Origin of the sequence: Bradyrhizobium sp. CCGUVB1N3, assembly GCF_024199925.1 — a bacterium.
Lineage (GTDB): Bacteria > Pseudomonadota > Alphaproteobacteria > Rhizobiales > Xanthobacteraceae > Bradyrhizobium.
Genome location: NZ_JANADR010000001.1, coordinates 9,563,504 through 9,619,552 on the forward strand (window position 1 = coordinate 9,563,504; position 56,049 = coordinate 9,619,552).

General features: G+C 64.2%; 58 protein-coding genes (2 of these 58 only partly in view). 30 read left to right on the forward strand and 28 right to left on the reverse strand.

Translation table 11 applies throughout. From position 1 onward, the window contains the following. Window positions 1-282, forward strand: the 3' portion of a protein-coding gene (locus NLM33_RS45095) for a cytochrome b (RefSeq protein ID WP_254105130.1). Its footprint begins 276 nt before the window's first position; 282 of the gene's 558 nt are visible here — the last part of the coding sequence; its start codon lies off the left edge, out of view; it ends in the stop codon at window positions 280-282. Window positions 283-593: 311 nt separating this feature from the next. On the opposite strand, the gene NLM33_RS45100 is transcribed toward NLM33_RS45095, so the two are convergent. Then, complete coding sequence (locus tag NLM33_RS45100; protein ID WP_371930086.1) at window positions 594-1,400, reverse strand: Crp/Fnr family transcriptional regulator; 807 nt, start codon at window positions 1,398-1,400, stop codon at window positions 594-596. A gap of 229 nt (window positions 1,401-1,629) precedes the next feature. On the opposite strand from NLM33_RS45100, the gene NLM33_RS45105 reads away from it, so the two are divergent. From NLM33_RS45105 to NLM33_RS45115, 3 genes are all read left to right on the forward strand, one after another. Beyond that, entirely contained in the window at window positions 1,630-1,845 is a 216-nt protein-coding gene (locus tag NLM33_RS45105) for a hypothetical protein (RefSeq protein WP_254105134.1), read from the forward strand. 42 nt (window positions 1,846-1,887) lie between these two features. Then, on the forward strand, window positions 1,888-2,049 hold the full coding sequence (locus NLM33_RS45110; protein ID WP_254106169.1) for a DUF2934 domain-containing protein: 162 nt from the start codon (window positions 1,888-1,890) through the stop codon (window positions 2,047-2,049). Window positions 2,050-2,147: 98 nt separating this feature from the next. After that, window positions 2,148-3,269 carry a ring-opening amidohydrolase gene (locus NLM33_RS45115; RefSeq protein ID WP_254105136.1) on the forward strand — a complete coding sequence of 374 codons (1,122 nt, stop codon included), beginning with the start codon at window positions 2,148-2,150 and terminating at the stop codon, window positions 3,267-3,269. A 68-nt stretch (window positions 3,270-3,337) separates the two neighbouring features. Here NLM33_RS45115 and NLM33_RS45120 read toward each other — a convergent pair whose 3' ends face one another. From NLM33_RS45120 to NLM33_RS45135, 4 genes are read right to left on the reverse strand one after another with little or no spacing between them, the layout of a single operon-like run. Beyond that, on the reverse strand, window positions 3,338-3,643 hold the full coding sequence (locus tag NLM33_RS45120) for a response regulator transcription factor (protein WP_254105138.1): 306 nt from the start codon (window positions 3,641-3,643) through the stop codon (window positions 3,338-3,340). Window positions 3,644-3,694: 51 nt separating this feature from the next. Further along, on the reverse strand, window positions 3,695-4,918 hold the full coding sequence (locus tag NLM33_RS45125; RefSeq protein WP_254105140.1) for an ABC transporter permease: 1,224 nt from the start codon (window positions 4,916-4,918) through the stop codon (window positions 3,695-3,697). After that, the gene (locus NLM33_RS45130; protein ID WP_254105142.1) at window positions 4,915-5,637 is read right to left on the reverse strand and encodes an ABC transporter ATP-binding protein; all 723 of its coding nucleotides are present in this window, start codon (window positions 5,635-5,637) and stop codon (window positions 4,915-4,917) included. Before NLM33_RS45130 ends, NLM33_RS45125 begins: the two co-directional genes overlap by 4 nt. Further along, window positions 5,634-7,064 carry an efflux RND transporter periplasmic adaptor subunit gene (locus tag NLM33_RS45135; RefSeq protein ID WP_254105144.1) on the reverse strand — a complete coding sequence of 477 codons (1,431 nt, stop codon included), beginning with the start codon at window positions 7,062-7,064 and terminating at the stop codon, window positions 5,634-5,636. Before NLM33_RS45135 ends, NLM33_RS45130 begins: the two co-directional genes overlap by 4 nt. 660 nt (window positions 7,065-7,724) lie before the next feature. On the opposite strand from NLM33_RS45135, the gene NLM33_RS45140 reads away from it, so the two are divergent. The 6 genes from NLM33_RS45140 (at window position 7,725) to NLM33_RS45165 (ending at window position 10,634) form a co-directional block, all read left to right on the forward strand. Beyond that, window positions 7,725-8,423: a response regulator transcription factor gene (locus NLM33_RS45140; protein WP_254105146.1), complete on the forward strand. Its 699-nt coding sequence runs from the start codon at window positions 7,725-7,727 to the stop codon at window positions 8,421-8,423. Window positions 8,424-8,532: 109 nt separating this feature from the next. Beyond that, window positions 8,533-8,919: a curlin subunit CsgB gene (locus NLM33_RS45145; RefSeq protein ID WP_254105147.1), complete on the forward strand. Its 387-nt coding sequence runs from the start codon at window positions 8,533-8,535 to the stop codon at window positions 8,917-8,919. Window positions 8,920-9,043: 124 nt separating this feature from the next. Then, window positions 9,044-9,436 (forward strand): curlin, encoded by a 393-nt coding sequence (locus NLM33_RS45150; protein WP_254105149.1) that lies wholly within the window; start codon window positions 9,044-9,046, stop codon window positions 9,434-9,436. 44 nt (window positions 9,437-9,480) lie between these two features. Further along, window positions 9,481-9,825 (forward strand): curlin repeat-containing protein, encoded by a 345-nt coding sequence (locus NLM33_RS45155; protein WP_254105151.1) that lies wholly within the window; start codon window positions 9,481-9,483, stop codon window positions 9,823-9,825. Window positions 9,826-9,864: 39 nt separating this feature from the next. Continuing rightward, window positions 9,865-10,317 carry a curlin gene (locus NLM33_RS45160; protein ID WP_254105153.1) on the forward strand — a complete coding sequence of 151 codons (453 nt, stop codon included), beginning with the start codon at window positions 9,865-9,867 and terminating at the stop codon, window positions 10,315-10,317. A 17-nt stretch (window positions 10,318-10,334) separates the two neighbouring features. Further along, a complete protein-coding gene (locus NLM33_RS45165; protein WP_254105155.1) occupies window positions 10,335-10,634 on the forward strand; it encodes a DUF4968 domain-containing protein in 300 nt (99 codons plus the stop codon). 18 nt (window positions 10,635-10,652) lie between these two features. Here the strand turns inward: NLM33_RS45165 and NLM33_RS45170 are convergent, their stop codons facing one another. Further along, window positions 10,653-11,768 (reverse strand): preprotein translocase subunit SecD, encoded by a 1,116-nt coding sequence (locus NLM33_RS45170; RefSeq protein ID WP_254105157.1) that lies wholly within the window; start codon window positions 11,766-11,768, stop codon window positions 10,653-10,655. Window positions 11,769-12,146: 378 nt separating this feature from the next. Here NLM33_RS45170 and NLM33_RS45175 point away from each other — a divergent pair, with 378 nt between their 5' ends. Further along, entirely contained in the window at window positions 12,147-14,054 is a 1,908-nt protein-coding gene (locus NLM33_RS45175; RefSeq protein WP_254105159.1) for an acyl-CoA synthetase, read from the forward strand. A 14-nt stretch (window positions 14,055-14,068) separates the two neighbouring features. Further along, window positions 14,069-14,206 carry a hypothetical protein gene (locus NLM33_RS45180; RefSeq protein WP_254105161.1) on the forward strand — a complete coding sequence of 46 codons (138 nt, stop codon included), beginning with the start codon at window positions 14,069-14,071 and terminating at the stop codon, window positions 14,204-14,206. 13 nt (window positions 14,207-14,219) lie between these two features. On the opposite strand, the gene NLM33_RS45185 is transcribed toward NLM33_RS45180, so the two are convergent. Then, window positions 14,220-15,392, reverse strand: coding sequence for a M20 aminoacylase family protein (locus NLM33_RS45185; protein WP_254105162.1), 1,173 nt, complete (start codon window positions 15,390-15,392; stop codon window positions 14,220-14,222). A 142-nt stretch (window positions 15,393-15,534) separates the two neighbouring features. Beyond that, window positions 15,535-16,842 carry an adenylosuccinate lyase gene (gene purB, locus NLM33_RS45190; RefSeq protein WP_254105164.1) on the reverse strand — a complete coding sequence of 436 codons (1,308 nt, stop codon included), beginning with the start codon at window positions 16,840-16,842 and terminating at the stop codon, window positions 15,535-15,537. Window positions 16,843-17,364: 522 nt separating this feature from the next. Here purB and NLM33_RS45195 point away from each other — a divergent pair. Further along, entirely contained in the window at window positions 17,365-17,949 is a 585-nt protein-coding gene (locus NLM33_RS45195; protein WP_254105166.1) for a TetR family transcriptional regulator, read from the forward strand. 50 nt (window positions 17,950-17,999) lie between these two features. Here NLM33_RS45195 and NLM33_RS45200 read toward each other — a convergent pair whose 3' ends face one another. The 3 genes from NLM33_RS45200 to NLM33_RS45210 all read right to left on the reverse strand — a co-directional run bounded on the left by NLM33_RS45200 (window position 18,000) and on the right by NLM33_RS45210 (window position 20,430). Next, entirely contained in the window at window positions 18,000-18,305 is a 306-nt protein-coding gene (locus tag NLM33_RS45200; RefSeq protein ID WP_254105169.1) for a hypothetical protein, read from the reverse strand. A 93-nt stretch (window positions 18,306-18,398) separates the two neighbouring features. Beyond that, window positions 18,399-19,052, reverse strand: coding sequence for a response regulator transcription factor (locus tag NLM33_RS45205; protein WP_254105171.1), 654 nt, complete (start codon window positions 19,050-19,052; stop codon window positions 18,399-18,401). A 7-nt stretch (window positions 19,053-19,059) separates the two neighbouring features. After that, window positions 19,060-20,430: a sensor histidine kinase gene (locus NLM33_RS45210; protein ID WP_254105173.1), complete on the reverse strand. Its 1,371-nt coding sequence runs from the start codon at window positions 20,428-20,430 to the stop codon at window positions 19,060-19,062. A gap of 188 nt (window positions 20,431-20,618) precedes the next feature. Here NLM33_RS45210 and NLM33_RS45215 point away from each other — a divergent pair, with 188 nt between their 5' ends. From NLM33_RS45215 to NLM33_RS45235, 5 genes are all read left to right on the forward strand, one after another. Continuing rightward, window positions 20,619-21,389, forward strand: coding sequence for a MotA/TolQ/ExbB proton channel family protein (locus NLM33_RS45215; RefSeq protein WP_254105175.1), 771 nt, complete (start codon window positions 20,619-20,621; stop codon window positions 21,387-21,389). Beyond that, window positions 21,386-22,057 (forward strand): hypothetical protein, encoded by a 672-nt coding sequence (locus tag NLM33_RS45220; protein WP_254105177.1) that lies wholly within the window; start codon window positions 21,386-21,388, stop codon window positions 22,055-22,057. Before NLM33_RS45215 ends, NLM33_RS45220 begins: the two co-directional genes overlap by 4 nt. Further along, a complete protein-coding gene (locus NLM33_RS45225; protein WP_254105178.1) occupies window positions 22,050-22,658 on the forward strand; it encodes a hypothetical protein in 609 nt (202 codons plus the stop codon). The genes NLM33_RS45220 and NLM33_RS45225 overlap by 8 nt, the downstream gene beginning before the upstream one ends. Window positions 22,659-22,776: 118 nt before the next feature. After that, the gene (locus NLM33_RS45230) at window positions 22,777-23,517 is read left to right on the forward strand and encodes a metallophosphoesterase (RefSeq protein ID WP_254105179.1); all 741 of its coding nucleotides are present in this window, start codon (window positions 22,777-22,779) and stop codon (window positions 23,515-23,517) included. Between the two features lie 3 nt (window positions 23,518-23,520). Then, on the forward strand, window positions 23,521-24,960 hold the full coding sequence (locus NLM33_RS45235) for a bifunctional serine/threonine-protein kinase/universal stress protein (protein ID WP_254105180.1): 1,440 nt from the start codon (window positions 23,521-23,523) through the stop codon (window positions 24,958-24,960). Window positions 24,961-24,974: 14 nt separating this feature from the next. Here the strand turns inward: NLM33_RS45235 and NLM33_RS45240 are convergent, their stop codons facing one another. The 3 genes from NLM33_RS45240 to rpe all read right to left on the reverse strand — a co-directional run bounded on the left by NLM33_RS45240 (window position 24,975) and on the right by rpe (window position 26,346). After that, window positions 24,975-25,328, reverse strand: coding sequence for a hypothetical protein (locus NLM33_RS45240; protein WP_254105181.1), 354 nt, complete (start codon window positions 25,326-25,328; stop codon window positions 24,975-24,977). Window positions 25,329-25,349: 21 nt separating this feature from the next. Continuing rightward, window positions 25,350-25,496, reverse strand: a complete 147-nt coding sequence (locus NLM33_RS45245) for a hypothetical protein (RefSeq protein ID WP_254105182.1) — start codon at window positions 25,494-25,496, stop codon at window positions 25,350-25,352. 148 nt (window positions 25,497-25,644) lie between these two features. After that, window positions 25,645-26,346 carry a ribulose-phosphate 3-epimerase gene (rpe, locus tag NLM33_RS45250; RefSeq protein ID WP_254105183.1) on the reverse strand — a complete coding sequence of 234 codons (702 nt, stop codon included), beginning with the start codon at window positions 26,344-26,346 and terminating at the stop codon, window positions 25,645-25,647. 259 nt (window positions 26,347-26,605) lie between these two features. Here rpe and NLM33_RS45255 point away from each other — a divergent pair, with 259 nt between their 5' ends. Then, the gene (locus NLM33_RS45255) at window positions 26,606-27,448 is read left to right on the forward strand and encodes an EF-hand domain-containing protein (RefSeq protein ID WP_254105184.1); all 843 of its coding nucleotides are present in this window, start codon (window positions 26,606-26,608) and stop codon (window positions 27,446-27,448) included. Window positions 27,449-27,495: 47 nt separating this feature from the next. Here the strand turns inward: NLM33_RS45255 and NLM33_RS45260 are convergent, their stop codons facing one another. From NLM33_RS45260 to NLM33_RS45285, 6 genes are all read right to left on the reverse strand, one after another. Next, window positions 27,496-32,124, reverse strand: a complete 4,629-nt coding sequence (locus tag NLM33_RS45260; protein WP_254105185.1) for a hypothetical protein — start codon at window positions 32,122-32,124, stop codon at window positions 27,496-27,498. Window positions 32,125-32,186: 62 nt separating this feature from the next. Then, window positions 32,187-33,371 (reverse strand): MoxR family ATPase, encoded by a 1,185-nt coding sequence (locus tag NLM33_RS45265; protein ID WP_254105186.1) that lies wholly within the window; start codon window positions 33,369-33,371, stop codon window positions 32,187-32,189. A 16-nt stretch (window positions 33,372-33,387) separates the two neighbouring features. After that, window positions 33,388-34,860, reverse strand: coding sequence for a serine protease (locus tag NLM33_RS45270; protein ID WP_254105187.1), 1,473 nt, complete (start codon window positions 34,858-34,860; stop codon window positions 33,388-33,390). 21 nt (window positions 34,861-34,881) lie between these two features. Beyond that, window positions 34,882-35,223 (reverse strand): trypco2 family protein, encoded by a 342-nt coding sequence (locus NLM33_RS45275; protein WP_256570596.1) that lies wholly within the window; start codon window positions 35,221-35,223, stop codon window positions 34,882-34,884. 492 nt (window positions 35,224-35,715) lie between these two features. Beyond that, a complete protein-coding gene (locus NLM33_RS45280) occupies window positions 35,716-36,711 on the reverse strand; it encodes a P1 family peptidase (protein WP_254105189.1) in 996 nt (331 codons plus the stop codon). 61 nt (window positions 36,712-36,772) lie between these two features. Beyond that, window positions 36,773-39,553, reverse strand: coding sequence for a PAS domain S-box protein (locus NLM33_RS45285; RefSeq protein WP_254105190.1), 2,781 nt, complete (start codon window positions 39,551-39,553; stop codon window positions 36,773-36,775). Window positions 39,554-39,849: 296 nt separating this feature from the next. Here NLM33_RS45285 and NLM33_RS45290 point away from each other — a divergent pair, with 296 nt between their 5' ends. Continuing rightward, window positions 39,850-40,227, forward strand: coding sequence for a response regulator (locus tag NLM33_RS45290; RefSeq protein ID WP_254105191.1), 378 nt, complete (start codon window positions 39,850-39,852; stop codon window positions 40,225-40,227). Between the two features lie 92 nt (window positions 40,228-40,319). Here NLM33_RS45290 and NLM33_RS45295 read toward each other — a convergent pair whose 3' ends face one another. The 5 genes from NLM33_RS45295 to NLM33_RS45315 form a co-directional block, all read right to left on the reverse strand. Beyond that, complete coding sequence (locus tag NLM33_RS45295; protein ID WP_254105192.1) at window positions 40,320-41,438, reverse strand: branched-chain amino acid ABC transporter substrate-binding protein; 1,119 nt, start codon at window positions 41,436-41,438, stop codon at window positions 40,320-40,322. A 152-nt stretch (window positions 41,439-41,590) separates the two neighbouring features. Then, complete coding sequence (locus NLM33_RS45300) at window positions 41,591-42,331, reverse strand: ABC transporter ATP-binding protein (protein ID WP_254105193.1); 741 nt, start codon at window positions 42,329-42,331, stop codon at window positions 41,591-41,593. Continuing rightward, the gene (locus tag NLM33_RS45305) at window positions 42,328-43,161 is read right to left on the reverse strand and encodes an ABC transporter ATP-binding protein (protein WP_254105194.1); all 834 of its coding nucleotides are present in this window, start codon (window positions 43,159-43,161) and stop codon (window positions 42,328-42,330) included. Before NLM33_RS45305 ends, NLM33_RS45300 begins: the two co-directional genes overlap by 4 nt. Then, window positions 43,158-44,486, reverse strand: coding sequence for a high-affinity branched-chain amino acid ABC transporter permease LivM (gene livM, locus NLM33_RS45310; RefSeq protein ID WP_305880512.1), 1,329 nt, complete (start codon window positions 44,484-44,486; stop codon window positions 43,158-43,160). The genes NLM33_RS45305 and livM overlap by 4 nt, the downstream gene beginning before the upstream one ends. A 12-nt stretch (window positions 44,487-44,498) precedes the next feature. Continuing rightward, window positions 44,499-45,416, reverse strand: a complete 918-nt coding sequence (locus NLM33_RS45315; protein WP_254105195.1) for a branched-chain amino acid ABC transporter permease LivH — start codon at window positions 45,414-45,416, stop codon at window positions 44,499-44,501. A gap of 255 nt (window positions 45,417-45,671) precedes the next feature. Between NLM33_RS45315 and NLM33_RS45320 the strand changes: the two genes are divergently transcribed. Together NLM33_RS45320 and NLM33_RS45325 are read left to right on the forward strand one after the other, a co-directional pair. After that, window positions 45,672-45,830 (forward strand): hypothetical protein, encoded by a 159-nt coding sequence (locus NLM33_RS45320; protein WP_254105196.1) that lies wholly within the window; start codon window positions 45,672-45,674, stop codon window positions 45,828-45,830. Window positions 45,831-46,034: 204 nt separating this feature from the next. Then, window positions 46,035-46,553: a hypothetical protein gene (locus NLM33_RS45325; RefSeq protein ID WP_254105197.1), complete on the forward strand. Its 519-nt coding sequence runs from the start codon at window positions 46,035-46,037 to the stop codon at window positions 46,551-46,553. Here the strand turns inward: NLM33_RS45325 and NLM33_RS45330 are convergent. The 3 genes from NLM33_RS45330 to NLM33_RS45340 form a co-directional block, all read right to left on the reverse strand. Beyond that, complete coding sequence (locus NLM33_RS45330; RefSeq protein ID WP_254105198.1) at window positions 46,515-46,907, reverse strand: carboxymuconolactone decarboxylase family protein; 393 nt, start codon at window positions 46,905-46,907, stop codon at window positions 46,515-46,517. The two genes, NLM33_RS45325 and NLM33_RS45330, sit on opposite strands and share 39 nt — an antisense overlap. A 108-nt stretch (window positions 46,908-47,015) precedes the next feature. After that, window positions 47,016-47,798, reverse strand: coding sequence for a 3-oxoadipate enol-lactonase (pcaD, locus tag NLM33_RS45335; RefSeq protein ID WP_254105199.1), 783 nt, complete (start codon window positions 47,796-47,798; stop codon window positions 47,016-47,018). Between the two features lie 14 nt (window positions 47,799-47,812). Further along, window positions 47,813-49,168, reverse strand: a complete 1,356-nt coding sequence (locus tag NLM33_RS45340; RefSeq protein ID WP_254105200.1) for a 3-carboxy-cis,cis-muconate cycloisomerase — start codon at window positions 49,166-49,168, stop codon at window positions 47,813-47,815. A 168-nt stretch (window positions 49,169-49,336) separates the two neighbouring features. Here NLM33_RS45340 and NLM33_RS45345 point away from each other — a divergent pair, with 168 nt between their 5' ends. The 8 genes from NLM33_RS45345 to NLM33_RS45380 all read left to right on the forward strand — a co-directional run. After that, window positions 49,337-49,783: a carbon monoxide dehydrogenase subunit G gene (locus NLM33_RS45345; RefSeq protein WP_254105201.1), complete on the forward strand. Its 447-nt coding sequence runs from the start codon at window positions 49,337-49,339 to the stop codon at window positions 49,781-49,783. A 134-nt stretch (window positions 49,784-49,917) separates the two neighbouring features. After that, complete coding sequence (locus NLM33_RS45350) at window positions 49,918-50,403, forward strand: (2Fe-2S)-binding protein (RefSeq protein ID WP_027525325.1); 486 nt, start codon at window positions 49,918-49,920, stop codon at window positions 50,401-50,403. A gap of 39 nt (window positions 50,404-50,442) precedes the next feature. Beyond that, complete coding sequence (locus NLM33_RS45355) at window positions 50,443-51,249, forward strand: xanthine dehydrogenase family protein subunit M (RefSeq protein ID WP_254105202.1); 807 nt, start codon at window positions 50,443-50,445, stop codon at window positions 51,247-51,249. 36 nt (window positions 51,250-51,285) lie between these two features. Further along, on the forward strand, window positions 51,286-52,191 hold the full coding sequence (locus NLM33_RS45360; protein WP_254105203.1) for a MoxR family ATPase: 906 nt from the start codon (window positions 51,286-51,288) through the stop codon (window positions 52,189-52,191). 112 nt (window positions 52,192-52,303) lie between these two features. After that, the gene (locus NLM33_RS45365; RefSeq protein WP_254105204.1) at window positions 52,304-53,506 is read left to right on the forward strand and encodes a VWA domain-containing protein; all 1,203 of its coding nucleotides are present in this window, start codon (window positions 52,304-52,306) and stop codon (window positions 53,504-53,506) included. 10 nt (window positions 53,507-53,516) lie between these two features. Further along, window positions 53,517-53,840, forward strand: coding sequence for an XdhC family protein (locus tag NLM33_RS45370; RefSeq protein ID WP_015685128.1), 324 nt, complete (start codon window positions 53,517-53,519; stop codon window positions 53,838-53,840). Window positions 53,841-53,842: 2 nt separating this feature from the next. After that, window positions 53,843-54,544, forward strand: a complete 702-nt coding sequence (locus NLM33_RS45375; RefSeq protein ID WP_254105205.1) for an XdhC family protein — start codon at window positions 53,843-53,845, stop codon at window positions 54,542-54,544. Beyond that, window positions 54,541-56,049, forward strand: partial view of an NTP transferase domain-containing protein gene (locus tag NLM33_RS45380; protein ID WP_254105206.1) — the 5' portion only. It continues 96 nt past the right edge of the window; the window shows 1,509 of its 1,605 coding nt (coding positions 1-1,509); its start codon is at window positions 54,541-54,543; its stop codon lies beyond the right edge, outside the window. The genes NLM33_RS45375 and NLM33_RS45380 overlap by 4 nt, the downstream gene beginning before the upstream one ends.

Here is a 56,049-nt window from a genome sequence, read left to right on the forward strand (position 1 = left end):
GCCGCGCTCTATCTCGTCGTCATCCTGGTCGCGGTGCTCGGCTGGGCACATTCCGGCGCGCATGCGCCCGACTACTCCAGCTTCTTCGGCCTGTTTCACGTGCCGCAATTCACCTCTCCCGACCGCGAGGCGGCGCGCGCCTATGAAGACCGCCACATCCTCTTTGCCTATGTGCTCTTGGCCCTGATCGTGGTTCACGTCGTCGCCGCCGCCTGGCACCACTACATCCGCCGCGACCGCGTCGCGCTGCGGATGCTGACGGAGGAAGCGAAGGCGGGGTAGGGAGCTGCCTGTCGTGTGGTCCGACCGCTCCCCGCACCGCTATCACGCACCGCGACCCGGCTACGCTAAGGCTTCGCTGGGGGGCGTGGGCCTTGGCTCGCCGAAGCTTCAGCGTGGGCGGCAAGCGGTGCATCCAGTACGCCGCAACTTCTCCGTATCTCGTCACCATCTCTGGAATACTGGATCGCCCGCTTTCGCAGGCGATGACAGTGCGAGTGCGGCGCGCGCTTCGATAATCTCGTCATTGCGAGCGAAGCGAAGCAATCCAGAGTCTTTCCGCGGCGGCAGCCTGTATTGCTTCGCTGCGCTCTTCAAGCGATCCTGTTCGTGGTCGCCGCTCGCTCCGCCTTGATCTGTTCCTGCAAGCGCTGGATGTTTTCGAGCAGGCGCTGGCTGGCGAGGACGAGGAAGTAGTAGCCGAACTGCGGGTCCTGGAAGTAGATCTCGAGCAGCCGTTCATAGGTGATGGTCAGCACCTGGCCGTCCTCGATGCACTCCACCGTTCCGGTGCGCTGGTTGTTCGGCGTCAGGAAGCCGAGCTCACCCATCAGGCGGCCAGGCGGGATCTCGATGTTGATCTCCTTGACCAGAAACTTTCCGGTCACCGTCAGGAACATCTCGTTGGCGGGGTCGTGGATCTTGAAGAGGGTGTCACCATGGCGGTATTTGCGCTCGGTCATGAAGGGCTTCAGCCATTCCATCGACATGTCGCCCTGCGTCGCGTGGCGTGCCTTCTTGACGAGCTTGAGCATCTGGCGGAGGCGCACGCCGTTGATGGGGACCAGCAGCAGATACAGCAGAAAGGTCGACATGTTGCCTGACAGCAGGCCGTAGGCGGCGAACAACGCACAGCCGATCATGTTGGCGACCCGCAGCGGAACCATGGTCTGCATCAGAAGCGTCGCGACGAAGAAGATCGCGCCGACGACGGCGAATAGATTGGCCAGCGTGATGTTGGCCAGGAAGATTTCCAGCAGGCGGTTGAACAGGGCGTCGTAGGTGATGTTGTTGGGATCGAGGCCCATCTGCATCAGGATCTTCGCGACCCTGAGATTGTCCGCAGCCGTATCGAGAATGCGGTTCAAAATCGACGAGATATCTGCGCTGGACGCCATCATATTTCCCCACGCCTCAAGCCGTCGGTGCTTTTCGGATACTGATAATCGAAATCGATACGATCGTTTGAGTAAGATGACCGGCGGATTCGATGCAAGCGGCCAATTCTAGCCCGCGCGGCGGTTTCGGCAATTGTCCACTCGTCGGGCCCGAAAACCGGTCCGACCGGGAGGGGAGGAACGGACCCCATCCGAGGCCGTTAGCACCGAAAGCAGTGTTCGGTGAGCCGTCATGTCCGATTCTTACGACTATTTTCGTGAGCACGCGATCGCGGCCACCCGCAAGGCGCGTGCCTTGCCGACGGGACCGGCAAAGCGCAAGCAGCGAACCGTCGCGCGCGTCTATCATCTCTTGTCCAGGGAGGCGGCGTTCGCGCCCAATATCCATCATCCGGATGAGTTTCGCGCGGCTCGGCGCCTGGAGCGGCAGATCATGGGGACCGGTTGATCGCTGGGAGACTTGTGATGCCTTACCCCGGTCGATGAGCAGATTCGCGCACGTGCCCACCACCACAGGGAAGAAGCCGGACGGCCGGAGGGCCGCGCCGGCGAGTTCTGGCACCGGGCCGAGCGCGCGGTTGCCTTTGACGACGTGGAGTGGTCGTCAGCGCCGTCTGCTGCAATTCTGTGCAGCGGTTCGATGACAGCCTGACGAAAGCGACAGCAGATTTTGCAGTCTGGAAATCCTCGTGCCGGCCACTATGCTCGCTGTGCGGTCGGCCGCTGCATCGCCACCGCGAGGGGGGTGGTATGCGCACAACATCGGTCGGCGTCGTTCGCATTGCCACCAAAGGGCCGGGCGACGTGGCAGGCCTTTTGGGGATGATCGAGCAGGGCGAGATCGATCCGAAGGCGATCCTCGCGATCCTGGGCAAGACCGAGGGCAATGGCGGCGTGAACGACTTCACGCGCGAGTATGCCGTGGCCGCGCTCTGCACCGCGCTTGCGCCCTACGTCGGGCTCGAGCCTCATCAGGTCGAGCAGCGCATTGCCTTCGTGATGTCCGGCGGTACCGAGGGCGTGCTCAGCCCGCACATCACCGTCTTCACGCGCCAAAGCATCGCGCCGGCGCCGGCAGGTCTTGCGGGAAAGCGGCTCAGCATCGGCATGGCACAGACCCGGGATTTCTTGCCTGAGGAGCTTGGCCGCAGTGCGCAGATCGAGGAAACGGCAAAGGCGGTAGCGTCCGCCATGGCGGATGCCGGCATCACCGAGCCGAAAGACGTGCATTTCGTCCAGATCAAATGCCCGCTGCTGACCAGCGAGCGTGTCGAGGCGGCCTCCGCGCGCGGCAACACAACCGTGACGACAAGTGCCTACAGCTCGATGGCCTATTCGCGCGGCGCCTCCGCGCTTGGCGTCGCGGTGGCGCTCGGCGAGATCGAGGGCGGGATCCGCGACGAGGATGTGCTGCGGCGGTTCGAGCTGTTCTCGTCGGTGGCCTCGACCTCGGCGGGGATCGAATTGATGCACAACGTGGTCATCGTGCTCGGCAACGCGGCGTCTTCGGCGAGCCCATTCGAGATCGGCCATGCCGTCATGCTGGACGCCATCGATGCCGCTGCCGTGATCGAGGCGCTCGCAAGCGTGGGGCTAAAGGCGGGATCGATGGCCGATACGGGCCGCGAGCTCGTCAATATCTTCGCCAAGGCGGAGGCTTCGCCGAACGGCAGCGTCCGCGGTTTTCGCCACACGATGCTGGAGGATACCGACATCAGCGCGACACGGCATGCCCGCGCCGCCGTTGGCGGCCTGATCGGCGGTCTTGCGGGAAGCGGTGCTGTCTACGTCTCCGGCGGGGCCGAGCATCAGGGGCCTCCGGGCGGCGGCCCTGTTGCCGCCATCGCGCGGGTCGCCGATGATTCCGATTGAGCGCAGCGGAGGGAGTATCCCCGTGCTCATCGGTGTTCGGCCGGCTGACGGCGGCCAATGCAACGCGGTCACTTCGCGGCGCTGTTCACGCTGCGATGGTGGATCGACACGGGAGCCGAATTGAGCGTCGGACCGGAGGCACTCACGAGGTCACTGCGCAGCGATGGCGAAGCTGCGTGAAGCGCGAAGATGATGGCAATCTGAGTCCGGTTCTGAAGGCGGTATTTGCGCATGATGTTGCCGATATGCGCGCGAACCGTATTTTCGGAGATCTTGAGCTCGTAGGCGATGTTCTTGTTCTGCATGCCACGGGCAATCAGCATCATGAGCTCGCGCTCACGCGGTGTTGGTGTGATCGGTACGCTTGTATTCATGACCAATTCCTCCCTGGCATGAAGGTTGATGTGACCATCCCAGCATTTTTCTCACTCCACCTTGAGCGCTTCGATCGGACTGAGCTTGGAAGCCATGTGGGCGGGATAGAACCCGAAGATCACACCGGTCACGGCTGAAAATCCTACGGCGAGGCCGATCGACTGCATGTCGACCGCGGTGACCCAGCCGGCCATTCGCGCCACCGTCATCGACATCGTGACGCCGCCGACGACGCCGATGGCGCCGCCAAGAAGACAAAGGACGAGAGCTTCGCAAAGGAATTGCAAACGAATATCGCGCATCCGGCCGCCAAGCGCGCGGCGAATTCCGATCTCGCGGGTGCGCTCGGTGACGGACACGATCATGACGTTCATGATGCTGATGCCGCCGACGAGGAGCGAGACCGAGGCGATCGCGAACAGCAGCAGCGCCACGGTGCGGATGGCGCCCTGTTGCGCCTCCATGGCGGCCGCGGGATCCTGCACCTTGAAATCGTCGGCCTGGCCTGCGGGAATCCTGTGTCGTTGCCGCAGCAGGCCCTCGATCTCGCTGGTCGCGCCCGCCATCTGTGTATCGGAGGCAACCTTGACGAGGATATAAGCAATGGCGTCCCGGTTGATACCGCTCGCGCTGCCGAGAAAGCGCAGCTTGGCGGTGGTCAATGGAACGAAGGCGACATCGTCCTGCGCCGGACCTTTGCGATCGAGCACGCCGATGACTTCGAGCGGGACCTGCATGATCCTGACTTGCGCGCCGATCGGATCGTCGCCCGGCGCGAACAGCTCCTTGGCGGCGGCACTGCCCAGAATGACGACCTTCGCGGCGCTCGCTTCCTCGGCCGCGGAGAAGTATCGTCCGGATGACAATTGCCAGTCGCGCACCATGAAGTGCGAAGTGGTCGTGCCGTTGATCGTGGTGTTCCAGTTCTTGGCTTCCCGGATGACTTGCGCGGTGCCCGCGACCGAACCCGCCGCGGTCTGGATCTCAGGAATCTGATCGAGGATCGCCTGCACATCACCTTCGGTCATCGTCAGCTTGGTGCCGGCCTTCATGCGAACCGCACCCTGTTGAACCGCACCCGGCATGATCATCAGCACGTTGGAGCCGATCGAGCGGATCTGCTCCTCGACTCGAAGCTGCGCGCCCTTGCCGATGGCGAAGACGGTGACGATCGAGGCCACGCCGATCACGATACCCAGGATGGTCAGGATGCTGCGTAGCGGATTCAGGCGCAGCGCGTGAAGGGCAGTCTGAAGGGCCTGATATGCCGTCATGATGCCCAGACCTTGTTTGGCATTGGGTGACACATCTCATCCGCGACGACCTCGCCGTCATGCAGGCGAATGGTTCGTTCGCAGCGCGCGGCCACGCTGGAATCGTGGGTGATCATCACGACGGTCTGGCCGCCGTCGTGGAGTGCGTCGAACAGGGCCAGAATCTCGGCGCCGGTCCGGCTGTCGAGCGCGCCGGTCGGCTCGTCCGCGAGCACGATTGCCGGCGAGGCGACGAGGGCTCGCGCGATCGCAACGCGCTGCTGCTCGCCGCCGGACAGTTGTCGCGGATAATGCCGCGCCCGGTGCAGCATGCCGACCGCCTCGAGGCACTGTTCGGCGCGCAGCATCCGCTGCTTGTGGCGGATGCCGCCATAGACGAGGGGCAGCGCCACGTTCTCGACCGCATTGTGCCGCGCGAGCAGATTGTATGATTGGAACACGAAGCCGATGGCGTGCGCGCGCAGTGCGGACCTGCGGTCATCAGGCAGATCGGCGACGTCGCCTCCTTCCAGGAGTATCGCGCCCTCGCTCGGCCGATCAAGCAGTCCGATCATGTTCATCAGGGTCGATTTGCCGGACCCCGACGGGCCCATGATGGCAAGACTTTCACCGCGCCGGATGTCGAAGCTGACGTCGCGCACCGCGGTCACCGCGACGCCGTCGCTCCGGTAGGTGCGACAGACCGATCTGAGGCTGACGAGCGCGGGCAGGGCGGTCATGATCCGAACCTTATGCCGAGAAGTTCCATGCCCGCAGGCCGGATCGCCTGTCCGACCGCGACCTGGCTGCCTTCCGCCAAGTCGCCGCTCTTGAGCGCGACCTGCTCGGCGCCGTCGGCGCCAACCGTGACCGAGATGCGCTTGAGCGACCCCGTGGGCGTGCGCAGCCATACGCCGTCGCGGCTCTGGGCCGTCGATGGCTGCGTGCCGCTCGGCTGGAAGCGCAGCGCGGCGACCGGTACCTTCAGAACGTCGTCCTGGCGGTCGACCACGATCTTGACGAGTGCGGTCATGCCGGGAAGCAGTGCGCCGTCGAGGTTGGAGGTCGACAGCACGACGGTATAGGTCACCACGTGCTGCTGCGTCTGCGGCGCCTTGCGGACCTGTCGCACGATCGCTTCGAAGCGGCGGTCGGGATAGGAATCGACAGTGAAGTGCGCGCGCTGGGCGGCGGCGATGCGTCCGATATCCGCCTCATCGACCTGGGCGTGGATCTCCATGTCCTCGAGCCGGTGCGCAACAAGGAAGGCGGTTCGCGCCTCGAGGCCGACCGCGAGCGTCTGGCCCTCGTTGATGAACCGGCCGACGACCACGCCGTCGATTGGAGAGCGGATGATGGTGCGGTCGAGATCGGCCTCGGCGGCGCGGAGAATAGCCTCCTTCTCCGGCACTGCCGTCCTCGCCTGCCGGAGCTCGGCCTCGATCCGGCGCACGTCGGCGGTGGCGCCCTCGACGGCGTAGGCGTTCAGCGTCACCAGAACTTCCGCCTCGCGCTCCTGTGCGAGGCGCGCGGTGAAATCGGTCTGCGCATCCTCGACCGTCGTGGCCGCTACCACGTTCTGCGACTGCAACGCCAGTTTGCGCTGGAGCGTCCGCTGCGCCGACGCCTTGACGGCCTGGGCGCTGTCGAGCTTGGCTGCCAGCACCGCCCTTGTGCCCTTCGCATTCTCCAGGTCGATCTTGCCGCGGTCGAGCTTGGCCTGCTCCAGCTCGACATTGGCGCGCGCCATCTCGATCGCCGCCTTGGCTTCGTCGACCTTGGCCGCAAAGCTCCGCGGGTCGATCTGTGCCAGCGGCTGATCCTTTCGCACATTGTCGTTGAAGTCGACGTAGACCTTCGAGATCTGCCCCGACAGTTGCGAGCCCACCTCGATCGTCTTCACCGGCTGAAGCGCGCCGGTCACCGTGATCGTCTGCTCGATGCTGCCGCGCTGGATCGAGGCGTAGCGGAACATCGGCGGGTCGGAGCCGAAGGTCGGAGCTTCATGTGCGGCGGGGAGAATGGTCTGCGTGGTTGCGCGATAGGCGTGTCCGGCTTCGTTTGCGATCCAGATGGCCGAAGAACGCAAACCGGCGGGATCGATGGCAAAAGTCGCCGCAAATGCGGAAACGCCACCCAACGCAACGAGGATTGGCACAAAACGCATATTGAAACCCCGGCCTTATCAAAAAGAAGACCGTCAGGCACAATCTGCACCCTCACGCACAGGTAGTAATCCCTGCGCTATCGCTTGACGGTCCAGCAATATGTCGTCGCTTCTAGGCGCCTGGTCGTGTGTGCTCCATGAAACAAACGTCAAGTTGTGTGCCGTCGATCCACCACTATTGGGATGATGGATATACTTCGGGATTCGTCGCGGCCACAGAATCGATCTTTTTCAATCACTAATTGTAGAATGTGCTATGGTGTGGTGGGGATATGGGCCGGTCGGAGCATACTGATTTCTGCTCGTGTATGAGAGCGCGCCATGACCACGTGGGCGACACGGCAGCTGCTTCAGCACATTCGTCGCACGGAAGCTCGGCCTTCCGCATCCGCAACGCTGCGTCATCTCGGCGGCGATGCCGCGATCTCACGCAAGACCAGGCTTAATGATCATCGTCGAATGCGAAGCAGTGTTTCGTCGCCTGCACATGCGGCGCGTTGTCATCGATCTGTCGCATCGAAGGGAAGGCGCAGGAAGTGTGAACTAGCCCACAGCAATGTCACGCCGCTGCACTAGGATGGTTGGTTGATTGCATGTGAGGAAACCCGGCGCCGATCGGTTCTCACGACAAAAAGTTATTGGACGAGGAGACTTTGAGTCATGAGCACGCGCCCGCCAACGATTTACGTGATTGACGACGATGAGCAAATAAGGACCTTGCTTGGAGATATCTGCCACGACGCCGGACTTGAAGTGAAGCTGTTCGGCTCGACCGACGAATTCTTGGTGGAGCAGCTCTCCGATGGTCCGTCGTGCCTGGTGCTCGACGTTCGCTTTCCCGGCACCGCGCCGACCGGGCTCGATCTGCAGCGAACGCTGGCCGACTCCGGGGTCTTGGTTCCGATCGTGTTCATCAGCGGCCATTCCGACATCCGCACCTCGGTGGAAGCGATGAAGCGCGGCGCGGTGGAATTCCTGCCCAAGCCATTTCGCGAGCAGGAGTTTCTCGATGCGGTGCGGCTCGGCGTGGAACGCGACCGCAGGCGGCTCGAGCGCGAGCTCGTTGTGCGCCAGGCCTGGCAGCGCTTCGAGGAGCTCACGTCGCGCGAGCGCGACATATTGCTGCTGATGGCGGAGGGACTTGTCGCCAAGCAGATTGCGGCCAGGCTGAATGTCAGCGAGGTGACGGTGAAGGTGCACCGCGCGCGCATGATGCGGAAGCTTCAGCTGCGTTCACCCATCGAGGTGGTGAGGCTCGTCGACAGCATCAGGCCGAACGTTGCGACGACACGTCAAGGCGCGGTTGCGTCAAATGGTGCAAAGTCGCACGTGGCATCTAGTCCGTCCGGACTAGCATGAACCTCAGTCTATCAAGCGTCGCGTCGACGGTTCAGAGTATCCCGCATGATGTCGCAGAGTTTTGCATACGACATCGCAAACGCTAACCTTGGCACGAAAGGGATACTCCATGCGTAAGTTCATTCTTGCTTCCGTCGCACTCTTCGCTCTCACCGCCGGCGCCCGCGCCGACAATACCGCGACCACCTTCCAAATCGGCCTCGTAAACGGCTCCTCCGTGAACCAGCAGGGCCACGTGAACGACAGCTCGACCACCACTCAGGTCGGCCTCGTGAATGGTGCGCTCACCCTGCAGGGCACGACCACGCCTTCGCTCAACAACACCAGCTCAGTGACCCAGGTTGGCGCCGTGAACGCGGCCATCACCGGGCAGATTGCGACCGGCAACAACACCAGCTCGATCGGCCAGTTCTCGATCGGTGGCCCGCCGAGCAACTTCGCTGCCGTTGGTCAGATCGGTGGTGGCCTGAACCTCAGCTCCATCACGCAGCACTAAGCCAGCCCCGTACCTACCTGGGCGCGTCACAGCGCGGGCGCGCCCGGGCCATATTCCAAAATAATTGCGATCAGGCTCGTTGATGAAACGGCGGATCGACCAGTTGCTACTACGGAGAGTTCACATGCGGATCAATTATCTAGTCGCGACGGTCGTCACGCTCAGTGCGCTGACTTCTGTCCAAGCCAAAGCTGACAACACGGTCAGCGTGTTGCAGTTCGGAACGACGAATGTTTCGTCTACAGCGCAGAGCGGCCCGGTGAACAATACCGCGACGACGCTGCAATTCGGTGCCAACAACAACGCGACGAGCGTGCAGTTGGGATCGCTATCCTCGGTCAATTCGGCGACAATCGGACAGGGCGGCACGACGCCTACCGCGACCAATAATGCCGCGGTCGGTCAGTTCGGCGGCTCCAACACGAGCCTGATCGGTCAGATCGGCTTGAACAACACGGCCGCCGTGGGCCAGCTCGGACTCCTGAACGGCTCCACCATCCTGCAGGCAGCCCCGTGACGTGAGGTCGTACCGAGATCTCGACAACAATGTGGAGGCATGTGATGAACAAGCATCTTCTGGCCGCTGCGATGGTAGCTCTCGTCTCCTGTTGCGCAGTGAGCGGCCCGGCACGGGCGCAAAGCGCCGACATCAAGACGATCGTCTCGGTCAACGGGCCGCCGGTCGTATTGAACCAGAACAGCTCGACCAACATGGCCGGCATATTCATGGTCGGCGGCACGACCAGCGCGACGGTCACCCAGAACGGAACCAACAACGCCACCGGCATCCTGCAATTTGGCGGAACGAACAGCGCTTCGCTCTCCCAATTCGGGAACTGGAATTCCGGGTTCGTTGGCCAGGTCGGCCTGAACAACACGTCGCACGTCACGCAGACCAGTCCGTGAGATCCGAGCTTCGTTCGGACGCGTTGGGAGAAAGATCTCATGAGATGGCGCAGTCAAATCTGGGCGGCGACCGCAGTCGCCGCCGTAGTCGCGGCGAGTACCGAAGCGTCCGCCGGTGCAATCAAGACCGGCGCGTCCAACGACAAGATCAGCGTCGAGACGGTCTTTGCGTTCGGCAATGATCAGAAGCCGGTGGTGGTCGAGGAAAACGGCAGCAAGCTCAACTTCGTGCAGGTGATCCAACTCGGCGGTGCGGGTCCGGTGGGTGCAACGATTATCCAAACCGGAGCGACCAACTATGCTAACGTCATGCAGACCGGCGGGACGACGAGCGCCGCGATCGGTCAGTTTGGCGCGAGCAATACGGCGAACGTCATGCAGATGGGCGATGTCACCGGTACGCTGCTTGTGCAGGTTGGCGACATGAACCGGGGCAGCGTCAGCCAGTTCGGTCGCTTCAACTGGGCAGCCATCTTCCAGTTCGGGCGGTGATTGCAAGAGGCACGCACATGAAGCTCGTTCTGTTTGCAGCAGGAGTGGTGATGATGGTGTCGGGCGGAACGGGGCCGGCATCGGCCGGCAATGACGGAGACGGTCATACGACGATCGTGGAGGATGCCAACGGCCGGACGGTGATCACCCAAAGCGGCGATCCCGCTCAAGTCGAAGTGCGGATCGAGAAAGAGCCCGGGCGCACGACCGTCTACCGCAAGAGCGGCGGAAACACCGCGGTCGTGACCCAGAGCACGAATCCGGCGGATCTCCCGCCCGCCTTGCGCGAATGGTTGCGGAGCCACTCCGGGCAATGAAGACCGAGGCGGCGGCGCCTAGCGGCTCGCTGCGCCTGGCTCCACGACCTTCTGCTCGACTAGGGTCAGACGTCCGGGAAGTGCCGCAGCGACCAGCTTGCTGGCGACGCTGCTGGCCTCTTGAACCGTGAAGTTTCCTGAAATCTGCCCTTGGCCACCGGTGATCGGCTCGCGGATGACTGGTGCCGCGATCACCTTGTCCTCGAGCACGATGGCAAACGGCTTGCCGACATTTTCTTCGGTGGCATGGGCAAATCGCCGCTGGCCGCGGGCGTTGAAGCGGAAGCTCACGATCGGATCGTGGGTCCTGGAGTCGTAGCCCGGCGCGGCATCGCTGAGGTCGTCGCCGTCGAGCAGGCCTTCCTTCAGCACGAGCCAAGGCGCATTGTCCTTGAAGCCGTAGAGAACGTCGGAGCCTGCGGGCAGGGAATCCTTCAGGGCGTCTTGGGGAGAAGTCGAGATATCCACCATGCGGAAGCTGACCCGCACCTTTTTCGCGAAAAGCGCAGCGACCCGATCGGGATCGGTCACGCCCGGCAACACCAGGCGAATGCGGTCGGCCCCGTCGGGCAGCACGCCGGCCGGCTTGATGTCGATGTCGTACAGGCGCTGGTCGATCATGGTCATGGACCGGTCGACCAGGTCGCGCAGATAGGCAGCGAAGGCGGCGTCCGTTGGCGTGAACCTGATCTGTCCGCTACCTGCATCGGCCACGGTGACGGGGCTGCCGGGGATCGGCGGGTAGTCCTTTGGGGCGGTCAGCTTGGCGAGCACGCGGTCGCGGTCCTTCGGCTCGGTGATCCTGATCTCGACGCCGCCGTCGCGGATCGCAAGGCCGGAGAAAGGAATCCGGCCATCGTGCACGATGCGATAGAGATCATCGCGCAGATCGTTCACCGTCCTGTCGCGCAAGGCGCCGGCGTCGACCTTGAACACCATGCGTGAGCCGCCCTGTTGTGCGATCGCCTTTTCGGCGAAGGCTCCGATCTTGGCACGCATCTTGTCGACCGGCGCATCCTCGGCGCGCGCCGCGTGCAGGGGGACGGCGACTGCGGCGCCGAGGACGAGAGCCGCGATCAGCCCGGTCGTCCCGTCACTCGTCCTGCGTCCAAAGGCCCACGTGTCGATGGTCATGGCGTCCTCTCTTCCGGCAGACGGCGCCTGCCACGAAACGTCGGTCGTAACCTCAGTCCCTTGGTCCCCCCGCCGGTTAAGGAGGTTCAATCGCCAAATCACCCCTAGCCCGGGTGCAGGCGGCCATGCTTTGATGCCACGTCCAACGAGGCATCCCTGACCGGTCTCGGCGTCTGCCATTTCTTCGGCAAGCGCCTGGAGAGCGAGGGGCCCTAGGTGAAAAGCCTGCGCCGAATTCCGGCTTCCGGAGGGCATGGACGGCGGCCAAATCATCGATCATTCTGTCAGCTCTTGATCCGCGCGGACGGATCGAGCCCCGCCTGAAAGCAAACTCAAACAAGCCAGGCGGGCACCAGACATGAGGGAGGATGGACGGAAATGGCGGGCATTCACGCGCTCGATCGGATCATCGGCGAGGACTATCCGGAATTGGCCACGGACGAGCAGGTCCGTGCCCTGGAGCAGGTGCCTTACGCGGAGCGCATCGCGGCCGAAAGCACCTATGATGCGATCAGGCTCGGGGCGGCCGGCAATCCCGATGCGCCGGCGATCCAGTTCCTGCCCAATGCCGATCCCGCCGATGTGCCGCTGGTCATCTCGCACCGTGACTTCGTCGCGCGCGTCACGCAGGCCGCCAACATGTTTCACGCGCTGGGTGCGGGCAAAGACGACGTCATCAGCTTCATGCTGCCGCTCCTGCCCGACGCTTTCGTGACGCTGTTCGGCGCGGAGGCCAGCGGCATTGCCAATCCCGTCAATCCGCTGCTGGAGCCGCATCAGATCGCTGAGATTCTGGAGGCCGCCAACACCACGATCCTGGTGGCGCTCGGCCCCGTGCCCGGCACGGACATCTGGCAGAAGGTCGAACAGATCCGCCCATCCCTGAAGCGCCTCAAGGCCATCGTGCAGGTCGGTGGCGGCGGCGATCCCGCGAACGGCATCTTCGCCTTCAACGATCTCATCAAGCAGCAGCCGGCGGACCGGCTCGTCAGCGGCCGCAAGATTTCCGGCAGCGACATCGCCGCCTATTTCCATACCGGAGGCACCACCGGCACGCCAAAGCTCGTGCGCCACACCCATGCCAACCAGGTCTACCAGGCGTGGGGGCTCAACCTGCTGCTGAAGTCGAAGCCGGGCGGCAATCTCCTGTTCGGCATGCCGCTGTTTCACGTCGGGGGATCGCTGACGCAGGTGCTGACGACGCTTGCGGGCGGCGGCTGCCTCGTCGTGCTGTCGCCGTCCGGCTGGCGCAATCCCAATGCGGTGAAGAACATCTGGCAGCTCGTCGAACGCTTCAAGCCGGAGGCGCTGTCGAGCGTGCCGACCGTGCTTGCGGCGACGCTCGCCGTGCCGCCAGGCGGTGCCGACATTTCGAGCCTGAAATTTGCCGCCGGCGGCGGCTCGGCGATTCCGGTGGCGGTCGGCTCCGCGATCCAGGACAAGCTGAAGCTCCCGGTGGTCGAGGTCTACGGCATGACGGAAACCTCGAGCGTGCACACCATGGCCTATCCGGACCGGCCCATCCGTCTCGGCTCGGTCGGCCTGCCGATGCCTTACGCCCGCGTGCGTATCGTCAAGCTCGACGGCGGGGGACGGCTCGAGCGCGACTGCGCCGTGGACGAGATCGGCGTCGTGATCATGGCCGGGCCCGGCGTGTTCGGCGGTTATCTCAACGATACTCACAACGAGGGCGCTTTTGTCGACGAGGTCTGGGTCAATTCCGGCGATCTCGGCCGGCTCGATGCGGACGGCCATCTCTGGATCACCGGCCGCGCCAAGGATCTCGTGATCCGCGGCGGTCACAACATCGATCCGGCTCCGATCGAGGAGATCATGTTCCAGCATCCGGCCGTCGGCTTTGCCGCCGTGGTTGGCCAGCCCGACGCCTATGCCGGCGAGCTCCCCGTCGGTTACGTGCAACTCAAGCCCGGTGCCACGGTCGAGCCGGGCGAGCTGGAGACCTGGGTGCGCGAGCGCACGCCCGAGCGCGCCGCCGTGCCTGTGCAGATCATTTCGATCGATCCCATGCCCGTTACCGGCGTCGGCAAGGTGTTCAAGCCGCAACTGCGCTGGAATGCAGCCCAGCGCGTGTTTGCCAAGGTGCTGACCCCGGTCACCGAGAAGGGCATCGACTGCAAGGTGAAGGTCGGCGCGCATGGCAGCCACGGCTCGATCGCGACGGTGACGATCGCAGGCGTGCCGGACGGCAAGCGCGAAGAGGTCGCAGGCGAGGTGCACAAGCTGCTCGACCCGTTCGTGATGCGGCATGAGGTGGTGTACGCGTAGGCTTCTTCGAAGGGGTGAGCGTCGCCAGGAACATCATCGTTCTCTGGATGGACCGCGCCGCGGGGGTCTTCATCCCCCGCATCGCCTTCCACTCCGACGACGACGAGCGCAGCTTCGTCGAGTTTTCCGGCAAGCGCGCCGGTGTCGCGTAATGGGTTGGGTGGCTTAGCCCGCCGGCATCGTCTTCTCGATCAGGCGCACCCAATAGGACGCGCCGTGGCCGAGAATGTTGTCGTTGAAGACGTAGGCGGGATGGTGGCACTCATTGCCGTCGCCCATGCCGACCAGGATCATCGCGCCTGGACGCGCTTCCAGCATGAAGGAGAAGTCCTCGGCGCCCATCATCGGAATGAATTTTTCGTTGACGCGATCGGCACCGGCAATCTCGCGCGCGACCTCGGCGGCAACGCCGGCTTCGCGCGCGTGGTTCATCGTCACCGGATACATGCGGCTATATTTGGTCTCGGCCGATCCGCCATAGGCGCGCGCCACGCTGTCGGCGACCTCGCCGATGCGGCGCTCGACCAGATCGCGCACTTCGGGATCGAGCGTGCGCACGGTGCCGCTGAGCTCGGCGACCTCAGGAATGATGTTGAACGCCGTGCCGGCGTGGAACTGGGTGATGGAGACGACGGCGGATTTCAGCGGATCGACGTTGCGCGCGACGATCGATTGCAGCGCGTTGACGATCTGCGACCCGATCAGCACGCTGTCGATCGATTTGTGCGGGCCGGCGCCGGCATGGCCGCCCTTGCCGTGAACGGTGATCTGGATGTTGTCGGAGGAGGCGAGCATCGCGCCGGGGGTCGTTGCGAAATGGCCCTCGGGCAGGCCTGGCATGTTGTGCATGCCGTAGACCTCCTGGATGTTCCAGCGGGTCATCATGCCGTCGTCAACCATCGCTTTGCCGCCGCCGCCGCCTTCTTCGGCCGGCTGGAAGATCACGACGGCGGTGCCGTCGAAATTGCGCGTCTCGGCGAGATACTTTGCGGCGCCCAGCAGCATCGCGGTGTGCCCGTCATGGCCGCAGGCGTGCATCTTGCCGGGAACTTTCGAGGCATAAGGCACGCCCGACGTCTCCATGATCGGCAGCGCGTCCATGTCGGCGCGCAGGCTGATCGTTCGGCCGGACGTAGCCTTGCGGCCGCGGATCACGCCGACCACGCCGGTGCGGCCGATGCCGGTCACCACCTCATCGCAGCCGAACGCGCGCAGCTTGTCGGCAACGATGCCGGCGGTGCGGTGCACCTCGTAGAGCAGTTCCGGGTTCTCGTGGAAGTCATGGCGCCAGGCGGCCATTTCGTCGGAGAGTGCGGCAACACGGTTGATGACGGGCATGGGGGATTTCCGTTTCTTGTTGGATTGCCGAGGATAGCGTCATTTCGGGGCGATGCGAAGCATCGAACCCGGAATCCAGAAGTTGCGGCGCGAGATTCCGGGTTTCACGCGCGATGCGCGTGCCCCGGAATGACGACGAAAATCAGCTCTCCCCGAACACGCGCTTGAAGATCGTGTCGACGTGCTTGAGGTGATAGCCGAGGTCGAACTGCTCCTCGATCTCGGCGTCCGAGAGATATTTCTTCACCTCGGTGTCCTTCTTAAGGAGCTGCAAAAAGTCGCCTTCGCCGCGCCAGACCGGCATCGCATTGCGCTGCACCAGCTTGTAGGCGTCCTCGCGGCTCGCGCCCTTCTGCGTCAGCGCCAGCAGCACGCGCTGCGAATGCACGAGGCCGCCGAGGCGGTCGAGGTTCTTCTGCATGTTGGCGGGGTAGACCAGGAGCTTGTCGATCAGGCCGGCGAGGCGGACGAGCGCGAAGTCGAGCGTCACGGTCGCGTCCGGACCGATCATGCGCTCGGCAGAGGAGTGTGAGATGTCGCGCTCGTGCCAGAGCACGACGTTCTCCAGCGCCGGCGTCACATAGGCGCGGACCATGCGCGACAGACCCGTGAGGTTTTCTGACAGCACCGGGTTGCGCTTGTGCGGCATCGCGGAGGAGCCCTTCTGCCCTTCCGAGAAGAACTCCTCGGCTTCCAGCACTTCGGTGCGCTGGAGATGGCGGATTTCCACCGCGAGACGTTCCACGGAGGAGGCGATCACGCCGAGGGTAGCAAAATACATCGCGTGGCGATCGCGCGGGATCACCTGCGTCGAGATCGGCTCCGGCGTGAGCCCCATCGCTTTCGCAACATGCTCTTCGACGCGCGGATCGATCTGCGCAAAAGTGCCGACGGCACCCGAGATGGCGCAGGTCGCGACTTCCTTTCGCGCCGCGATCAGGCGCTCCTTGGCGCGCGAGAACTCGGCATAGGCAAAGGCGAGCTTGAGGCCGAACGTCACCGGCTCGGCATGGATGCCGTGGGAGCGGCCGATGGTCGGCGTCATCTTGTGCTCGAAGGCGCGCTTCTTCAGCGCAGCCAGAACCTTGTCGAGATCGGCGAGCAACAGGTCCGCGGCGCGCGTGAGCTGGACGTTGAGGCAGGTGTCGAGCACGTCGGAGGAGGTCATGCCCTGGTGCACGAAGCGCGCCTCGGGGCCGACGATCTCGGCGAGGTGGGTGAGGAAGGCGATGACGTCGTGCTTGGTCTCGCGCTCGATCTCGTCAATGCGGGCGACGTCGAAGGTGGCGTTACGGGTCTTGTCCCAGACCGTCTTGGCGGCCTCTTTCGGGATCGTCCCGAGCTCGGCGAGCGCGTCCGCCGCATGTGCCTCGATCTCGAACCAGATCTTGAACCGCGTCTGCGGCTCCCAGATCGAGGCCATTTCCGGGCGGGTATAACGGGGGATCATCGCGAGGCGCTCCAGGTGGGGCGGGGCGCGCCTGAGGGCGCAGACACCGGCCAGAATGCTTTTTACGCCGCGATTTAGCAGAGCGGGGGGAGCGAAACAAACGGCTTGGCACCGCAAACGGGGGATTTGCCCGGCGTTTTCGCGGGACTGTCAATCACGAAAAGCTGACTGACAGATATTGAAATCTGTCAGCAAGACGTGTATATCCGTCTTCGGACGCTCCGATTGGGCGTCCCGCGAGTCCATCCCGGGGCCCGGGTCCGAAACAAACGGACCCCTGGGCCGTAACCAAGAGGGTGGGTCGTGGACGAAGTGGAGACTTACGACAATGACGACCGAAATCATCAATATCGCCGGGCAGATTGGGCACTGGCTCAATGTGCTGGTGGCGCGCCAGATCGCGGCGCAGGCTGCAAAACTGCCGCATTAACGCAAGAGCTTTCCGAACGACCGGCACGGCCGCTTCGGAATGCGGCCTGATCGCCGGGTGAATGGCCCCTCTCACGGGAACATGGTGCTGGCATGAACGAAGCCGTTGTCTTGACGCCGGAGCGCATCCTCGAAGTCACCGAGGACGTGCTCAGGCGCTATGGGCTTGCCAAGGCCACCGTGGTCGACGTTGCCCGGGCACTGGATGTGAGCCATGGCAGCGTCTATCGCCATTTTCCGAGCAAGGCCTCGTTGCGCGAGGCCGTGGCCAAGCGCTGGCTCGAGCGCATGGATGCGCCGCTGCGCAAGATCGCCCAGGATACGGGACCTGCGCCGGCGCGGCTCGAGGCCTGGCTGCGGACGTTGTTTGCCGCCAAGCGCGAGCGCGTCTGCGACGATCCCGAGATGTTCCAGACCTATCTGACGCTCGCGCGCGAAGCCTGCGCGGCGGTGAAATGCCACAAGGACGGCCTGGTCGAGCAGATGTCGGCGATCCTGTCCGACGGCGTCAAGCAGGGTGTGTTCGACGTCGCCGACGCCAAGGTGACCGCGCGCGCGATCTTCGATGCGACCAGCCGCTACCACCATCCCGCCCACGCCGACGAGTGGAAGGACGCCGATCTGCCCGCCCGCGTCGACGCGCTGCTGACGCTGCTACTGCGCGGGTTGAAGGCATAAGGCCGACGCTTCATCATTTCGTTCTGGCGCAGCAAAGACCCGGTGGCCGCTTACCCTCTCGCCTTGTGGGCGAGGGGGCCGTCGCGAAGCGAAAGCGGATGAGGAGGCTTTCTCCGCGCGTGGATGGCGGCATCGGTCGACGGCACAACCGGCGGGCTTTCCGGATATGGATTGATCTCGATTTCGACGACGTCCCTTGACCGCTTTCGAAGGCGGTAGAAGGTAAGCTCCTGTTCGAGCATGGGGCAGCGGAAGCTGACGGCAGCCGTATCTGGCAGGCGGCAGAGCTCGTCGATGAGTTCGCCTACGGTAATGATCGGGGGATGGGCGACTGTCTTATGATTAGCCTTACTCATGGCGTTACTCCTCCACTGCGTTACTAACCGGAGCTGAGTGGTCTCAGTTCCGCTGGAGCGCCGCTCAACGGTCTCTATGCGTCAGCATTGCTGCTAGATCCGCGTTAGTCCGCAGCTCGCCGCCAGCCGCACGAGTTGCGCGTCCGTCCGCGCGCCGGTCTTGGTCTTGATCAGATAGTGGTAGTTCTGCACGGTCTTCACACTGAGATTGAGGTGCGAGGCGATCTGCTCGGTGGTGGCGCCGCCGACGAACTGCCGCAAAATCTCGATCTCGCGCTCGCCCAGCTGATCGAGCACCGAGCCCGTCGGTGACAGGCTCTCTTCGGCCAGGACATGGGCGATGTCGTCGCTGATGGCGCGCTCGCCACGGGCAACCGCGCGGACGGCTGCGACCACCGCCGAGGGCTCGCTGCTCTTGGTGACGAAACCGCATGCGCCGGCGCCAAAGGCAGCTTTCACCAGCACGGCTTCGTTGTGCATGGTGAAAACGAGAATACGCGCGCGGGGATCGCGCGCGCGGATATTGCGGATGGCTTCCAACCCACTGGCGCCGGGCATCGAGATGTCGAGCACGACGACGTCGGGATCGTGCGTCTTGAAGGCGCCGTAGGCGTCCGCGGCATTGTCGGCTTCGGCGACGACATGCAAATCGCCCTGGCTTTCCAGGACGCGCCGGTAGCCTTGCCGGACGATCGGATGATCGTCGACCAGCAGCACCGAGATGCCCTTTGCCGTTACCTCCGTCATGTCGGCCTCATGCGGCCAGCGGAATGGTCGCCGCCACGCTCAGCCCGCGATTGGCACGCGCGATCGACAGCGAGCCGCCGGCGGCTGCAACGCGCTCGCGGATGCCGGTCAGCCCGAAGCCGGCCGACTGCGCCACCCGATCTGCATCGCCGCCGCCGTCGTCCTCGACGCGGATCAGGAGGGCATCGTCCTTGCCGGCGCGCCGCTCGATCCGCAAGTTGATCTCGCGCGCCGCGCTGTGGCGCAGCGCGTTGGTCAGGCATTCCTGGGCGACGCGGTAGGCGGTGGTGGCAGCCTGGCCACTGATGTCCGCAAGATCGCCCTTGAGGTCGAGCTGGATCGTCGGCTGTGTCGCGCTCTGTGAGCGCCAGCTATCGACGAGATTGACGAGGCTCGCCTCAAGCCCCAGCTCCTCCGGCAGGGGATTGCGGAGCCGCTTCAGCGTATCGCGGAGCGACGCCATGATGCGGTGCCCAGCCTGCGAGATCATGCGTGCATCCTGTGCGATCCCGCTCGCATTCGTCTGCTTCGCGCCTGCCGTCTCGATGGTGCTGGCGAAGGCGAGGATGGCGGACAGATTTTGGCCGAACTCGTCATGCAGCTCGCGGGCGAGCGCGCGCCGCTCGTCGTCGCGGATCTCGAGCAGGCGCCTGGTCAGCGCCGCGCGCTGCTCGGTCGCTTCCTCGAGCCGCCCGCCGAGCTCGCCGACGGCCTTGCCGATCATCGCAAGCTCCATGGAGCGGAAGCGCGGCAGCGGCGTGCGGTACTGTCCGCGCGCCATCCGTTGCAAGGCGGTCACGATCGAGCGGGCCGGTGCGAGCGCATGCGCGATCGCAAGCGAGGCTAAGAGCGCAATCGCCACCGACATCAGGAGCGCGACGTCGATCACGTTGAGAATGTACTCCCAGGCGAGCGAGATCGCTGCAGCCGGATCAGGCGTCGCCACCACCGTGCCGGCCGCGGCCGCGCGCGGGCTCACCGGCCGCACGACTTCGGCATGACTGCCGAGGAAGGTCGGGACCAGGGACGCAAACCAGCGCGGCGGGGTCTGGCCGATTCCCTGGCTCTGGCCGCACAGAGGTTTCTCGAATGCAGCCGCTGGCTGGAACTGCACGCAGACACCCGGCGCAATCAGCTTCATCGTATCGAGCGTGCGCCAGTCCGGAACCGGTACGAGATGCTCGCGCATCCTGTTGCTGCGCAGCAAGAGCTCGCGCCAGTACAGCGCCTCCAGCGCATGTGCGACCCGCTGGGCGGACGCGGCCGTGGCGCGATCGACGCTGCGATAGGCATCAAACGTCGCCCAGACCGTCGCGGCGGTCAGGCACAGCGCGACGATCACAAGCAAACGGGCGACGAGCTGAAGCACGAGGCGCATGCGATCACCCCCAACGTTTGGTAAGGTCACGATAACAACGCCGCCGCATCTTGCCAATCGCGGGAGCTGACGGGCGATGCTGCTCGGGAAAATTTCCCAAGCCGTTTTGGGCATGGCTCTTTGGACTGCGCGCGGCGGCTTTGATCTAATCGGCGACGGGTCGTTTTTGGACCGGGGAGCGAGACAGCATGAGTTCGATCACCATCGGCAAGAGCGCGCCGCCTGCGGCCGACCCGTCGGAGCGGAGCGCACTCCTGCTCTGGATGGTCTTTACGGGCCTGTCGGTCTTCGCCGTCGTGTTGCTGTGGCGCTTTGGCCTGATCCATCTGATGGTGGTCTCCGACCGCACCTACATTTCGAGCTTGATCGCGGTGCTCTATGTCGTCACCTGCGGCCATTGCTTCTGGCGGACCCGCGCGATCGCGCGGGAAGGGGCGGCGGCGCGGCGCTGCCGTGCGGTGCTGTCAACCAAGGACGGCAGCAAGGCGCTCGATACCACCGGCACATCGCTGCCGCCTGGCCTCGTCAGGGATCACATCGAGAGCCTGGTGACGAAAGCCGCGGCCCAGGACTATCGGGCGGTCGACCAGACGCTGCTGTTGCGGACGCTTGTCGACCGCCTGCGCGGCTCCAACGGGTTCGGCGCCTTCGTCTCGGATACGCTGATGAAGCTCGGCCTGCTCGGCACCATCATCGGCTTCATCATCATGCTGGCGCCGATTGCTGGACTGGACGCGGCCGACAAGGTCGCGATGCGATCCTCGATGGGGTTGATGAGCGATGGCATGGCGGTCGCGATGTACACGACGCTTGCCGGCCTCGTCGGCTCGATCCTGGTTCGCATCCAGTACTACATGCTCGACGCCGCGACCCAGCGGGTGTTCTCCGACGCCGTCGTGCTGACCGAGACCTACGTCACGCCGGCTCTGGAACGCAAGCGTCCGGGAACGCCGCCATGATGGATGATTTCGGGCTCTATCCGCGCGAGGAGCCGTTCGATCCGCTCGGCGTGATGCTGTTCAAGGCGCTCCAGGTGATCGCCTTCCTGTTCTTCCTCGCACTTCTTGCCGTCTCCCCGGACGCCAAGGACGGCAAGATCGATTCCAAGGCCGAGTTCATGATCACGCTGGACTGGCCGGACAATCACCCCGACGATCTCGACCTGTTCGTGCAGGATCCCGCCGGCAACATCGCCTGGTACCGGCATCGCGAGGCCGGCTTTCTCACCCTCGACCGCGACGACCGCGGCGGAGCCAACGACTTCATCGTGGTCAACGGCAAGAAGATCGCATCCCCCATCCGCGAGGAGATCGTCACCGTGCGCGGCATCGTCGCCGGCGAATACACCGTCAACGTCTCGCATTTCCAGGCCACGACCAACGAACCGGTCGCGGCGAATGTGAAGGTACAGAAGCTCAACCCGACCGCGCAGGTGATCTTCGACAACAAGCTGACGCTCAACCATACCGGTGACGAGAAGACGGCGGTGCGGTTCCGGCTCGATGCGGAAGGGAAGGTCGTCAACGTGGACCAGCGGCCGAAATCGCTGCTGGAGACGTTCCGCAGCAGCTGGCGCAACGGCGCGGATATCGATCCGAAGACCGGCGTGAGGATGCGCCGTGACTAGCCTGCAACTGGTCATTCTCACGATTTCGGTCGCTTACGCCGTGATCGGCGCGCTGCTCCTGGTCGTGCTGGTCTATGGACGCATGCACTGGTCGCTGAAGGCCATGGCGGTCATTGTGACCAGCGTCTTCTACCTCGTCAGCTTCGGCGCAATGCGCGGGCTGCTCGGCTGGGCTACCACGGACCGGCTGCCTGCGTCGTTCAAGCTGTTGGCGGCGCGCATCGTCGAGCCGCATTCGCTGGAGGGTGACCCCGGCTCGATCTATCTTTGGGTCGAGGAGCTCGACGAGGACCACCGGCCGAGCGGCATCCCGAGGGCGTTCCGCGTTCCCTATAATGACGCGCTGGCCGAGAAGACCCATGCTGCGGAGAACGAGATCGCGGCAGGACACCCGCAGGGCGGGCGCGCCGCGGATTTTGGCGGCGGTGACGGCACCATCATCGACATGGTGCGGGAATATGTAACGCCCAAGGCCGTGATTGAGACGGCCGGCGGCGATTCATCGACCGGCGAATTCACGGCTCCGCCGGCGGGTAGCGCGCAGGGCGCGGTGTTTACCCCGCTGCCGCCGCCCAGAATGCCCCCCAAGGACGAGCAGTAGGTCCAACCATTTGCCCTGGGGGCGACCGCTGGTCAACGGCCGCGCGCTGTCGCATCTTGTTGACGTCCCTCAAATTGGCTTTATCGGCATACGAATAGGATTTGAGGGTGGAGGACGCGTGCGACTGGCCGTCTTTTCGGATATCCATGGCAACCGGCAGGCTTTTGACGTGTGCCTGAAGGCGGCGCGCGAGCGCGGCGCGGAGCGCTTCATCCTGCTCGGCGATTTCGTCGGCTATGGCGCCGATCCGGAATGGGTGGTCGATACAGCGATGGAACTGGTGGCTCACGGCGCCGTCGCTGTGCGCGGAAATCACGACCAGGCGGTCCAATCGTCGGCCGAGACCATGAACGCCGAGGCGCAGATCGCGATCGAATGGACCCGCGGCCGGCTCGATGCCGCGCAGCGGCGCTTCCTTGCCGAGCTGCCGATGTCCATCGAGGATACCGACCGGCTCTATGTGCATTCGGAAGCCTCGCACCCGACGCGATGGCACTATGTTCGCTCGACCACGGATGCCGCGAAAAGCCTGATCGCGACGCCGTGCCACGTCACATTCTGTGGTCACATTCATCGCCCGGCGCTCTATTCGATGTCGGTGACCGCGAAGATGACGAGCTTCGTCCCCAGGACCGACGTTCCCGTGCAGCTCCTGCGCGGCCGGCAATGGCTCGCGGTGATGGGCTCGGTCGGCCAGCCGCGCGATGGTGACCCCTCCGCCTGCTTTACGCTGTTCGACACCGAGAGCTGTCAGATCACCTATTGCCGTGTGCCCTATGACATAGAGGCGGCGGCGAGCCGGATCCGGGAGAACGGCCTGCCGCATTGGCTGGCCGACCGGCTGTCGCAGGGGCGCTGAGCGATGCCGAAATCCCTGGTCAAGGTCGGAGCTGAGATCGACGGCTTCACCGTCGGTGAATGCGTGCATGCCGGCGGCATGGCGACGCTGTGGACGGTCACCCATCCCGGCATCGACGCGCCGCTTCTGATGAAGGTTCCGCGGGTGTCCGAGGGCGAAGACCCCGCCGCCATCGTCTCCTTCGAGATGGAGCAGATGATCCTGCCGCGGCTCGCCGGCCCGCACGTGCCGCACTGCTTCGGTACCGGCGATTTCGCGCGCCAGGCCTATGTCGTGATCGAGCAGCTCCCCGGCACCACGCTCTATCCGCGGCTGCCCGACCTGCCGCTGCCCTATGAGGAGGCGCGCGTGCTGGTCGCGAAAATCGCGACCGCGCTGGCCGATCTGCACCGGCAGAACGTGATCCACCACGACATCAAGCCGAGCAGCATCATGTTCCGGGCAACCGGCGAGGCGGTGTTGATCGACTTTGGGCTGTCGCACCACGACCATCTGCCGGATCTGTTGCAGGAGGAGTTCCGGCTGCCCTACGGCACGGCGCCCTATATGGCGCCGGAGCGGCTGTTGGGCGTGCGCGACGATCCGCGTAGCGATCTGTTTTCGCTGGGCGTGCTGCTCTATTTCTTCACCACGGGCGAGCGTCCCTTCGGCGAGGGCGAGACACTGCGCGCAATGCGGCGCCGGCTGTGGCGCGATCCGCATCCGCCGCGCAAATTGCGTCCCGACTATCCGCCCTGGCTTCAGGAAATCGTACTTCGGTGCCTGGAGATCGAGCCGGTCCGGCGCTATCCGACCGCCTCGCAGCTTGCCTTCGATCTCACCCATCCCGACAAGGTCAGGCTCACCGCGCGCTCGGAGCGGCTCAAGCACGATCCGCTCTCGATCGCCTGGCGGCGGCGCTTCAATCATGAGGCGACGCAGCCGCGACCGAAATCGGATGTGGCGGCGCAGATTGCGTCGAGCCCGATACTTGCGGTTGCTCTCGACACCGCCGAGGGCGCGGCTGAATTGAACGAGGCGCTACGGGTCACCACCGAGCGGATCCTGGCTACGCTGCCCTCGGCGCGGCTTGCTTGCGTCAACGTGCTGAAGCTCAACCGTCTCGTGATCGACCGGACACTCGACGAAGACGGATCCAACAAGCATATCGACCGGATGGTCGCACTCAGGCATTGGGCGACGCCGCTCAAGCTCGACGAGAGCCGGCTCACGGTTCATGTGCTGGAGGCGGTTGATCCGGCCGCCGCGATCCTGGAATTCGCCGAGATCAACCAGGTCGACCACGTCATCATCGGCGCGCGGCAGAGCTCGTTCAGGCGCACGTTGCTGGGCAGTGTTTCATCCCAGGTGGCCTCGGAAGCGGCCTGCACCGTCACCGTGGTGCGGCCGCCGCGGATGGCGGCGGATTCAGATGAGGTGAAGGCGGACGAAGCTGCAGGCTAGACCAGATCTGCGGATCAGGCGGCGTGAGCGCCGTGACCGTCGCGCTTGCGGCGGACGGGCAACCAGAAATCGGGCTCGGCGTCGCTATGGTCGGGACCGACGCCGAAGAACTGGATGATCTCGTGGCAGGGTTGGCAATGGAACAGATTCCGGGAGGAAGCTGCCTTCGACATTTCGTTCAGGCAGTTGGGGCAAAGCGGTTTCATCGGGCGATTCCAGAAAAGGATTAAATACTGACGCTGTGACCGGAACTGTTCCAGGTCCACGATCTCGGACCCGGTGTCGTTGGCCTCACACGCGCGGCCGAAGAGATAGTTGAGGTCCGGATACGGGCACCGCGGGATGCGGCGCTTCGGTTGATGCTTCACGATCGCGACCTGCCCGCCCCTTTAGCGTCGGTAGCGATTGAGATGGATGATGCGGGCGGAACGAGCCACGACTTTCACCGGTCGCGCGACATAGACGCAGCGCGCCGCGACTGCTGCATTCAAGCCGAGCCACAATGCCACGCCAGTCCAGACCAAGGTCGTCGTCATGATGTGCTCCCGTCAAAAAGGGGAGCGCTCTTGTGCATTGATTTGTACGAATCAGGGAAGCTGGGGTGATTACGGGGTTCAAGGCAATTTTAAGTTTGTCGCGGTGCAGCACCCGTAGAAACCCGCAATATATTTCGTGCGCGCAGGTTCAGATCGCTTCGCCCCGCGCGTTCGCGGCCGCATTGCGGATCGCGTCGATGTTGGTCTTGTAGGCCTCTTGCGTGCCGCCGCGAAACACCGCAGTGCCGGCGACGAAGGCGTTCGCGCCGGCTGCCGCTAGCGCCCCCGCGACCTCGGGTCCGACGCCGCCATCGACCTCGATGTCGATCGGCCTGCCTGCGGTCATCGCGCGGATGTCGCGGATCTTGCCGAGCGCGGAGGGAATGAAGGACTGCCCGCCGAAGCCGGGATTGACCGACATCACCAGCACGAGATCGATCAGGTCGACGACGTATTCAATCGCGCTGATCGGCGTGCCCGGGTTGAGCGAGACGCCGGCCTTCTTGCCGAGCGCGCGGATCGCCTGGAGCGAGCGGTGCAGGTGGGGACCCGCCTCCGCATGCACGGTGATGTGGTCGCAGCCGGCCTTGGCGAAGGCCTCCAGATAGGGATCGCAAGGCGAGATCATCAGATGCGCGTCGAAGATCTTCTTGGTGTGCGGACGCATCGCCTTGATGACGTCGGGGCCGTACGAGATGTTCGGGACGAAATGTCCGTCCATGATGTCGAGATGCATCCAGTCGGCGCCGGCGGCGTCGACGGCGCGCACCTCTTCGCCGAGCCTGGAAAAATCCGACGCGAGGATCGACGGCGCGATCACCAGGGGGCGGAGTGCGAGGGCTTGGGTCATGGGCACGGTTTCCCGAGAAAGCCGTTGGAGCGTGTGACGATGGGCCTCGCCTAACATGGGCGATGCGGGGGAGCAATGCAGGGGGAGGCGCTTCCTGTGGGCGGAAAATTCTGCCGCAACCGGCACGAATTGCCGGTGTTCCCCGACGGTGCAAGGCGCGGGGAAGCCGGATTTGATTGAGGTTTTTGCGCTGGCACGACGCTTGCTGACTGGATTTGGAGCATAGGCCGCGGCTTGCCGCATCGTCTGGAGTTGTCGAATGTTGTTCGCCCTTGGTGCGGTATCGGGTGCGCTCGATGCGTTGCAGTCGCTGACATCCTCGAAGACGTCCTCGACGCAGCAGACAGGCTCCACGCAAGGGGCGACCAACCCGTTCTCGATCGACAGCGGCAGCAGCACGACGAGCGGCGCGAGCTCGTCGGTCAACTCCGGCAACTGTCCGCAGATCTCGCCTGAGACGATGAGCGCGCTGATTGCGGCGCAAAGCCAGTCGTCGGCGAGCACGAGCAGCTCCTCCAGCTCGACCTCGTCGAGCTCCTCAACGAGCTCATCGTCGACCTCGATGAGCCCGCAGGACGCCCTGAAGGATCTGTTCTCGCAGATCGATGCCGATGGCGACGGCAAGATCACCAAATCGGAATTCGAAAACGCGCTGGGCGCGGGCGGCACCAATGTGGCGCAGGCCGACGACGTCTTTTCCAAACTCGACAGCAATAGCGACGGCAGCGTCAGCCTCGACGAAATGTCGAAGGCGCTGCAGGGTGGGCATCACGGCCACCACCAGGCCGAAAGCGCCGGCAGCTCCAGCGGCTCCGGGGACGCCAGCGGCAGCAGCTCGGACGGCAGCTCCGATCCCTTGACCGGGGCGACCACGACGTCCGCGACCAACAGCGACGGCTCGACCACGACCACCATCACCTATGCCGACGGCTCGAAGGTCTCCATGACGACGCCGGCTGCGTCGAGCTCATCGAGCTCCGGTTCCAACTCCAGCGGCTCGAACTCGGCGACATCGTCCTACAACTGGATCGAGCAGATGATCCAGCGCGAGGCGCAGCAATTGTCGGCCACCGCGGCCTCGTCGCTGTCGGTGAGCGTGTAAGCACCGGCGCGATTTGACACCCCGGCGTCCGGGGCGATCAGGGAGCTTCATTTCTCGCTCTCGCCGAAAGCGAGACACTCGCTCGCAGGAACCCTGACCGGGTCAAGATCGTAGCTTCCGGTCTGTGGGTTGTGTCGGTACCTGATGTATTCGCCAGGCGACGGGGTCGGGAAACACCGGAACCGCGGGATATTTGGCGAGCCGGTGGGCGTTTTCGCTTTGCTGACATCCTCCGCGGGAGTCGGTGTAGTTTGAGGTGGCGCCGGTGTCGCCTGAGACGGCGTAGGAGTGGTGGGGATCGGAGCGGGCGTTGGGCTGGGCGTAAGCGTGGGGGGAGGCCTCGGAGTTTCCACCGGATTTGGCCTTGGCGTCTCCACGAGAGGCGGCTTCGCCCAATTGTACTCGTAGGCCAAGGTGCCCCCTACCACAGCGAGCGCTCCGACAATGCACAGGATGGCTGCGCCGAGACCTGCCTTGACCGGCGCGGAATTCCAGGCCGTGGTGCGCGAAACGTCTGCCAGAGATCTAGCGGCAATCAGCCCCGGCAGCGCGCGCCCAACATAGTAGAATGATCCGACGATCAGAGCATTCGATAAGGCGCCAAGGAATGCACGGTCAGAATTGATCCGGAATGGCCTAATGGATACTTCCAGCTCCGGCAGGGCCGACAGCAGGAGTACAACGCCGCCAATTTTCGCCGCCATTCTGTGAGGTTCCGGGACGCGGGAGAGAAAATTCGCCTGCGATAGCGAGTGGAGCAGGCCGATACGGTAGGGGTCAATGCGATCGGCAGCACCGATGCCGAGTCCAACCAGGAACAGCTGATATCGCACAAACGGATCGAGTAAGACCCCGCCCACGGAGATGTTGACCCCGACGCAATCCAGCACGATCAATCCTATCACGAACCAAAGAGCCGGGCCGCGGAGCCCGAGGAGGGATTGCAGCAAGCGCTGGATCGATCGGGGCAAATCAATCTGCGAGACGCGCGCCCGCAGTTCCGACGATCCCGCCTCGCCGAACGGAGATTCGACGGCGAACATACGTTCGCTGAGCGGCGCTGTGCCGACGGATCGACGCACGCGAGGCGGCGCGTCGATGGCTGAGCGTATGAGCCGTGTCATGACCAGCACCAGAACGACAGTGACGAAGCCGGCGAGACCCGGGTAACCGAGAAAGAAGCGAAATACGGGTACGTCAACAGCGTTGCTGCCCCACTGCAGCAACGCGCCCGTCAATTCGACGACGGCGAGCACGACGATGAGACGGTGCAGCGGCGCACGGGACAGCCCGATAAAGGCAAGCAGTATGAGCGCGAGCGGATACAGATCGGCATTGATCCGCAACGAAGAGTTGCCAACGTCCAATTCGATCATGAGGAGACAGAGGATGACCATCTGTGGCGTGGTCACCCGATCCTGCGTGAGGACCGAGGCCCGCAGCCTGGCGTCGGTCGCGAACATCGCGGCCAGGAGCGCCGCAAGGGCCCAGCCCAGAGCGGGACTGACGGCGACGAATGAGCGGTCAATTGCGATGCACAGCATCATCGGCACAAGCGCCAGCGACATCGCGGGCAAGGCGCGGGCGCCGTAGTGCGCCGCGATCCACGCCGAAACAGGCAAGGCCAATTGATGGAAGCCGCCAAGCCTCAGGACCGACAGGGCGCACGGTACAAGCAGCAGACATCGCCACCACAGCCCATCCCTGGGCGCAACTACGAGATCTGACCGCACGGTACGTATGATCGGCCAGAGCAACAGCCAATTCATCAGCCAGGAAAGCTGGCGGAAGACTGCGGTTACCGTCGGGTCGTCGGTTATTGTCGGGATGAGTATGTGCAGGATGGGGACGGCGACCGCAAGAGCAAGGAGGCCTACCAGAGGCCTCCGCTCGGAGGCGGGGACCTCCTCGTTCCAGGCGATCAGCAGCACGAGGCCAACGAGCGCAAGCGATAGCCATGGGCCGTAGATTGTAAGCGTCCTGAACGCAGCGTTCGGAATACCAATATTCGCGGCGAACTGCGCAATTTGTGGGCTGAATGCGAATGCAATGGGAAGCACGACACCAAACGCCATTCCGAAAAGGACGAGGAATGTCGAAGTGAAGGGAATGCCCTGCACGAGCAGGCGCCATCGTATTATCCAACGCGATCGCGGAGACTGGGGCTGCCACCTTGGCTGCTCGAAGGCCAAAAGCCCGGCGGCGATGCCGCCGATCAGGCGCGCATTTGCATCAAGAGGCCACCAGAACTCCTTGTGATCACTCCAGCTAATGTCAAAGAGAGGCACCGAGACAGCATCAACGACAAGGAAGAAGGCGACACCGGCCAGCGCCTGCCCGACCACGTAAAGGCTTGCGGCCTTCGCGATCGCGGGTCGGGGCGCGGCTCCCTGGCTTATCATCCTGGTTCCCAACGACCAGGCCATGAAGGCGCCGATGCTGAGCATCGCGAACTCATGCTCAATCCACAGGAGGATGTCGCTACCCTCCAGCACGCGCTGCAGATTGCCGGATGCCGCATAGCCGATGAGTACGGTCACCACGGCAGCATTGGCCCAGGGGTGAGCCAGCGAGAACAGGGCTCTTACGACAAGTGGGGATGGAGCGTCTGCGCTGAACCAGCGATACGCGATCGTGGCCATCAAGCCTTCGGCAATACACAAATGACGTATCGCAGGCAGCGGCTCGGCGGCGAGGGCGGCTAGCATGAGGACCGCCGCGGCCAACGTCGCAAGAGCCGCGAGACCTGCGTTAACGATGCGATATCGCGGCGCGAAGAAGAGGAGAGCGATAGCGACGAGCCCGAGATTCGTGATGTCCCTCGCGACCGGTTCGATCGATTGTGCCGCCCTGAAGATCAAGCCACCCAGGCGTTGCGCATGTGTCACGACGAAATACGCGGCGAATGCGACGGTCGCGGCAGTCAAGACGACGGCGAAGCCGGTTCGCCAGTCTAGATCGTTGAGCGCCACTCTCCGCGAGCCGACACGCTCTCCGATCATTCCCTTCATCAGCGGGTCGGATCGATCCGACGGGTCCATGCGCTCAAGCGCTATCTCACGCAACTGACTGAGATCGTCCGGGGAGATGACCGCTGCGGTTGTGGCAGTGCTGTAGCGGCGCGGTGCCGCCTCGCCGGCCATGTACAACAGCCAGGCGGACCGTGCGGTCTCTCGCAACTCCTTGGGGATTCGATCGACGAGCGCAATCCGAAGCCAGTTTGGCAGCTCGCCCCGACGCATCCAGGGAAGATTGGCCAGCCGTGCGAGCGAGGATTCACCGGGCATGGGAACCCCCAGCAATGTCAAATGGCCTGCAATGCCGTCGGTCGTGGCTGGTGAAAGGCGTGGCTGCACTGCGAGAATGGCTAGCAACGCGAAAGCGCGCTCGCCCAGCCATTCACGCAACTGATCGAGGAGAAGCGCCGCCCGCTGCGGCGACGGTAGCTTGCGGCCGTCCAAGAGAGCGGGTTCGAGCTGAAATTGTGGAGACGGCTGCTCTTCGTCCGCGGTCGCTTCTTCTGTCGCCACCTCGTATTCACGCGGCGACAGCAGCCATTCCGCAATCTGCCGAATCCCTTCAGTTCGGAACTCCACGACGAACCAGCCAGCTCGGCGCAGAGCCTGCACGGCAAAGCTTGGTGGGGTCGTTAGTTCGGGAACAAGCAAGATTCGTTCGGAAAACTCATCGATCGGCGCCGAATTGATCGCTGCGTCGGCGAGACGATCATAGAACGGCCGTCCGTCGGAGATTACCAGCAGCCGCGCGCCGTAGTGGCGCAACGCAACGTGATCTAGGGTTTCGACTTGGCCGCCGGCCCAGCGGTGTGCGATGTGAGGTCTGCCGAAGAATGCATATGCGTCGCTGTGCACGCCGCCCTCGCGCAGGCATCTCAGCAAAGCCTCAACCGGAACCCTCATCTGATCCTCGGCGTGGTTCAGCTCTGCAAGGACGACGTGCTCGGGCAGCTTTGGACGACCGCCCCGGACGATGATGGGAACGCCGGCGTGACGGACGGTCTTGCGAACGGTCAGCGGCAAATTGAGAAAATAGCCATGCGGCGACAAGTGGCGGCGCAGCGAGCGTAGCGATGTTCGTAGCGATCCTTCACTAAACCACGCGAGGTGACCTCCCAGGAACGGTGGCACTTCATCCGGGCGCGAAACAGCGACCTTGACGCGTTCGCGGTGACGGCTTCGCAGAACGATGACGGCCATGATGATGCCGACGAGCGTTGCCAGATAAACCGGCGCTGCATCAAGCCAAGTCGCGGGAAGGGTAGGTGTTGGACCCGTCCCGTTAGGCTTGAAAGGACCGATCGGCAACGGAGAGGTGGGATCGATGAGTAGCGCCAGCAGAATCGTGATGAAGCTGGCGATCCCGATCCAAACCAGCCAATTGCGTCCAACGGTGCGCGCAGCATCTTCGGCTCGCGAAAGGGTCTTAATCGGTTGCACTAGCTCGGCGACCGGGGCCAACTCGGTGGTCTCAGTTTCCGATGTTCGCATTTCGGCCGCCAGACGCGCCCGCAAGGCGCCTTGGTCGCGTGCGCTCGTGCAGAGAAGGGGCGCAAGCCAATCGGCCGCAACAAACGGTTCGTTGAGCAGGACGCCGGCGCTCGCCAGGCGCCGGAGCAGGGCGGCAGCCATGATCTGCCGGTCGATGCCGATGCGCAAACCATCCTCTCGCCGGAGCCGATCAAGCAGGCCGTCGAGATCCGGTACTGCACGATGGGGGGCTATGTCTTCTGCTTGAGCCATGATTGAAGCACATTGCGCCCCAATTCGAGATCGGGCGTCGATTTGAGGAGCACGCCCAGCGACGCCTCGAGCTGTTCGCTAGGCAGATTGCGAAGGCTTGAGACCGACGTGCGTCCGGATCGTTCGGGATCGAGCAGTTGCCGCATCCAGGCCAGCACTTCAGCCGTCGCGGGCCGCTTGCCGAGACCGCGTTGTATGCGCAGTTCGTGGACGAAGCTGAGCGCGTCGTCGAAGAGAGCTTCCGAGACGGAAATGTCTGCAAGACGCGCCCGCACGATCTCGCCGATCGTTACGTCTCCGGGAAACCGGGACTCCTGTGGGGGGAAGTCGATATGGTGGAAAATGCAGCGCCGCAGGAAAGCTTCAGGCAGGCTGCGTTCCGAGTTGGTCGTCATGATGACGATCGGCCAGCTTCGCGGGTTGTCGAGGCGCACCCGCACGCCGAGCTGAGGAATGTCGAACTGCATCAGATCAAGCTCTGTCAGCAGATCGTTCGGCAGATCTCGCGGCGCCTTGTCGATTTCGTCAATCAGGACGATCGGCGGCGACTGGCGGATCGGCAGGTCGTCTGCGACCAAATCCTGAAAGACATTGAGCTCGCCGCGGAATCGGGAACCCCGGCCAACCGCTTCGAGCTTTTGCAGCGGCGCATTGGGCCCCCCGGCTTCGAGAATGGCGCGACCAAGTCCGACAAAGGCGATGTAGGCCGAAATCGGCTCCTTGGATCTAGCATCGCCCGTCCTGCGGGTCATGGGCCTAACCGGTTTGGGGTTTGCATCGTCGGCATCGCGGTAGGCGTCGCGCAGTCGTCCGAGTTCGTCGAAACGATAGAGAATGGTTTCCTTCGATGCGTCGGATGTCACGGTCATCCGGATGAGCGATGTCCCGACCGGAAGTCCGAGATCGGCACAGATGGCCGTCGCCAGCTCGGTCTTGCCCACGCCCGGCTCACCCGCAAGCAGCAGAGGCATCCGCAAACTCATTGCCACGTTGACCGCCCGTATCAGGCTTGGACTGGCACGATATGCGTCCGGCTGACCGCCGAGAATTCGCGCAGGCAAGGGAAGCTCCGATAGTGACCTGCGTGGTCCCTGCGTTCCGCCGCGATAAAACAGCGGCTCTTTGTTGAGAGTGTTGCTGATCGTGCTGTCAAGTGCCGCCACGGTCCTACTCCTCCGGTTATATCTGTCCTTCCAAAAGCCAAAGCAGATCTTTCTGGGTAAAGTTGATCCAGCCACGGCTCGTGACATGCGGTTCGAGGCTGCGCGCCAACGACTGGAGTTCCACGGGGCGATCGCTTTGCAGGACCTTCAGCAAGATCAGATTGCGGATATCGTCCGGCCACGCTTTGACATGTTCGAGGGAATGCGGGCCGAGGTAGACCGACTTGCTCAAAAGGCCAGTCGCAGGTTTCTTGAGCTGTTCCAGCAGATTGCCATCTGCCGGCCGTCCTTCAAACGTGAGAACGTATCCCGCGGCCTCGCCGCGCGCGCGTTGGACACCTGCCCAACATTGCCGCCATTCGGTAATCAAATGAAAGTCGAGTGGCGTGGGCTTGGCAGGCAGCGAGACATGAAACCAGGGTGCCACCGAATGCCCCTTCAATTGGGCGGCAATCTCCTCCCATTTCTCGGGCCAGGGCGGACTTAGAAGCATGTTGCGGGCCGTGTTGCGGCACATCGTCTTCACGGCGGAAACGGGGTCATTGGAATCTTGCGGCCAGGACACCGCAAGCAGTCCCGACGTGCGATCCTGGAACAGCCTTGGCAAGGCCTCTTCGTGAATGCGCATAACCAGGTCGCCGCATCGATCCTGTTCTTGGCCGTAGGCGATGATCTCCACGGATGTGCCATTTGCGGTCGCATCGACGATCGTATCGATGACGCTTCCGGCAATCGTGGTGCGGTCAAAGAAGTGGATGATCTGGGACAGCTTGCGAAATTCCGGAGGAATGTCCGTGATGATGATGTTGCGCGCCTTGGGCAGCGGAGGAGTCGCGCCGAGCAGATTGCACAGATGCTGATCTTGACTGAGGAGGGCGCCGATTGGCTCTGCCTCGAGAACACTCGCGGGATCCCAACCATCCGGGTACCGTCGCATGACACCGAGGATCAAGTTACCGGCAACAAGCGGTCCACCAGAGAGGCCTTTCCACGCGGCTGCGTCATTGGCAGGCACCGAGAGGGTTGAATTGAAGGCGATGGTCGGAGGCTTCTCCGAGAACGTCCAGCATTTCCCGGGCAGATTGACGTGTGCGACGCGCTCATGAGGCTGGTTCTTCGCCTGGGCACGTGGGAATCCCACGGTCCAGGCGACCGTGTCGTCCTCTGGCCAGTCGGCAAATTGCATTTCGCGCTGCGGCCTCGCCGCCTCGTCCTTGAGCAAGAGGACGGCGATGTCCGGTGGTACAGTTCCCTGGGGAACGGGCGGTGGCCAGACGACCTCCGCGGCGATCGGTCGTGTTTGGTCCTTCGAGAGCTCGCGCCCGAGATAGGCATAGACCTTATCCGCGCGCTGCCAGGTTTTTTCATTGGCCACGCAGTGCAACGCGGTCAGGACCAATCCCGGCCGTACCAGCCAACCTGTCCCTGATTGATCGGGGTTGGTGGACTGGATCTTGACCACATCGAGAAATCGGTCCCGCGGATCCATGGCGCCGAAGCCGAGCGCTAGCTATCCGTTAGCATTCGGTTTCGGAGGATCGTCGGGGGTCGGCAGGCGCTGGGCGCTGTCGTCGGCGATCCGGTTGGATCCGTCAATCTTGAGCTTCAAGGTGACCTTGTGGCTGCCGGTGTCGTCCCGCTTGAGGCCGCCACCCGCTTCGGCAACCCAAACTTTGATTCCGACCTTGCCATCCTTGCTCACAGTGAAGCCGACTGAGAGTTCCAGCGTGATCTCCTCGGCCGAGAAGCGCAACGCCTTTCCTGCGCCATCGGCCATCGCCGTTTCGAGTTCGGCACGAAGATTTGCGATTGCAGCTGCGATTCCTAATCCGCCCTCTGGTTCCGTGCTCACGGTCCGTCTCCTCTAAAGGAATTGGCAAACAATGGGATGCGCGGTCGTGTTAAATATGTGCAATTGCTCCGGCTGATGACAAAAATAGTCGCTACGCCGGCCGCGGGCGATATTGTAGTGATACACACTTCGGTTGCAATAGGTTTGCGGTGGATTCCGATGCGCCGCGCTGCGGCAAGGACGCCACTTCAGCCGAACCGATCCTTCCACGCCCGTAGCGCATCGTCAGTCGGCAGCGCGATGGCGCGCTCGACGCCGCGTGCGACCACGTTTGCCGCGACCGAGCTCGGGACCAGAGCAACCAGTACACCGCTGCTTCTCCCTATCCCTCTGCTATCTCAAATGTTTCGGCGTCGCCCGAGCATGGCGACGGCGACAAGCCCTCTTACTTTGCATGGGGTTGTTTTTGATGTTTTGTTTGGCAGCTCCCCAACCATGTCTCTGTGCTTGACCGCCGCCGCTTTCACGCCGGGCGGTGACGAGAGTGTCGGACTAGCCGAACCGATCCTTCCACGAAGGTAGCGCGCCGGCGAACGGCAACACCGTCGCGCTGTACACGCCGCGCGCAATCGCGCGCGCCACGACGTTGGCTGCGACCATGCCGACCTCGGTGAGGCCGACGATCGGATCGATCGGCTTTTCGCAAGTCGCGGCGGCAAACAGCACGTCGCCGTCGGTCGGTGCATGCACGGGATAGATCGCGCGGGCAAAGCCCGTCTGCCCGATCATGGCGAGGCGCTTGGCTTGCGCCTTGGTCAGCGTCGCATCGGTGACGACGAGGCCGATCGTCGTGTTCTCGCGCGGGCTCGCGGCCGGCCCGCCCTTGATGCGCATCTTGAGCATGTCGTCCGTGAAGGTATCCGGCAGGCCGCGTCCGCCGAATTCGCCGCCCACCTCGAACGGCGCGGCCCAGAACCAGGGGCCGTCGCCGACGGTTACGCTGCCGACCGCGTTGACCGCGGCGATCGCGGCGACCTTGATGCCGTTGCTGGTCACGGCGGACGCCGAGCCGAGCCCGCCCTTGAAGTTCGCCGTGGTGGCGCCGAGGCCGGCGCCGACACTGCCGATCGCGAAGTCCGTGCCGGCTGAGGCTGCCGCGGCGTAGCCGAGGTCGCGATAGGGCGGGAAGCGGCCCCAGGCCTTGTCACCGCCATTGAGGAGATCGAACAGGATCGCGCCCGGCACGATCGGGATCAGCGCCTCGCGGACCCGGAAGCCGCGGCCCTGCTCGGCGAGCCAGGCCTGTACGCCGCCGCCGGTCTCGAGCCCGAAGGCCGAGCCGCCCGACAGTGCGATCGCATCGACGCGCTCGACCGTGTTGGCAAGGTCGAGCAGCGCGTCCTCGCGCGTCCCGGGCCCGCCGCCGCGCACGTCGATCGCCGCCACCGCCGGCTGGTCGAAGACGATCGCGGTCGCACCCGAGGCGAGCTTTTCGTCGTGGGCGTGCCCGACGCGGACGCCGGCGATATCGGTGAGGAGGTTTTTCAAGGCGGACTCCCGGCGCTGCAAGCGACAGTGCCGTCAGCGATAGCGCAGGCGCAAGCTGCGCTCAACTGCCGAGCGCGATGCGGAGCATCCCGGCGAGCTCGGACTTGCGGTAGGGTTTTGCGAGCAGCAGCACCCCGGAATCGAGCCGGCCGTGATGGACGATGGCGTTCTCGGTATAACCTGACGTGAACAGCGTCTTCAGCGCCGGGCGGCGCCTGGCCGCTTCGTCGGCGAGCTGGCGGCCGTTCATGGCGCCGGGCATGATCACGTCTGTGAAGAGCAGGTCGATATCGGCATTACCGTCGATCAGCGTCAGCGCTTCCGCCGCGTTCGCCGCTTCCAGCGCGTTGTAGCCGAGGCTCCTGACCTGGGTCACGACATATTGGCGCACCAGCGCGTCGTCCTCGACGATCAGGATCTTTTCGTCGCCGCCCTCGATCGGCACGTTCCGCAGCGCCTCGAGTGGGGTCTCCTGCACGCCGCTCGAGCGCGGCAAATAGATCTTCACGCTCGTGCCGTGACCTTCCTCGCTGTAGATCTTGACGTGCCCGCCGGTCTGCTTGACGAAGCCGAACACCATGCTCAGCCCAAGTCCCGTACCCTTGCCGACCTCTTTCGTCGTGAAGAAGGGGTCAAACACCCGCTCGATCATTGCAGCCGGAATGCCGATGCCGGTGTCGCTCACCGCGATCATCACGTAATTGCCGGCGATGATGTCGGGGTTCATGCTCGCATAGCTGTCGTCGAGGAAGACGTTGCGGGTCTCCAGGACCAGCGTGCCGCCGTCGGGCATGGCGTCGCGCGCGTTCAGGGCGAGGTTCAGGATCGCGGTGGTGAGCTGGCTCGGGTCGACCAGCGCCGGCCAGGCGTCCTCGGTCAGTTGCGACGAGATGGTGATCTGCTCGCCGAGCGTCGGGCGCAGCAGCTTGGCGGCTTCCACGACCAGCGCGTTGGCGTCGACCTCGCGCGGTTGCAGCGGCTGCTTGCGGGCAAAGGCGAGGAGGTGCCTGGTCAATTGCGCGCCGCGTTCGGCCGCATCGTCGATCAGCCTGGTGATCGCCGTCAGATCGGGCCGGTCGACGACGGCCTCGGACAGGATCCCGATTGTGCCCGTGATGACGGTGAGCACGTTGTTGAAATCATGAGCGACGCCGCCGGTGAGCTGGCCGATGGCGTCCATCTTCTGCGCCTGCCTGAACTGCGCCTCCGCCGCCTGCTTCTCGGTGAGGTCGCGCCCGATGAAGAAATGGCGCTTCACCGGCTCCGACCAGGTGCCGAGCCAGTTCAGCGTGACGTCGTGCCCATCCCGGTGGGGGTAGCGCGCCTCGAAGCTGCGCTTGGTCAGGCCGCGCCGCGCGGCGCGCATTTCCTCGCGTGTCCCCTCGAGATCGTCGGGATGGATGAACTCCGTCGCGTTGTGTCCGATCATGTCCTCCGGGCTGAAGCCGAGGATATCCTTCACGCTCGGGCTGACCTGGACGAAATTGCCGTAGCCGTCAGTGACCAGGATCAGGTCCTGCGACGTCTCGAAGATGCGCTCGCGCTCCTCGACCTCGCGATTGAGCGCCGCCTGCGTTCGCTTGCGCTCGGTGATGTCGCGGGCGATCTTGGAGGCGCCGATGATCTTGCCGTCCGACGACCACAGCGGGAACAGGCTGAGCACGACGTCGAGCGGCTGCCCGCTCTTGTTCACGCGCACGGTTTCGTGCTGCTCGATGACCTCGCCATTGCGGGTGCGGGCGAGGATCTCCTCCATCTCCTCCCGACGACCTTCCGGCATGATGATGTCGATCGGCTGTCCGACGGCTTCCGCCGCGGAGAAGCCGAACACGCGCTCGGCGGCGCGGTTCCACGCGGTGATGGTGCCATCGAGCGTCTTGGTGATGATGGCATCGTTGGAGGATTCCACGACTGAGCTGAACAGCCGCTCGCGTTCGCCGAAACGATCGCGCTCCGAAGCCGTTTGCCGTCGCAGCATGCCGAGCAAATCCATGGTCTGCGCCTGCAGGCGGACATTCTCGATCAACAGCACCGCCAGCACGAAGCTCGCCGCGAACAGGCCGTAAATGCGCCCCGCATAAAAACCGAGATCGAAACGCGCGCCATTGAGGATTCCCGACAGGGCGATATCGAATAGCCAGGCGCACATGACAACCATGAGCCAGACGTCGATCACCGAATGCGGCCGCCGAAACCACAGCGTGACCAGGGCGGCGGCGCTCAAGGACCATACGAACGAGATCACGCCGATCTGTGTGGGCGTAAAGCGGCCGTCGCGCAAAAGGTCCGGCAGCAGGTCATGCTTGGCCGTGACGATCCAAGCGAAGGCGATGACCGCCACGGCCGATCCGAGTATGCTGCCGAGGATCGCGCGGCGCACCGTCCCCCTTATTTTGACGCCGCCGCCAGCGTCCTTCAGCCAAGCATAGGCGAGCACGAAGAGCGGAAAGCCGCCGTGCCAGATCATATACAGCCAGGCGGTGGTCTGCGGACCCGCGCCCAACAGTCCGGTTGGCGCAAACAGCTCGGGGAAGGTCAGGGCGTGGGCAACGGCTGCGGCCGCGGTGAAGAGGTAGCCGGTTGAGAGCATCAACAGCGCGCGGGTCCGCAAGACCGCAAATTGCGACAACAGCAGCACCGCAGTGATGACGTCGCTGACGGCGAGCGCGGACTGGTAACTCGCGACGAAGGCCGGAACGCGCGCAAGCGGCACGCGGGCGAAGGGAACGGCCAGCGCGAACAGAATCGACGAGACGCCAACGATCGTCAATGCTGCAGTGCGATCGCTCCGAGCGGCTGGCAAGGTCGAAAGGAAGGTGCTTCGGTCGTTCGGTGCCAGCACGTTCACCTCTTGCGGACCGCCATTGACGCTTCCAGTAAGACACACTCCCTCGGAAGCATCTTAGCCCGCTACCTCGCTTCGCGGTAGCCGGGTCTGGGCACGTGCTCCGATGAGAAGATACGCGACTCAACCGAAGGTTAGAGCTTAATTAAATTTTTAGAGAACGAGGAGCCGAGACCCGGTAAGCTGGCCTTTACTGACCGGGGAAATAATACCTCTACCGCTGTGGCGGGATCCCGTTCCGGGAGGCAGATTTTCCGTCTGACACCAATCTCATGACGCCGGGAGTCGTTCCCATGACCCGCATTCTCGTGATCGACGACCAGAAGGACGTCCGGGCGATGGTGTCCATCGTGCTCAGGGTCAATCGTTTCGAGGTGGTTGAGGCGGAGAGCGGCGCTGCCGGGCTGAAGGCATTCGGCGAGGCGGCGTTCGACGCGGCGATCGTGGACATTTTCCTGGCCGACACCAGCGGCCTCGAGGTCATGACGGCGATTCGCGAGAGCTCCCCAAACTTCCCGATCGTCGCCGTCTCCGGCATGACCGCGCTCGACTTCATGGAGGAGGCGCCGGGCCTTGCCAACGTCGTATGCCTGCAGAAGCCGTTCCGGCCCAACGATCTCCTCCAGGCGCTCAAGACGGCGCAGGCGGGCAAGCTTAAGGCCGTGGTCTGACTGCCGGATGGGAAAACGCCCCGGCGAACCGGGGCGTTTGTAAGGATGGCCTCAAGGCCGAGGCCGTTGGGAGCCCTTGTTAGGAATCCTTGTTAGGAGCCCTTGGCGCCGAGCTCGGCGTAGTTGCCCTTGGCGTCCCACTTGTAGACGACGTAGTCGATCTGCTTGATGTCGCCCTTGGCGTCATACTCGATCGGCCCGAGCACCGTATCCCACTTGCCGGCCTTGATGGTCTCCATGACCTTCTTGGCGTCGGTGGTACCGGCCTTCTTGACCGCCTGCGTCCAGACCTGGAGCGCGGCGTAGGTGTAGAGCGTATAGCCTTCCGGATCGATGCCCTTGGCCTTGAAGGCTTCGACGATCTTCTTCGCGGTCGGCTTGTTGCGCGGATCGGGGCCGAAGGTGAACAGCGTGCCTTCGCCCGCCGGGCCGGTGATGGAGGCATACTCCTTGTCGGCCAGCGCGTCGCCCGACATCAGCACCGTCTTCAGGCCCTGGTCGCGCATCTGGCGCAGGATGAGGCCGGCTTCCTGGTGGTAGCCGCCGACATAGACGAGGTCGACATTCTCCTTCTTCAGACGCGAGACGATCGCGTTGAAGTCCTTGTCGCCCTTGTTGTAGGACTCGTAGAGCTTCTCGGTGATGCCGGCCTTGTTGAGGGCCTTCTTGGTCTCGTCGGCAAGACCCTTGCCGTAGGTGGTCTTGTCGTTGAGGATCGCGATGTTCTTGCCCTTGTAGTTCTTGGCAATGAACTGCGCGGCGATCAGGCCCTGCTGGTCGTCGCGGCCGCAGACGCGCGCCACGTTCCACAGCTTGCGCTCGGTGAAGAGCGGGTTGGTCGAAGCCGGAGTGATCTGCAGGACGTTGCCGTCCGCATAGGCTTCAGAGGCCGGGATCGAGGATGACGAGCAGAAATGGCCGGCGACGAACGGGATCTTGGCGCCGGCGATCTTTTCCGCCACCGAGCGGGCCTGCTTCGGATCGCAGGCGTCGTCTTCGGCGTTGAGCGTGATTTTCTTGCCGTTGACGCCGCCGGCGGCGTTGATGTCCGCCACCGCCAGGTCGGCGCCGTTCTTCATCTGCCGGCCGAATGCGGACTCGGTGCCGGTCATCGGGCCCGCGACTGCGATGGTGATATCCTGCGCGTACGCTGCCGTCGACAGCGCTACGGACGCGCCAAATGCCAGACCGATGAGTTTCAGTGATTTCATGAGATACCTCGCGGGTGGTCGTCTGTTGGGAGTTGCCGGGTTCGCCCGGTTCAAACCGGCGCCATTCTTGAATGAATTTGCGGAGAAGTCACCGGCAAAATACGGGCATTAGCAAAGATATCTAGCTGCATTCTCGCGCAGGGCGGGGCCGGTCAGGCGTGCCGGCCACCTTCCAGATAGGCAGCGCGGATTTCAGGGCGCTGCAGCAATTCGGCACCGCTGCCCGCGAGCGTGATCAGGCCGTTGACCATGACGTAGCCGCGATGGGCGAGCTTCAGGGCATGGTTGGCGTTCTGCTCGACGATCAGCACGGTCAGGCCGTCCTGCCGGTTCAGGGTGCGGATCGCGTCGAAAATCTGCCGCGCGATGAGCGGGGCGAGCCCCAGCGAGGGTTCATCGAGCAGGAGCAGGCGAGGGCGGCTCATCAAGGCGCGGCCGATCGCCAGCATCTGCTGCTCGCCGCCGGACAGGGTTCCGCCACGCTGGGCGAAACGTTCCTGCAGGCGGGGAAACAGGGCGAACACGCGCTCGAGCGTGCTCTCCCGTTCCGCAGGCGTGCTGTCGGTGACATCGGCCCCCATCTGGAGGTTCTCGGCGACGCTCATCCGCGGGAAAATGCGGCGGCCTTCCGGCGATTGCGCGATACGCAAATGCGCGATCTCGTGGGTCGGGACGGCGGTGATGTCCTTGCCCTCGTACAGGATCTGCCCGGCGCGGGCGCGCGGCTTGCCGAAGATCGTCATCATCAGCGTCGACTTGCCGGCGCCGTTGGCGCCGATCAGCGCGACGATCTCGCCGGAATTGATCTCGACGTCGACGCCCTTCAGCGCCTCGATCTTGCCGTAGGCCGCGCGCAGGCCCCGGATCGCGAGCAGGGGGGATGCCGCCGTCACGACCCGCTCTCCATGACGGCCATCGCTTCTTCCTCGTCGGCGCCGAGATAGGCGGCGATCACCTTGGGATCGTCGCGCACCTCGCGCGGCGTGCCTTGCGCGATCTTCACGCCGTGGTCCATCACCACGATGTGGTCGGAGATCTCCATCACGACCGACATGTCGTGCTCGATCAGGAGGATCGAGGTTCCCAGGTCGTTGCGGATCGAAAGCAGAAGCTCGCTCAAGGCGGCGCTCTCGCGCGCGTTGAGGCCGGCAGCTGGCTCGTCGAGGCACAAGAGCGCGGGCTCGGTGCACATCGCGCGCGCGATCTCGAGGCGGCGCTGGTCGCCATAGGCGAGGTTGCCGGCCGCATCGTCGGCGCGATCCAACAGGCTAACCCGCTTCAGCCAATCGGTGGCGAGACCGATCGCATGCGCTTCCGCACTGCGGTAGTTCGGCGCGCCGATCAGGCCGAGGAAGGTGAAACCGGAGGCGCGCATCAACATGTTGTGCTGCGCCACCATCAGGTTTTCCAGCACGGTCATCCCCGGAAACAGGCGGATGTTCTGGAAGGTGCGTGCGACCTTGGCCTGTTTGGCGATGCGGAAATCGTTGAGCCCCTCGAGCGCGATTTCCTTGCCGTCATCGTGGGTGAGGCGGATGGTGCCGCCCGTCGGCTTGTAGAAGCCGGTGATGCAGTTGAACACCGTGGTCTTGCCGGCGCCGTTCGGTCCGATCAGCGCCGTGATCTTGCGCCGGTCCGCCGCGAACGACAGATCCTGCACGGCGACGATGCCGCCGAAGCGCATGGTGAGCTGATCGACGCTGAGGATACGCTCGCCGCTCATCCGTGGCCTTCCTTGACGAGGTCGGAGGAGATGGCCTGCGCCTTCTTCAGATACACGGTCGGCGCGCGATGGCCGATCAGGCCGCGTGGCCGCCAGATCATGATCAGCACCATCGCCCAGCCGAAAACCAACATGCGGTAGATCTCAAGCCCGCGGAACAGCTCGAAGCCACCGATCATGGCGAGAGCGGCGAGCGCCACGCCGAGTTGCGAGCCCATGCCGCCGAGCACCACGATGGCAAGCACCAGTGCGGATTCCTGGAAGGTGAAGGATTCCGGGCTGATGAAACCCTGGCGCGTGGCGAAGAAGGCGCCGGCGAAGCCGCCGAACAGCGCACCCGTCGCGAACGCCGTCAGTTTCGTGGTCGTGGTGTTGATGCCGAGCGCACGGCAGGCGACCTCGTCCTCGCGCAACGCTTCCCAGGCGCGGCCGATCGGCAGACGCCGCAGGCGGATTGTCACCCAGTTGGTGAGCAGCGCCAGCGCCAGGATCAAATAGAACAGGAAGACGATGCGGTGGGTCGGCGAATACTCGATGCCGAGCTTTGCGGCGAGCCCGTCGTCGCTGTTGTCGAGCGGGATGCCGAACAGGGTGGGGCGCGGAATGCCGGTGACGCCGTTGGGCCCGCCGGTCAGGCTCTGCCAGTTGATGATGACGAGTCGGATGATCTCGCCGAAAGCGAGCGTGACGATAGCGAGATAGTCGCCGCGCAGCCGTAGCACCGGGAAGCCGAGCATAACCCCCCACATGGCTGCGAGGATGCCGGCGAGCGGCAGGCAGATCCAGAACGACCAGCCGAAATTCGTCGCGAGCAGCGCGTAGGAATAGGCGCCCACCGCATAGAAAGCGACGTAGCCGAGATCGAGCAGGCCGGCGAGCCCGACCACGACGTTCAAGCCCCAGCCCAGCATCACATAGGTGAGCACGAGGATTGCGAGGTCGAGGATGTAGCGCTGGTTATAGAAGATGACCGGCACGAGGAGGGTGAAGATCAGGAGCGCCGGCGCCAGGTAGTTGCCGAGGATCGACATGCCGCGATGCACAGCGGGCGGCACCAGCTTCTCGGCGCCGACAGGGCCGATCCATTGCCGCAGCAATTCGATGAGGATCGATCCTCCGAACACGATGCCGACGATGGAGGCGAGTTCGCCGAACCGCGTCCAGTAGGTCAGTTGCCCATCGGGACCGGCCTCGGTGCGGATGCCGATCATCAGCGAAAACAGCAGCAGCGCGACGAGAGCGCTCAGGAAGGCCTTTTTCAGGATGAAGGGGATACCCGCTGCGGTGCGGGTTGCGGATACCGTTTCTTGCGAAAGAGCTGTCACGCAGGCGACCTGTCAGACTTTTTCGACTTCGGGACGGCCGAGCAGGCCGGTCGGCATGAATATTAGCACGATGATCAGGATCGAGAACGCGGCAACGTCCTTGTACTCGACCGAGAAATAGGCCGACCAGAACGTCTCGATCAGGCCGATCGCAAGCCCGCCGAGCACCGCGCCGGGCAGCGAGCCGATGCCGCCGAGCACCGCCGCCGTGAACGCCTTGATGCCGGCGACGAAGCCCATGTTGAAATCGACCTGGCCATAGTAGAGCAGGTACATCAGGCCCGCCACTGCCGCAAGCGCCGCGCCGATCACGAAGGTCATGGAGATGGTGCGGTCGACATTGACGCCGAGCAGCGCCGCCATGGTCTGGTCCTGCTCGCAGGCGCGCATGTCTCGCCCGAGCCGCGTGCGCAAGACAAGCCGGTTGAAGATCAACAGCAGCACGATCGTGGTGGTGACCACCAGTATCTGGATGTTGGAGAGCTGGATCACGAAACCGTCCGCGCTCTCATGCAGAGTGTAGCCGCCGGTGATCAACGGCGGGATCGGCTTGACCCGGGCGCCCTGCGCCACCTGCGAGTAGTTCGTCAGCACGAAGGACATGCCGATGGCCGACAGCATCGGGGCAAGGCGGAAGGAGTGACGCAACGGACGGTAGGCGATGCGCTCGACCGTCCAACCATAAAGCGCAGTAATCGCCATCGAGGCGAGCAGCACGACCAGCAGGATGACCGGAACCGCGGTCAGGCCGAACGAGACCAGGATCAGGAAGGTGATCAGGGCGATGAAGCCGCCGATCATGAAGATGTCGCCATGGGCGAAATTGATCATGCCGACGATGCCGTAGACCATCGTGTAGCCGATAGCGATCAGGCCGTAGATCGAACCGAGGACGAGGCCGTTGATGAGCTGCTGGGTGAAATAGTCCATGGGCTGCCGCTATCCAGACTGACGCACCATGAGGGAACTCTTGGGCCCCGGCAGCCCTGAAACGGCACGTCGTCCGCATTTTGTAACAGGAGGGAACTGGCGGCCGCAACTGGCCAGGCCTCGCCATAAAGGCTTGTACAGGGTGATTTTCGTCCCCCGGGGTTCCGGCGCCGGAGAGGAACCCGGTTCCAATGGCAACCTAGTCGGGCGCTGACCGTTATCCCGCCTCAGGTCGCAACAAGGGAGTTTCCCGCGATGACGAAGCAGCAGAACCAGAATCCGGGCCAGCAGAATCAGAAGCCCGGCCAGCGCCCCGATCAGCAGCAGGGCGGCGGCCAGAAGCCCGGACAGCAGCAGCAGGATCCGATGCGCCAGGGCGACAAGCCGGGCCAGCATGGTCAGGACCAGGGTTGATCCTGAAGCACCTTGGAGTTGTGCAACCTTAGAGTTGTGACAGTCCCGCCGAAAGGCGGGACTTTTCCTTTTGCCCGGCTGAGGTTTGTCCACAGCAGTTAAGGTAAACGAAGAGTTTAAATTGCCGCCTCAAGTCGAGGGGAGTTAGCTACCGCAAAAGGCCCGGCCGGCTCGGGCCCAACGGAAATCATGCGGGAAGCGGCAATGCTGAAGAACTGGCGGATCGGGTCAATCAATGGCGTGGTGCTCGCCGCCTATTTCATCCCGGCCTGGACGTTGATTGCCTTCAACATCATGGTCGCCCCCGTGCACGGGCTCTACGAGCGGCCGAGCGTCGCGGTGGCGCTGTTTATCAGCGACCAGCTCCAGATGTCGGGCATGAGTACGGTCCGCGCGGCGTGGCTGCTGGCGCTCGGCCGCCTCATCGTGGTGGCGTTCTTTGCCATTTTCCTGGCCCTGCTCTCGATTCCCCGAGTCCGCAAGGCCGGCGGCTCGGACGAGGCGCTCGCCATTGCGCTTGTCATCGGCAGCCTGATGTCGTTCGCGAGCATGGTGATGGCCTCGAAGGTCGGCGAGATGGCCGCCCTCAGGCTGCACGCGACCGAGCTTCTGCTGCTGCTCGGCGCGACAATCGTGCTGGTGATCGAGCGGCCGGTCCGGCCGCGCGTGGAAACCACAGCGCCGCTAGGGCTTGAGCAGGCCGAGCTCCTGCACAATCGCTGAGGCTTCCTTGACGGCGTGGTTGGCCGCCGGCACGCCGCAATAGATCGCCTGCTGAAGAAGGATTTCCTTGATATCGTCGGGGGTGAAGCCGCCCTCGGCGAGCGCTGCGCGCACGTGCAGGCGAAATTCATCCCATTGCCCGAGCGCGACCATGGTGCCGATGACGAGCACGCGCCGCGTCCGCTCGTCGAAATGCGGCCGCGTCCAGATCTCGCCCCAGGCGTAGCGGGTGATCAGGTCCTGGAAATCGGTATTGAACGCATTGCGGTTGGCGATCGACTTGTCGACCCAGGCGTTGCCGAGCACCTTGCGGCGCGCCTTCATGCCGGCATCGCGGCGCTTCTCGTCGTCCATTGATTTCCTCCAGAATTGAGTCATTCCGGGGCGATGCGAAGCATCGAACCCGGAATCTCGAGATTCCGGATTCGCCTCTTCGAGGCGCCCCGGAATGACAATCAACAATTAGCGTTGCGTCAAGAAGCCGACCACCGCGTCGGTGAAGGCGTGCGGCTGCTCGACATTGGAGATGTGGGCGGCATCGATGATGGTCATGCTGGCGCCGGGAATTTGGCTGCGGATCAATTCGCCCGCCGAAATCGGGGTCGCCATGTCGTGGCGGCCGGCGATCACGAGCGTCGGGCTCTTGATCTTCGGCAGCAGCGCGCGCTGGTCGAGCGTCGACAGCGCCTCGCAGCAGGCGAGATAGCCCTCGACGGGGGAAGCGAGCAGCATCGATTTCATCTTGGCGGTGATCTGCGGCTCACGCTCGCGGAAATCTGCGGTGAGCCACCCCGCGAGCACGGCATCGGCGACCGCCGCGATGCCGCCCGTCTTCACCGCCTCGATACGTTCCAGCCATTTGTTTGGTTCGGCGTAGTAGCAAGAGGTATTGGCAAGGATGATCTTGCCGAACCGCTCTGGCGCGTTGGCGCCCAGCCATTGCCCGACCATGCCGCCCATCGACAGGCCGCACCAATGCACCTTCTCGATGTTGAGATCGTCGAGGATCGCGAGCACGTCGCGGCCGAAGCGCTCCATCGAATAGGGGCCGGGGGCTACGCTTGACTTGCCGTGGCCGCGGCGGTCATAGCGGATGACGCGGAACACCTGCGTCAGCGCCTTCATCTGCGGCTCCCACATCTGCAGCGTGCAGCCGAGCGAGTTGGAGAGCATCAGGGTCGGCCCGCCGTCGCGGCCCTCGACGGACACGTTGAGCAGGCACCCGTCGGCATCGATCATGGGCATGGCGGCGTCTCCGTTTATTCGCGGTCGAGGCTGTCGAGCAGCCGGTCGATCAGGGCTTGGGAAGCGCCTTGATAGGCCATCGGCTCGAACAGTGCCGCAATTTTCTCCGGCGCAAGATGCGCGGTGACATTCGAATCGGCCGCGAGCACGTCGCGCAAATGCTTCTTCTCGGCAACCGCCTTCTTGCTGGCAGCCTCGACCAGATGATGCGCGTCGCTCTTGCCGATGGTCTCGGCGAGCGCGAAGGTGACGGCTTCCGCCATGATCAGGCCGTGCGTCGCGTCGAGATTGGCGCGCATGCGCGCCGCGTCGACGTCGAGGCCTTCGGCGATATCGACGATGGCTGCAAGCGCGCCTGAGGCGACCAGCATCAATTGCGGCAGCGTCGGCCATTCCGCGTGCCACGGGCCGGCGCTGCGCTCGTGATCCTGGACCTGGGCCGCGAGGATCGTCGCGGCCAATTGCGGCGCCATCGTCGCCGCGCCAAGCGCGCTTGCGGCAGCGACCGGATTGCGCTTGTGCGGCATGGTCGAGGAGCCGCCGCGGCCTTCGCCGGCGGGCTCAAAGGCTTCGGCGACGTCGGTCTGCATCATCAGCGAGACGTCGCGGGCGATCTTGCCGCAACTGCCGGCGAGAATCGCAAGGCTTGATGCCGCCTCCGCGATCCGGTCGCGATGGGTGTGCCAGGGCGCCTCGGGCAACTGAAGGTTCAACTCCTGCGCAAGCCGCTCGGCGACGACAAGTCCCTTGCCGCCGAGCGCCGCGAGCGTGCCGGCGGCGCCGCCGAATTGCAGCGCGAGGCCTTCGCGGCGCAGCCGCCGCAGCCGGCAGCGTGCGCGGGCAAGGCTTGCGGCATACTCGGCAGCCTTCAATCCGAACGGCATCGGTAGCGCGTGCTGCAGCCAGGTGCGCGCGACCATGGCGGTGTTGCGGTGGGTACGCGCCAGTGCGGCAAATCCTTTGATGGCACGACTGAGGTCGGCGTCGAGCGCATCGATCCCGGCGCGAAGCATCAGCATGGTTGCAGTGTCGATGACATCCTGGCTGGTGGCGCCCCAATGCACGTAGCGCGCGGCCTCCGCATCGGCCTTGGCGACGCTGGCGGTCAGCGTCTTGACGAGGGGGATCGCCAGATTGCCCGACCTGGTCGCGGCCTCCGCGAGCGCGGTGAGGTCGAACGCCGACGCCTGGCAGGCGGCTTCGATCGGGCCGACCGCGCTTGTGGGAATCACGCCGGTCGCAGCTTCCGCCCGGGCCAGCGCTGCCTCAAATTCGAGCATGTTTTGCAGGTAAGCCCGGTCATCGCAGACCGCGCGCATGGCCACGCTCGACAGCATCGGCGCAAGCAGGGGGGAGAGGGATGTGCTCATGTTGCGCGGGACCTAACCACCATGGGCCGCGTCTGCCAATCCCAAACCGTTCGGCAAGCGTTTTGCAGTTGCGAATATGCATTGCATGTGATCGCCGGTCGCCCTTTCCTTTGCCGCGGCGCTGCGTTACTTGAGCAGCGTTGTGTCAGTGATCCCGGGAGGCGGCCCATGGCCATGACAATGAACGGCGAAGTTCAGCTTGCGGCGTCGCGCGAATCCGTGTGGGCCAAGCTCAACGATCCCGAGGTGCTGAAGGCCTGCATCCCCGGCTGCGAGGAACTTGAGAAGACCGATGACGGCGGTTTTCGCGCGGTCGCCAAGATGAAGGTCGGCCCGGTGTCAGCGCGCTTCAAGGGCAAGGTCATGCTCAGCGATCTCGACCCGCCGAACGGTTACAAGATCACCGGTGAAGGCGAGGGCGGGGTGGCCGGCTTCGCCAAGGGGGGCGCGGCGGTGAGACTGTCGGAGAAGGATGGCGGCACGCTGCTCTCCTATGATGTCGAGGCGCAGATCGGCGGCAAGTTGGCGCAGCTCGGCCAGCGCCTGATCAACGGCGCCGCCAAAAAGCTCGCCGACGAATTTTTTACGAATTTCGCCAAGGCGGTACAGGGTTAGCCCTGCGCCTTAAGGCATAACTGCCTGCATTTCGGGCGATGTTGCCCGAAGGTGCAATGGCCCATATGATGGGTCGGAATAACTATAAGAACCGCTTCGCCGGGACCCGGCGGGGTGCTGACCAGAGAGTCCTGATGGCCAAAATCTCCCTGATTGTGAACGGCAATCCCGTCAACGCCAATGTCGACCCCCGCACCCTGCTGGTGCAGTTTCTGCGCGAGCATCTGCGGCTGACCGGGACCCATGTCGGCTGCGACACCTCGCAGTGCGGCGCCTGCGTCGTGCATCTCGACGGCAAGGCCGTGAAATCCTGCACCACGCTTGCGGTGATGGCCGACGGCCACGAGGTCAAGACCATTGAGGGGCTGGCCGCTGACGGCGCCCCGCTGCATCCGATGCAGGAGGCCTTCCGCGAGCATCATGGCCTGCAGTGCGGCTTCTGCACCCCCGGCATGATCATGACCGCGATCGACATCGTCCATCGCAAGGGCCACGAGCTCGACGACCACACGATTCGCGAGGAGCTCGAAGGCAATCTCTGCCGCTGCACCGGCTACCAGAACATCGTCGCCTCGATCGCCGCCGGCGCGAAGGCGATGGCGAAATCCGACCTCGCGTAAACCGACACTCGCGCGCCTCTCGCGATCAGGAAGCCCATTATGTACGAATTCAAATATCATCGCCCTGGGACCGTGCGGCAGGCGGCCAATCTGCTGGTGAAGAATGAGGACGCCAAGGTGATCGCCGGCGGCCACACGCTGATTCCCGTGATGAAGCAGCGCCTCGCAAGCCCGCCGCATCTCGTCGACCTCTCCCATATCGAAGGTCTCGACACGATCGAGATGAAGGGCCGTTCGCTGGTGATCGGCGCTACGGCGAAGCACGCCGATGTCGCGACGTCGGCCATCGTGGGCGAGGTGATCCCGGCGCTCGCGAGCCTTGCCGGTGGCATCGGCGATCCCGCCGTCCGTCACAAGGGCACGATCGGCGGCTCGCTCGCCAACAACGACCCGACCGCGGACTATCCGGCGGCTGTGCTCGCGCTCGGCGCCACCATCGTCACCAACAAGCGCCGCCTGAAGGCGGAAGAGTACTTCCAGGGCCTGTTCTCGACCGCGCTCGAGGCCGACGAGATCATCACCAAGGTGATGTTCCCGCTGCCTAAAAAGGCGTCCTACGTCAAATTCCGCAACCAGGCCTCGCGCTATGCGCTGGTCGGCGTGTTCGTGGCACGGCGACCGTCGGATGTACGCGTCGCCGTCACCGGAGCCGGCTCGGATGGCGTCTTCCGCGTCACCGCGTTCGAGGAAGCGCTGAAGAAGCGGTTCGCGTCGAAGGCGATTGAAGGCATCGAGGTGCCGGCGGAAGGCCTCAACAGCGACATCCACGGCAGCGCCGAATACCGCGCACATCTCATCGGGGTGCTGACGCGGCGCGCCCTCGATGCCGCCAATGCCAAAGAGTGATGGGCCCGGACCGGGCGTAGCGAGACTGGCTCTTTCATGACTGCAGCGGCACTGCCGGCATCGGTCGATGCGATGCTCGAACTCCTCACTTCGCGCGGCTATCTCGCGGAGCGGTCGCTGGCGACGGTGACCTATCTGTCGCTGCGCATGGGACGGCCGCTATTCCTCGAAGGCGAGGCGGGCGTCGGCAAGACCGAAATCGCAAAGGTGCTGTCGGCGGCGCTGGGGCGCAAGCTGATCCGCCTGCAATGCTATGAGGGCCTCGACGTTTCGTCGGCGGTCTATGAGTGGAACAGCGCCGCGCAGATGATCGCGATCCGGATGGCGGAGGCCGCCGGCGATACCGATCGCGAGCAGCTCTCGTCGGATATCTTCGCCGATCGTTATCTGATCAAGCGGCCGCTGCTCCAGGCGCTGGAGCCGGACGTTGCCGGCCCGCCGGTGCTGCTGATCGACGAACTCGATCGCGCCGACGAGGCGTTCGAGGCGTATCTGCTCGAAATCCTCAGCGACTTCCAGGTGACCATCCCCGAGTTCGGCACTGTGAAGGCGCCGCATCCGCCGATCGTCATCATCACCTCCAATCGCACCCGTGAGATCCACGACGCGCTGAAGCGGCGCTGTCTCTATCACTGGGTCGACTATCCCTCCGCCGAGCGCGAGCTCGCGATCATCAAGACGCGCGTGCCCGGCATCTCGGCAAAACTGTCGCAGCAGGTGGTGCGCTTCGTGCAGGCGCTGCGCAACCAGGATTTCTACAAGTCTCCGGGCGTCGCCGAGACCATCGATTGGGCGACGGCACTGTCCGAGCTCGACGCCCGCTCGCTGACGGCGCAGGTCGTCGGCGACACGCTGGGCGCGCTGCTCAAGTATCAGGACGACATCGTCCGCATGCAGGGCGATGCCTTGCAGAAGGTCCTGAAGGACGCGACGAGCGAGTAGCTGTCATTCCGGGGCACGCGGAGCGTGAACCCGGAATCTCGCGCCGCAACTTCTGGATTCCGGGTTCGCGACTTCGTCGCGCCCCGGATTGACGTGAGGGTAGGTTACGAACATGGCCATCAATCACCTTGCGCCTGACAAGACCGAGCAGTTCGCCGATAACATCGTCGGCTTCGCCCGCGCGCTTCGTGCCGCCGGTCTTCCCGTCGGCCCTGGTGCGGTGATCGACGCTGTCAACGCGCTCCAGGTGATCGACATCGGCAGCCGCGCCGACGTCTTCACCACGCTGGAGGCGATCTTCGTCAAGCGCCACGAGCATGCGCTGATCTTCAGGCAGGCCTTCAACCTGTTCTTCCGGCCTTCCGAAGAGTGGAAGCACATGCTGGATTCGGTGCCGCTGCCGGATCACGCCAAGAAGAAGCCGCCACCGGCCTCGCGCCGGGTCCAGGAGGCGCTGTCGCAGCCGCAGATGACGGAGACGCCGCAGCACCAGGAGCAGGATCTGCGCCTGTCGGTCTCCGACAAGGAGATCCTGCAGAAGAAAGACTTTGCGCAGATGAGTGCGGCCGAGATCAGCGAGGCGCTGCGCGCCATCGAGAGGATGAAGCTGCCGCAGGCCGAGCTACTGACGCGGCGGCAGCGGCCCGATCGGCGCGGGCTGCGCCTCGACCTGCGCCGAACCTTGCGGGCCTCGCTGCACACCGGCGGCGACATCATCGACATTCACCGCCTCGGGCGGATCGAGAAGCCGGCGCCGATCGTGGCGCTCCTCGATATCTCGGGCTCGATGAGCGAGTACACGCGGCTGTTCCTGCACTTCCTCCATGCCATCACGGATGCCCGCAAGCGCGTCTCCGTGTTCCTGTTCGGCACCCGCCTCACCAACGTCACCCGTGCGCTGCGCCAGCGCGATCCGGACGAGGCGCTGGCAAGCTGTTCGGCGGCGGTGGAGGATTGGGCCGGCGGCACGCGGATTGCGACCTCACTGCACAACTTCAACAAATTGTGGGCGCGGCGTGTGCTGAGCCAGGGCGCGATCGTGCTCCTGATCTCCGACGGGCTGGAGCGTGAAGCCGATTCCAAGCTCGCCTTCGAGATGGACCGGCTGCACCGGTCCTGCCGCCGGCTGATCTGGCTGAACCCGCTGCTCAGGTTCGGCGGCTTCGAGGCCAAGGCGCAGGGCATCAAAATGATGCTGCCCCACGTTGACGAATTCCGGCCGGTGCATAATTTGAGTTCGATCCAGGAGCTGATCAAGACGCTCTCCCAGCCGCTGCCGCCGCATCACCGCAGCCTGATCCGTTCCGCAGCTTGAGAGGTAGGCCATGCTCGATCGCGACGAGGATATCCTGAAGGCGGCGGAGGACTGGCAGAAGGCCGGCCATGGCGTCGCCCTCGCAACGGTGGTGGAGACCTGGGGCTCGGCGCCGCGGCCGGCGGGCTCGAGCCTCGTCATCAACGACGACGGCACCTTTCTGGGCTCCGTCTCGGGCGGGTGCGTCGAAGGAGCCGTGGTCACCGAGGCCATGGACGTGATCCAGAGCGGCAAGCCAAGAATGCTGGAGTTCGGCGTTGCCGACGAGACCGCCTGGAATGTCGGGTTGTCCTGTGGCGGCACCATCCGCGTCTTCGTCGAGAAGGTCGGCTAGCCGTGAAGCTGGAAACCCTGCACGAACTCAATGCCGAGCGCGCCGCGCGGCGGCCGGTCATTCTCGTCACCGACACCGAGAGCGGCGAGCAGCGGCTGGTGAAGGCCGGTGATTTTGCCAAGGACCCGCTGCGCGCCGAGCTGGAAAAACAGCTCCGCATGGGCAAGAGCGGCAACGTCGAGGCCGCCGGCAAGAAGCTGTTCCTCAACGTCTATGCGCCGACCGCGAAGATGGTGATCATCGGCGCCGTCCATATCAGCCAGGCGCTGGCGCCGATGGCGCGCTCGCTCGGCTATGACGTCACGGTCGTCGACCCCCGCACGGCCTTTGCGAGCCCCGAGCGATTCCCGGACGTGCCGCTGATCGCGGAGTGGCCCGACGTCGCGCTGCCGCCGCTCAACATCGACCACTACACCGCCTTCGTCGCGCTGACCCACGATCCCAAGATCGACGATCCCGCGCTGCTGCACGCCTTCGAGCGTGACTGCTTCTATATCGGCGCGCTCGGCTCGCGGAAGACGCACGCCAAGCGCGGCGACCGGCTGCGGGCGCAGGGCGCGAAGGATTCCGATATCGCGCGCATCCACGCGCCCATTGGCCTCGCGATCGGCGCGGTCTCGCCATCCGAGATCGCGGTGTCGATCATGGCCGAGATCACGGCGCAGCTGCGCCTGCCTCCGAAAGAAAAAGAAGAAGCGGCATGAAGTTCGGCCCGGCGAGTCCGAAGGATGCGATCGGCGGGGTGACCGTCCATACCCTGCGCCAGGGACCGCTGGTGCTGAAGAAGGGCACGACGATCGGGCCTGCCGAGGTCGAGGCGCTCACGCGCGCCGGCATCAAGGACATCGTCGTGGTGCGCATGGAGCAGGGAGACGTCTCCGAGGACGTCGCGGCCGCCGGCATTGCGGAGGCCGTCGGTGGCGAGGGCATCCATGTCGAGCGTGCCTTCACCGGCCGCGCCAATCTGTTCGCGGCGCGCCCGGGCGTGCTGGTGATCGACCGCGCTGCGGTCGATCGCATCAACAATGTCGACGAAGCCATCACCTTTGCAACGCTGTCCGCCTTCAAGCCGGTGGTCGAGGGCGAGATGGTCGGCACGGTCAAGATCATCCCGTTCGGCGTCGAAGGAACGTTGCGCGATGCTGCGGTGAAAGCGGCCGGCCGCAACGTGTTGCAAGTCGCACCCTACATGATCAAGCGTGTCGGCGTCGTCTCGACGCTGCTGCCGGGGCTCTCCTCCAAGGTCGTCGACAAGACGCTCCGCGTCACCGCCGAGCGGCTCGCGCCGGCCGGCGCCACCATCATCGCCGAGCGGCGGGTGCCGCACGAGGAGACGGCGCTGTCGGCTGCGATCAAGGAGCTGCTCGGACTTGGCGCCGAGCTCGTCATCGTGTTCGGGGCCTCCGCGATCGCGGATCGCCGCGACGTGATCCCGGCGGCAATCACCGAAATCGGCGGCGCGATCGAGCATTTCGGCATGCCCGTCGATCCCGGCAATCTGCTGCTGATCGGCCGCGCCGGCCACGTGCCCGTGCTGGGCGCGCCGGGCTGTGCGCGCTCGCCGGTCGAGAACGGCTTTGACTGGGTGTTGATGCGGTTACTCGCCGGCATCAAGGTGACGCGCGCCGAGCTGATGGGCATGGGCGTCGGGGGCCTGTTGATGGAGATCGTCACGCGGCCGCAGCCGCGCGCAAAACCCGAGACCGAAGGCAACAGCCACGTCGCGGCGATCGTGCTCGCGGCCGGGCGATCGACCCGGATGGGCGGGCCGAACAAGCTGCTCGCCGAGCTCGAGGGCAAGAAGCTGGTGCGGATCGCGACCGAACAGGTGCTGGCCTCGAAGGCGTCCGAGGTGATCGTCGTCACCGGCCATCAGGCCGAGCTGGTCGAGCAGGCGCTCAGCGGATTGAAGGTGAAGTTCGTTCGCAATCCGGATTTTGCTGGCGGCATCGCAAGCTCGGTCAAGGCCGGCATCGCGGCCGTGCCGGAGACCTGTGATGGCGCGCTGGTCTGCCTCGGCGATATGCCGCTGATCGATGCCGGCCTGATCGACCGCCTGATCGACAGTTTTGCACCCGACCGCGGCAATCTGATCGCAATACCCGTGAGCGAGGGCCGCCGCGGCAATCCCGTGCTGTGGTCGCGCCGCTTCTTCAGCGAATTGATGACGCTCGACGGTGACATCGGCGCGCGCCATCTGATCGCCAAG

Coding starts and splice junctions, on each gene's coding strand:
- NLM33_RS45100 (WP_371930086.1), bottom strand. CDS start 1,400: ATGATGGCGTCCAGCGCAGATATCTCGTCGATTTTGAACCGCATTCTC.
- NLM33_RS45105 (WP_254105134.1), top strand. CDS start 1,630: ATGTCCGATTCTTACGACTATTTTCGTGAGCACGCGATCGCGGCCACC.
- NLM33_RS45115 (WP_254105136.1), top strand. CDS start 2,148: ATGCGCACAACATCGGTCGGCGTCGTTCGCATTGCCACCAAAGGGCCG.
- NLM33_RS45120 (WP_254105138.1), bottom strand. CDS start 3,643: ATGAATACAAGCGTACCGATCACACCAACACCGCGTGAGCGCGAGCTC.
- NLM33_RS45125 (WP_254105140.1), bottom strand. CDS start 4,918: ATGACGGCATATCAGGCCCTTCAGACTGCCCTTCACGCGCTGCGCCTG.
- NLM33_RS45130 (WP_254105142.1), bottom strand. CDS start 5,637: ATGACCGCCCTGCCCGCGCTCGTCAGCCTCAGATCGGTCTGTCGCACC.
- NLM33_RS45135 (WP_254105144.1), bottom strand. CDS start 7,064: ATGCGTTTTGTGCCAATCCTCGTTGCGTTGGGTGGCGTTTCCGCATTT.
- NLM33_RS45140 (WP_254105146.1), top strand. CDS start 7,725: ATGAGCACGCGCCCGCCAACGATTTACGTGATTGACGACGATGAGCAA.
- NLM33_RS45145 (WP_254105147.1), top strand. CDS start 8,533: ATGCGTAAGTTCATTCTTGCTTCCGTCGCACTCTTCGCTCTCACCGCC.
- NLM33_RS45150 (WP_254105149.1), top strand. CDS start 9,044: ATGCGGATCAATTATCTAGTCGCGACGGTCGTCACGCTCAGTGCGCTG.
- NLM33_RS45155 (WP_254105151.1), top strand. CDS start 9,481: ATGAACAAGCATCTTCTGGCCGCTGCGATGGTAGCTCTCGTCTCCTGT.
- NLM33_RS45160 (WP_254105153.1), top strand. CDS start 9,865: ATGAGATGGCGCAGTCAAATCTGGGCGGCGACCGCAGTCGCCGCCGTA.
- NLM33_RS45165 (WP_254105155.1), top strand. CDS start 10,335: ATGAAGCTCGTTCTGTTTGCAGCAGGAGTGGTGATGATGGTGTCGGGC.
- NLM33_RS45170 (WP_254105157.1), bottom strand. CDS start 11,768: ATGACCATCGACACGTGGGCCTTTGGACGCAGGACGAGTGACGGGACG.
- NLM33_RS45175 (WP_254105159.1), top strand. CDS start 12,147: ATGGCGGGCATTCACGCGCTCGATCGGATCATCGGCGAGGACTATCCG.
- NLM33_RS45185 (WP_254105162.1), bottom strand. CDS start 15,392: ATGCCCGTCATCAACCGTGTTGCCGCACTCTCCGACGAAATGGCCGCC.
- purB (WP_254105164.1), bottom strand. CDS start 16,842: ATGATCCCCCGTTATACCCGCCCGGAAATGGCCTCGATCTGGGAGCCG.
- NLM33_RS45195 (WP_254105166.1), top strand. CDS start 17,365: ATGAACGAAGCCGTTGTCTTGACGCCGGAGCGCATCCTCGAAGTCACC.
- NLM33_RS45200 (WP_254105169.1), bottom strand. CDS start 18,305: ATGAGTAAGGCTAATCATAAGACAGTCGCCCATCCCCCGATCATTACC.
- NLM33_RS45205 (WP_254105171.1), bottom strand. CDS start 19,052: ATGACGGAGGTAACGGCAAAGGGCATCTCGGTGCTGCTGGTCGACGAT.
- NLM33_RS45210 (WP_254105173.1), bottom strand. CDS start 20,430: ATGCGCCTCGTGCTTCAGCTCGTCGCCCGTTTGCTTGTGATCGTCGCG.
- NLM33_RS45215 (WP_254105175.1), top strand. CDS start 20,619: ATGAGTTCGATCACCATCGGCAAGAGCGCGCCGCCTGCGGCCGACCCG.
- NLM33_RS45220 (WP_254105177.1), top strand. CDS start 21,386: ATGATGGATGATTTCGGGCTCTATCCGCGCGAGGAGCCGTTCGATCCG.
- NLM33_RS45235 (WP_254105180.1), top strand. CDS start 23,521: ATGCCGAAATCCCTGGTCAAGGTCGGAGCTGAGATCGACGGCTTCACC.
- NLM33_RS45245 (WP_254105182.1), bottom strand. CDS start 25,496: ATGACGACGACCTTGGTCTGGACTGGCGTGGCATTGTGGCTCGGCTTG.
- rpe (WP_254105183.1), bottom strand. CDS start 26,346: ATGACCCAAGCCCTCGCACTCCGCCCCCTGGTGATCGCGCCGTCGATC.
- NLM33_RS45255 (WP_254105184.1), top strand. CDS start 26,606: ATGTTGTTCGCCCTTGGTGCGGTATCGGGTGCGCTCGATGCGTTGCAG.
- NLM33_RS45270 (WP_254105187.1), bottom strand. CDS start 34,860: ATGGATCCGCGGGACCGATTTCTCGATGTGGTCAAGATCCAGTCCACC.
- NLM33_RS45290 (WP_254105191.1), top strand. CDS start 39,850: ATGACCCGCATTCTCGTGATCGACGACCAGAAGGACGTCCGGGCGATG.
- NLM33_RS45295 (WP_254105192.1), bottom strand. CDS start 41,438: ATGAAATCACTGAAACTCATCGGTCTGGCATTTGGCGCGTCCGTAGCG.
- NLM33_RS45305 (WP_254105194.1), bottom strand. CDS start 43,161: ATGAGCGGCGAGCGTATCCTCAGCGTCGATCAGCTCACCATGCGCTTC.
- NLM33_RS45315 (WP_254105195.1), bottom strand. CDS start 45,416: ATGGACTATTTCACCCAGCAGCTCATCAACGGCCTCGTCCTCGGTTCG.
- NLM33_RS45320 (WP_254105196.1), top strand. CDS start 45,672: ATGACGAAGCAGCAGAACCAGAATCCGGGCCAGCAGAATCAGAAGCCC.
- NLM33_RS45325 (WP_254105197.1), top strand. CDS start 46,035: ATGCTGAAGAACTGGCGGATCGGGTCAATCAATGGCGTGGTGCTCGCC.
- NLM33_RS45330 (WP_254105198.1), bottom strand. CDS start 46,907: ATGGACGACGAGAAGCGCCGCGATGCCGGCATGAAGGCGCGCCGCAAG.
- pcaD (WP_254105199.1), bottom strand. CDS start 47,798: ATGCCCATGATCGATGCCGACGGGTGCCTGCTCAACGTGTCCGTCGAG.
- NLM33_RS45340 (WP_254105200.1), bottom strand. CDS start 49,168: ATGAGCACATCCCTCTCCCCCCTGCTTGCGCCGATGCTGTCGAGCGTG.
- NLM33_RS45345 (WP_254105201.1), top strand. CDS start 49,337: ATGGCCATGACAATGAACGGCGAAGTTCAGCTTGCGGCGTCGCGCGAA.
- NLM33_RS45350 (WP_027525325.1), top strand. CDS start 49,918: ATGGCCAAAATCTCCCTGATTGTGAACGGCAATCCCGTCAACGCCAAT.
- NLM33_RS45355 (WP_254105202.1), top strand. CDS start 50,443: ATGTACGAATTCAAATATCATCGCCCTGGGACCGTGCGGCAGGCGGCC.
- NLM33_RS45360 (WP_254105203.1), top strand. CDS start 51,286: ATGACTGCAGCGGCACTGCCGGCATCGGTCGATGCGATGCTCGAACTC.
- NLM33_RS45365 (WP_254105204.1), top strand. CDS start 52,304: ATGGCCATCAATCACCTTGCGCCTGACAAGACCGAGCAGTTCGCCGAT.
- NLM33_RS45370 (WP_015685128.1), top strand. CDS start 53,517: ATGCTCGATCGCGACGAGGATATCCTGAAGGCGGCGGAGGACTGGCAG.